The organism is Nonomuraea sp. NPDC048901, assembly GCF_040649695.1.
In the GTDB taxonomy this organism is placed as follows: Bacteria; Actinomycetota; Actinomycetes; order Streptosporangiales; family Streptosporangiaceae; genus Nonomuraea.
Genome location: NZ_JBEZFW010000010.1, coordinates 1 through 55,533, shown reverse-complemented (window position 1 = coordinate 55,533; position 55,533 = coordinate 1). Strand labels below are relative to the sequence as shown.

General features: G+C 70.2%; 54 protein-coding genes (1 of these 54 only partly in view). 26 read left to right on the top strand and 28 right to left on the bottom strand.

Going from position 1 to position 55,533, the window contains the following annotated elements; all coding sequences use genetic code 11:
• On the bottom strand, positions 1–726 hold the 5' portion of the coding sequence (locus AB0C30_RS32155; protein WP_357951708.1) for an NAD(P)H-binding protein. It extends 162 nt beyond the left edge of the window; 726 of the gene's 888 nt are visible here — the first part of the coding sequence; it begins with the start codon at positions 724–726; the stop codon falls past the left edge of the window.
• 87 nt (positions 727–813) lie between these two features.
• On the opposite strand from AB0C30_RS32155, the gene AB0C30_RS32150 reads away from it, so the two are divergent.
• The 4 genes from AB0C30_RS32150 (at position 814) to AB0C30_RS32135 (ending at position 3,298) form a co-directional block, all read left to right on the top strand.
• The gene (locus tag AB0C30_RS32150) at positions 814–1,452 is read left to right on the top strand and encodes a TetR/AcrR family transcriptional regulator (protein WP_357951706.1); all 639 of its coding nucleotides are present in this window, start codon (positions 814–816) and stop codon (positions 1,450–1,452) included.
• 34 nt (positions 1,453–1,486) lie between these two features.
• Positions 1,487–1,834, top strand: coding sequence for a transposase family protein (locus AB0C30_RS32145; protein ID WP_357952183.1), 348 nt, complete (start codon positions 1,487–1,489; stop codon positions 1,832–1,834).
• On the top strand, positions 1,806–2,087 hold the full coding sequence (locus AB0C30_RS32140; RefSeq protein WP_357951705.1) for a hypothetical protein: 282 nt from the start codon (positions 1,806–1,808) through the stop codon (positions 2,085–2,087). Before AB0C30_RS32145 ends, AB0C30_RS32140 begins: the two co-directional genes overlap by 29 nt.
• A 152-nt stretch (positions 2,088–2,239) precedes the next feature.
• Positions 2,240–3,298: a DNA polymerase IV gene (locus AB0C30_RS32135; RefSeq protein ID WP_357951704.1), complete on the top strand. Its 1,059-nt coding sequence runs from the start codon at positions 2,240–2,242 to the stop codon at positions 3,296–3,298.
• Here AB0C30_RS32135 and AB0C30_RS32130 read toward each other — a convergent pair.
• Both AB0C30_RS32130 and AB0C30_RS32125 read right to left on the bottom strand, forming a co-directional pair.
• The gene (locus AB0C30_RS32130; protein WP_357951702.1) at positions 3,274–3,861 is read right to left on the bottom strand and encodes an endonuclease domain-containing protein; all 588 of its coding nucleotides are present in this window, start codon (positions 3,859–3,861) and stop codon (positions 3,274–3,276) included. The two genes, AB0C30_RS32135 and AB0C30_RS32130, sit on opposite strands and share 25 nt — an antisense overlap.
• 149 nt (positions 3,862–4,010) lie before the next feature.
• On the bottom strand, positions 4,011–4,220 hold the full coding sequence (locus tag AB0C30_RS32125) for a ubiquitin-like protein Pup (protein ID WP_225291274.1): 210 nt from the start codon (positions 4,218–4,220) through the stop codon (positions 4,011–4,013).
• A 150-nt stretch (positions 4,221–4,370) separates the two neighbouring features.
• On the opposite strand from AB0C30_RS32125, the gene AB0C30_RS32120 reads away from it, so the two are divergent.
• Positions 4,371–4,775 carry a hypothetical protein gene (locus AB0C30_RS32120; protein WP_357951700.1) on the top strand — a complete coding sequence of 135 codons (405 nt, stop codon included), beginning with the start codon at positions 4,371–4,373 and terminating at the stop codon, positions 4,773–4,775.
• A gap of 125 nt (positions 4,776–4,900) precedes the next feature.
• Here the strand turns inward: AB0C30_RS32120 and dop are convergent, their stop codons facing one another.
• From dop to AB0C30_RS32100, 4 genes are all read right to left on the bottom strand, one after another.
• Positions 4,901–6,415, bottom strand: a complete 1,515-nt coding sequence (dop, locus tag AB0C30_RS32115; protein WP_263654939.1) for a depupylase/deamidase Dop — start codon at positions 6,413–6,415, stop codon at positions 4,901–4,903.
• An 86-nt stretch (positions 6,416–6,501) separates the two neighbouring features.
• Positions 6,502–7,626, bottom strand: coding sequence for an acyltransferase (locus AB0C30_RS32110; RefSeq protein WP_357951698.1), 1,125 nt, complete (start codon positions 7,624–7,626; stop codon positions 6,502–6,504).
• A gap of 137 nt (positions 7,627–7,763) precedes the next feature.
• Positions 7,764–9,527 (bottom strand): proteasome ATPase, encoded by a 1,764-nt coding sequence (arc, locus tag AB0C30_RS32105; protein ID WP_225291277.1) that lies wholly within the window; start codon positions 9,525–9,527, stop codon positions 7,764–7,766.
• A 204-nt stretch (positions 9,528–9,731) separates the two neighbouring features.
• Positions 9,732–10,583 (bottom strand): tRNA (adenine-N1)-methyltransferase, encoded by an 852-nt coding sequence (locus tag AB0C30_RS32100; protein WP_225291278.1) that lies wholly within the window; start codon positions 10,581–10,583, stop codon positions 9,732–9,734.
• Between the two features lie 55 nt (positions 10,584–10,638).
• On the opposite strand from AB0C30_RS32100, the gene AB0C30_RS32095 reads away from it, so the two are divergent.
• Together AB0C30_RS32095 and AB0C30_RS32090 are read left to right on the top strand one after the other, a co-directional pair.
• Positions 10,639–11,730 carry a GNAT family N-acetyltransferase gene (locus AB0C30_RS32095; protein WP_357951697.1) on the top strand — a complete coding sequence of 364 codons (1,092 nt, stop codon included), beginning with the start codon at positions 10,639–10,641 and terminating at the stop codon, positions 11,728–11,730.
• 131 nt (positions 11,731–11,861) lie between these two features.
• The gene (locus tag AB0C30_RS32090) at positions 11,862–12,359 is read left to right on the top strand and encodes a hypothetical protein (RefSeq protein WP_357951695.1); all 498 of its coding nucleotides are present in this window, start codon (positions 11,862–11,864) and stop codon (positions 12,357–12,359) included.
• 616 nt (positions 12,360–12,975) lie between these two features.
• On the opposite strand, the gene AB0C30_RS32085 is transcribed toward AB0C30_RS32090, so the two are convergent.
• Positions 12,976–13,683 (bottom strand): FCD domain-containing protein, encoded by a 708-nt coding sequence (locus AB0C30_RS32085; protein ID WP_357951693.1) that lies wholly within the window; start codon positions 13,681–13,683, stop codon positions 12,976–12,978.
• Positions 13,684–13,789: 106 nt separating this feature from the next.
• Here AB0C30_RS32085 and AB0C30_RS32080 point away from each other — a divergent pair, with 106 nt between their 5' ends.
• Complete coding sequence (locus AB0C30_RS32080; protein ID WP_357951691.1) at positions 13,790–14,299, top strand: gluconokinase; 510 nt, start codon at positions 13,790–13,792, stop codon at positions 14,297–14,299.
• A 590-nt stretch (positions 14,300–14,889) separates the two neighbouring features.
• Here the strand turns inward: AB0C30_RS32080 and AB0C30_RS32075 are convergent.
• Positions 14,890–16,374: an FHA domain-containing protein gene (locus tag AB0C30_RS32075; RefSeq protein WP_357951689.1), complete on the bottom strand. Its 1,485-nt coding sequence runs from the start codon at positions 16,372–16,374 to the stop codon at positions 14,890–14,892.
• A gap of 330 nt (positions 16,375–16,704) precedes the next feature.
• Positions 16,705–17,841, bottom strand: coding sequence for a site-2 protease family protein (locus AB0C30_RS32070; protein WP_357951687.1), 1,137 nt, complete (start codon positions 17,839–17,841; stop codon positions 16,705–16,707).
• A gap of 115 nt (positions 17,842–17,956) precedes the next feature.
• On the opposite strand from AB0C30_RS32070, the gene AB0C30_RS32065 reads away from it, so the two are divergent.
• From AB0C30_RS32065 to AB0C30_RS32055, 3 genes are all read left to right on the top strand, one after another.
• Positions 17,957–18,817, top strand: coding sequence for a RecB family exonuclease (locus AB0C30_RS32065; RefSeq protein WP_357951685.1), 861 nt, complete (start codon positions 17,957–17,959; stop codon positions 18,815–18,817).
• A 62-nt stretch (positions 18,818–18,879) separates the two neighbouring features.
• The gene (locus tag AB0C30_RS32060) at positions 18,880–20,058 is read left to right on the top strand and encodes a sensor histidine kinase (RefSeq protein WP_357951683.1); all 1,179 of its coding nucleotides are present in this window, start codon (positions 18,880–18,882) and stop codon (positions 20,056–20,058) included.
• The gene (locus AB0C30_RS32055; protein ID WP_357951681.1) at positions 20,055–20,738 is read left to right on the top strand and encodes a response regulator transcription factor; all 684 of its coding nucleotides are present in this window, start codon (positions 20,055–20,057) and stop codon (positions 20,736–20,738) included. Before AB0C30_RS32060 ends, AB0C30_RS32055 begins: the two co-directional genes overlap by 4 nt.
• Before the next feature lie 100 nt (positions 20,739–20,838).
• On the opposite strand, the gene AB0C30_RS32050 is transcribed toward AB0C30_RS32055, so the two are convergent.
• The 8 genes from AB0C30_RS32050 to metH form a co-directional block, all read right to left on the bottom strand.
• Positions 20,839–21,864: a dipeptide ABC transporter ATP-binding protein gene (locus tag AB0C30_RS32050; RefSeq protein WP_357951679.1), complete on the bottom strand. Its 1,026-nt coding sequence runs from the start codon at positions 21,862–21,864 to the stop codon at positions 20,839–20,841.
• Positions 21,861–22,895, bottom strand: coding sequence for an ABC transporter ATP-binding protein (locus AB0C30_RS32045; RefSeq protein WP_357951677.1), 1,035 nt, complete (start codon positions 22,893–22,895; stop codon positions 21,861–21,863). Before AB0C30_RS32045 ends, AB0C30_RS32050 begins: the two co-directional genes overlap by 4 nt.
• Entirely contained in the window at positions 22,892–23,905 is a 1,014-nt protein-coding gene (locus AB0C30_RS32040; RefSeq protein WP_357951675.1) for an ABC transporter permease, read from the bottom strand. The genes AB0C30_RS32045 and AB0C30_RS32040 overlap by 4 nt, the downstream gene beginning before the upstream one ends.
• Positions 23,906–23,998: 93 nt before the next feature.
• Positions 23,999–25,762 (bottom strand): ABC transporter substrate-binding protein, encoded by a 1,764-nt coding sequence (locus AB0C30_RS32035; protein WP_357951673.1) that lies wholly within the window; start codon positions 25,760–25,762, stop codon positions 23,999–24,001.
• 57 nt (positions 25,763–25,819) lie between these two features.
• Positions 25,820–26,818 carry an ABC transporter permease gene (locus tag AB0C30_RS32030; protein WP_357951671.1) on the bottom strand — a complete coding sequence of 333 codons (999 nt, stop codon included), beginning with the start codon at positions 26,816–26,818 and terminating at the stop codon, positions 25,820–25,822.
• 251 nt (positions 26,819–27,069) lie between these two features.
• A complete protein-coding gene (locus AB0C30_RS32025; protein ID WP_357951669.1) occupies positions 27,070–27,594 on the bottom strand; it encodes a cellulose synthase in 525 nt (174 codons plus the stop codon).
• Positions 27,595–27,987: 393 nt separating this feature from the next.
• A complete protein-coding gene (locus tag AB0C30_RS32020; protein WP_357951667.1) occupies positions 27,988–28,629 on the bottom strand; it encodes an HAD family phosphatase in 642 nt (213 codons plus the stop codon).
• Positions 28,630–28,822: 193 nt separating this feature from the next.
• Positions 28,823–32,287: a methionine synthase gene (gene metH / locus AB0C30_RS32015; RefSeq protein ID WP_357951666.1), complete on the bottom strand. Its 3,465-nt coding sequence runs from the start codon at positions 32,285–32,287 to the stop codon at positions 28,823–28,825.
• 92 nt (positions 32,288–32,379) lie between these two features.
• Between metH and AB0C30_RS32010 the strand changes: the two genes are divergently transcribed.
• The 3 genes from AB0C30_RS32010 to AB0C30_RS32000 all read left to right on the top strand — a co-directional run bounded on the left by AB0C30_RS32010 (position 32,380) and on the right by AB0C30_RS32000 (position 34,730).
• On the top strand, positions 32,380–32,841 hold the full coding sequence (locus AB0C30_RS32010) for a universal stress protein (protein WP_357951664.1): 462 nt from the start codon (positions 32,380–32,382) through the stop codon (positions 32,839–32,841).
• A gap of 257 nt (positions 32,842–33,098) precedes the next feature.
• The gene (locus AB0C30_RS32005) at positions 33,099–33,953 is read left to right on the top strand and encodes a PAC2 family protein (protein WP_357951663.1); all 855 of its coding nucleotides are present in this window, start codon (positions 33,099–33,101) and stop codon (positions 33,951–33,953) included.
• A 285-nt stretch (positions 33,954–34,238) separates the two neighbouring features.
• Positions 34,239–34,730, top strand: coding sequence for a hypothetical protein (locus tag AB0C30_RS32000; RefSeq protein ID WP_357951661.1), 492 nt, complete (start codon positions 34,239–34,241; stop codon positions 34,728–34,730).
• Between the two features lie 362 nt (positions 34,731–35,092).
• Here the strand turns inward: AB0C30_RS32000 and AB0C30_RS31995 are convergent, their stop codons facing one another.
• Positions 35,093–35,845 (bottom strand): CbiX/SirB N-terminal domain-containing protein, encoded by a 753-nt coding sequence (locus AB0C30_RS31995; protein WP_357951660.1) that lies wholly within the window; start codon positions 35,843–35,845, stop codon positions 35,093–35,095.
• 227 nt (positions 35,846–36,072) lie between these two features.
• Positions 36,073–37,245, bottom strand: coding sequence for a uroporphyrinogen-III synthase (locus AB0C30_RS31990; RefSeq protein WP_357951658.1), 1,173 nt, complete (start codon positions 37,243–37,245; stop codon positions 36,073–36,075).
• A gap of 253 nt (positions 37,246–37,498) precedes the next feature.
• Here AB0C30_RS31990 and def point away from each other — a divergent pair, with 253 nt between their 5' ends.
• Entirely contained in the window at positions 37,499–37,981 is a 483-nt protein-coding gene (def, locus tag AB0C30_RS31985) for a peptide deformylase (protein ID WP_357951656.1), read from the top strand.
• Here def and AB0C30_RS31980 read toward each other — a convergent pair.
• Genes AB0C30_RS31980 through AB0C30_RS31970 form a run of 3 tightly spaced genes read right to left on the bottom strand, consistent with a single transcriptional unit; the run spans position 37,920 to position 39,751 of the window.
• A complete protein-coding gene (locus AB0C30_RS31980; protein WP_357952182.1) occupies positions 37,920–38,198 on the bottom strand; it encodes a WhiB family transcriptional regulator in 279 nt (92 codons plus the stop codon). The genes def and AB0C30_RS31980 overlap by 62 nt on opposite strands.
• A gap of 33 nt (positions 38,199–38,231) precedes the next feature.
• Positions 38,232–39,149: a glycosyltransferase gene (locus tag AB0C30_RS31975; RefSeq protein ID WP_357951654.1), complete on the bottom strand. Its 918-nt coding sequence runs from the start codon at positions 39,147–39,149 to the stop codon at positions 38,232–38,234.
• Positions 39,146–39,751, bottom strand: coding sequence for an HAD family hydrolase (locus AB0C30_RS31970; protein WP_357951652.1), 606 nt, complete (start codon positions 39,749–39,751; stop codon positions 39,146–39,148). Before AB0C30_RS31970 ends, AB0C30_RS31975 begins: the two co-directional genes overlap by 4 nt.
• Before the next feature lie 173 nt (positions 39,752–39,924).
• Here AB0C30_RS31970 and AB0C30_RS31965 point away from each other — a divergent pair, with 173 nt between their 5' ends.
• From AB0C30_RS31965 to AB0C30_RS31925, 9 genes are read left to right on the top strand one after another with little or no spacing between them, the layout of a single operon-like run.
• Positions 39,925–41,556 (top strand): carbamoyltransferase C-terminal domain-containing protein, encoded by a 1,632-nt coding sequence (locus AB0C30_RS31965; RefSeq protein WP_357951650.1) that lies wholly within the window; start codon positions 39,925–39,927, stop codon positions 41,554–41,556.
• A complete protein-coding gene (locus AB0C30_RS31960; RefSeq protein ID WP_357951648.1) occupies positions 41,553–42,650 on the top strand; it encodes a glycosyltransferase in 1,098 nt (365 codons plus the stop codon). Before AB0C30_RS31965 ends, AB0C30_RS31960 begins: the two co-directional genes overlap by 4 nt.
• A complete protein-coding gene (locus AB0C30_RS31955; RefSeq protein WP_357951646.1) occupies positions 42,647–43,885 on the top strand; it encodes a glycosyltransferase family 9 protein in 1,239 nt (412 codons plus the stop codon). Before AB0C30_RS31960 ends, AB0C30_RS31955 begins: the two co-directional genes overlap by 4 nt.
• A complete protein-coding gene (locus AB0C30_RS31950) occupies positions 43,863–45,062 on the top strand; it encodes a glycosyltransferase (protein ID WP_357951644.1) in 1,200 nt (399 codons plus the stop codon). Before AB0C30_RS31955 ends, AB0C30_RS31950 begins: the two co-directional genes overlap by 23 nt.
• Positions 45,063–45,087: 25 nt before the next feature.
• The gene (locus AB0C30_RS31945; RefSeq protein WP_357951642.1) at positions 45,088–45,636 is read left to right on the top strand and encodes an SIS domain-containing protein; all 549 of its coding nucleotides are present in this window, start codon (positions 45,088–45,090) and stop codon (positions 45,634–45,636) included.
• Entirely contained in the window at positions 45,633–46,997 is a 1,365-nt protein-coding gene (locus AB0C30_RS31940; protein WP_357951640.1) for a PfkB family carbohydrate kinase, read from the top strand. The genes AB0C30_RS31945 and AB0C30_RS31940 overlap by 4 nt, the downstream gene beginning before the upstream one ends.
• Positions 46,994–47,668 carry an SDR family oxidoreductase gene (locus tag AB0C30_RS31935; protein WP_357951638.1) on the top strand — a complete coding sequence of 225 codons (675 nt, stop codon included), beginning with the start codon at positions 46,994–46,996 and terminating at the stop codon, positions 47,666–47,668. The genes AB0C30_RS31940 and AB0C30_RS31935 overlap by 4 nt, the downstream gene beginning before the upstream one ends.
• Positions 47,659–48,531 (top strand): glycosyltransferase family 9 protein, encoded by an 873-nt coding sequence (locus AB0C30_RS31930; RefSeq protein WP_357951636.1) that lies wholly within the window; start codon positions 47,659–47,661, stop codon positions 48,529–48,531. The genes AB0C30_RS31935 and AB0C30_RS31930 overlap by 10 nt, the downstream gene beginning before the upstream one ends.
• Positions 48,528–49,490, top strand: coding sequence for a UDP-glucuronic acid decarboxylase family protein (locus tag AB0C30_RS31925; RefSeq protein ID WP_357951634.1), 963 nt, complete (start codon positions 48,528–48,530; stop codon positions 49,488–49,490). Before AB0C30_RS31930 ends, AB0C30_RS31925 begins: the two co-directional genes overlap by 4 nt.
• 4 nt (positions 49,491–49,494) lie before the next feature.
• Here the strand turns inward: AB0C30_RS31925 and mshC are convergent, their stop codons facing one another.
• The 5 genes from mshC to AB0C30_RS31900 form a co-directional block, all read right to left on the bottom strand.
• Positions 49,495–50,718 (bottom strand): cysteine--1-D-myo-inosityl 2-amino-2-deoxy-alpha-D-glucopyranoside ligase, encoded by a 1,224-nt coding sequence (gene mshC, locus AB0C30_RS31920; protein ID WP_357951632.1) that lies wholly within the window; start codon positions 50,716–50,718, stop codon positions 49,495–49,497.
• The gene (locus AB0C30_RS31915) at positions 50,715–51,380 is read right to left on the bottom strand and encodes an NRDE family protein (RefSeq protein WP_357951630.1); all 666 of its coding nucleotides are present in this window, start codon (positions 51,378–51,380) and stop codon (positions 50,715–50,717) included. The genes mshC and AB0C30_RS31915 overlap by 4 nt, the downstream gene beginning before the upstream one ends.
• Before the next feature lie 63 nt (positions 51,381–51,443).
• The gene (locus AB0C30_RS31910; protein WP_357951628.1) at positions 51,444–52,211 is read right to left on the bottom strand and encodes an SCO1664 family protein; all 768 of its coding nucleotides are present in this window, start codon (positions 52,209–52,211) and stop codon (positions 51,444–51,446) included.
• Complete coding sequence (locus AB0C30_RS31905) at positions 52,208–52,756, bottom strand: DUF3090 domain-containing protein (protein ID WP_219528509.1); 549 nt, start codon at positions 52,754–52,756, stop codon at positions 52,208–52,210. The genes AB0C30_RS31910 and AB0C30_RS31905 overlap by 4 nt, the downstream gene beginning before the upstream one ends.
• Before the next feature lie 9 nt (positions 52,757–52,765).
• Positions 52,766–53,452, bottom strand: a complete 687-nt coding sequence (locus AB0C30_RS31900) for an MSMEG_4193 family putative phosphomutase (RefSeq protein WP_357951626.1) — start codon at positions 53,450–53,452, stop codon at positions 52,766–52,768.
• A gap of 64 nt (positions 53,453–53,516) precedes the next feature.
• Between AB0C30_RS31900 and AB0C30_RS31895 the strand changes: the two genes are divergently transcribed.
• The gene (locus AB0C30_RS31895) at positions 53,517–54,464 is read left to right on the top strand and encodes an aldo/keto reductase (RefSeq protein ID WP_357951625.1); all 948 of its coding nucleotides are present in this window, start codon (positions 53,517–53,519) and stop codon (positions 54,462–54,464) included.
• Between the two features lie 127 nt (positions 54,465–54,591).
• Positions 54,592–55,440 (top strand): hypothetical protein, encoded by an 849-nt coding sequence (locus AB0C30_RS31890; protein WP_357951623.1) that lies wholly within the window; start codon positions 54,592–54,594, stop codon positions 55,438–55,440.
• Positions 55,441–55,533: the final 93 nt, after the last annotated feature.

Here is a 55,533-nt window from a genome sequence, read left to right as displayed (position 1 = left end):
CCTGGTCAGCGGGCTCATCACGCGGAGCATCCCGACTGGCATCTTGTTCTCACCCTTGATCTTCAGGCCCAGCGAGGCCGCGATGAGCTCGTTGACCTTCGTGAGCGGTAGCGCCTCGGGGCCGCCGAGGTCGGCGGACCAGCCTTCGCCGGGGCGCATGGCGAGCGCGGCGGCGACCTTGGCGACGTCCTTGCCGGCTACCCATGAGACCGGGTTGGTGCCCGAGCCGAATACGGTGGCCTTCCCCTGCTTAGTGATCGACTCGGTGAGCATCTCCACCCAGGTGTCCATCAGGTGGGTGGGCCGCAGGATCGAGTACGGCAGGCCGCTGGTGCGCAGTAAACGCTCGGCCTCGAACTTGAGCCGGAAGAACTCGACGGGGCTGTCGGCGTGGGCGCTGGCGGAGGAGATGTAGACGAAGTTCTCGACCGCGGTGTCGCGTGCGACGCCGATGAGGCTGGGGATCCCGGCGCCCTCAATGCCCTTGGGGCCGTTGTTCCCCTTGCCGTTGCCGCCCTGGACGGTGCAGACGATCGCCTCGGCCCCGGTCGCGGCTCGGACCAGCGTGCGCCGGTCGTGCACGTCGCCCGCGACAACCTCAACGCCCTGGACCGCGTTCGCCGTGGCCGGATCGCGGGTGACGACGCGCACTGCCTTTGCCTCCTGGCGGAGTTGTTCCACGATCTGACGGCCGAGTCTGCCCGTCCCGCCGAACACGACGATCATGCTGTTCCCCTAACGATGTTCATAGATCTAACATTGTTAGGAATTAGACCGGCGATAGGATGTCGGCGTCAAGAGAGAGGACGCATCGTGACGACGAAGACCCAGCCCGAACCAAGCGCCAGCAAGAAGCGGCGTGAGCGGGAGCGGGAGGAGATGCGCGCCCGACTGCTGGAGGCAGCCCGGGTCATCGCCTCCCAGGAAGGCTGGAACGCAGTCACGATCCGCCGCATCGCCGGCAAGCTCGAATACAGCGCGCCGATTCTGTACCAGCACTTCTCCAATAAGGAGGATCTGCTGGTCGAGCTGATGATGCTCGGCTTCGCCGAACTCGCTGAGCAACTGCGCCTGGCGGCGGAGGGCTCCCCTGAGGGGCGGCTGGTCGCGATGGCCGAGGCGTACTGGGCGTTCGCGTTCGCCTCCCCGGAGCTCTACCAGGCGATGAACGGCATGGATGGGGTGCCGTTCGGCACAGCCGAGACCCCACGGGAGGCCAAGAACGCCTTTCGTATCTTCCGCCTCGCGTTGCAGGGCATCGCGCAGATGCGGGGCGCCGAGTTGGCCGATCCCCCCGGCGCGGTCGACACGATCTGGGCCTTCCTGCACGGCTGCGTCTCGCTGGCGATGGCGGGCAGGATTGCCGGCGGAACGGAGCGCTGCAGAACGCTTATGTTGAACGCCCTGGAGCCGATGTTCGCTGCTCAACTGAGCATTTCAGGCAGATCTTGATCTTGGCAGTCGAGGCGGGATCTGTCTCAAGTAGATCGCGGGTCCCAAGCCCACGCTGGTCTTCGTCGACCGGGTACTGGCGACCTTGGCGTTCCTGCGCACCGGACTGCCGGTCACTGCCTTGGCCGCGTTGTATGGCGTGCACCGCTCCACCATCGACCGGGCCATCGGCCGAGTGCGGCCGTTGCTGGCCGGACGCGGCTATGCCACCCCGCAGGGAGTGCGCCTGCACACCCTGGCCGATGTGTCGGCCTACGCCCATTCCAACGGGATCAAGCCGCGCATTGACGGCAGCGAGCTCCAAGTCCGCCGTCCCCAAGCCGGCAAGCCGGGACGCCGACGTCCAGGTGGAGATGGACAGCGGCTACCGCGGCCTGCATAACGCTCACCCCGACAAGGTCAGCGTCCCACCGAAAAGACCCGGCAAAGACGCCCCGCCCGAGATCATCGCTGCCTTCGAGCAAGCCCGCCGCCAACAGTCCTCCGAACGCATATGCGTCGAGCACGCCATCGCCGAAAGCAAGAAATGGGCCGTCCTACTGCGCTGGACCGGAGAACGTGACGATCTAAAGGAGACCATCCGGGCCATCGGTGCCCTGGTCTCCGACCGCGCCGCCGAACGTCACGGGGGGTGATCCCCCATCACCCGAACACCTCAGGCAAGGCCGTCTTGATCCCTATCGTGCTCGAGGTCGTAACTCTGAGAGACGCGACGACCAGGGACTGGGGCCCGTCTGAGAGACGCGTCCACCAGGGACTGGGTGCTGCACGTCCTACTCTGAGAGACATGTCCATCAAGGACTGGGTCCTGCATGTCGACCTCGACCAGTTCATCGCCGCCGTCGAGATCCTGCGCCACCCCGAACTCCGCGGCAGACCCGTCGTGGTCGGCGGCTCCGGCGACCCCACCCAGCCGCGCACCGTCGCCGCCACCGCCACCTACGAAGCCCGCGAACACGGCGTCCACTCCGGCATGCCGCTCCGCACCGCGCTCAAACGGTGCCCTGACGCCGTCTTCCTGCCCAGTGACCCGCCCGCCTACGAGGCCGCGTCCGAGCGCGTCATGGCCACGCTGCGCGGGTTTCCCGTCCTGGTGGAGATCTGGGGCTGGGACGAGGCGTTCATCGGCGCCCGGACCGACGACCCCGAGGCGCTGGCCACCGCCCTCCAGCAGGCCGTCCTGGCCGAAACCGCCCTGTCCTGCTCCGTCGGTATCGGCGACAACAAGCACCAGGCCAAACTCGCCTCCGCCTTCGCCAAACCCGCCGGGATCTACCGTCTCACCGGCGACAACTGGGCCGAGGTCATGAACGACCGGCCCACCGACGCGCTCTGGGGCATCGGCGCCAAGATCGCCAAAAAGCTCGCCGACCTGGGACTCGACACGGTCGCCCAGCTCGCCGCCGCCGACCCCGCCGACCTGGCCCGCCGCTTCGGCCCCGCCAACGGCCCCTGGTATCGCTATCTCGCCCTCGGCAAGGGCGAAGCCGAGGTCGTCACCACTCCCTGGGTCGCCCGAGGGCACAGCCGCGAGATCACCTTCCCGAACGACCTCACCGACAGAACCGAAATATCCACCCACATAGCGACACTGGCCCGACAGGTCGCCTCAGACGCGACCGCCGCGGGACGAGTGATCGTCCGTGTCTCGGTAAAGGTGCGATTCGCGCCCTTCCTCACCCGCACCCGCCAGTCGAAGCTCCCCTCACCCACCACCGACGCGGCCGAGCTGTCCCGTGCCGCCCTCACCGTGCTCGACCGCTTCGACCTCAACCGGCCGGTCCGCCTCCTCGGCGTGGCCGTCGAATACGCCCCACCGGATCAGACCCGGACCGCTCGCTCATAGAACTCGGACCGCATCTCCTCATCGGCGCGGATGAACTCCTGGATCTCCTCCTCAGACACATCCTCGATGTCCTGCCACTCCACCGTCGCCTCGATGTAGGCCAGCGCCCGCCACGCCACACCCGGATCGTCCCTGAACTGGCCGATGCCGGTGTTGCACGGCAGGCAGAGCGCGTAGCGCACATCGCCCGTGCGGTGACAGTGATCGACATGCTCGGGCGAACGGTCCCAGCAGACCACGCACAACCCGTACTGATCGACCACCATGCGCTCGACATCGTCATGCCGCATGCCGTAACGCTGGGTCAGGTGGTAAGTCCTGGTCGGCGCCACCGACTCCGGACGCCGCTGCGGCGGGATCACGAACTCGGGCCAGAGGATCTCCCCGTCCAGATAGAGGGCGGCGAGTTCGAGCAACACGGTGTTGTCACCGAAATGCCCCAGCCCGTTGTTGCAGTTGAAACAGAGAACCCCCCGCACCAGGCCGCTCTGGTGGCAGTGGTCGACGAACGCGCCGGGGACCACCTGACAGATAGCACATAGCCCATTCTGCTGGGCAAGCATGCACTCTTGCAGTACCGCGCAAGCCCATCGCTCATCCGCTTGTTCAGCCCAAACTCAGAGACCTCTTTCACCTCCTTACAGTCCGGACACCACTTCACTCCCTCAGGCGTTTCCACCCCATTCCCCCCGATTTTGATGTCCGCTTTGCCCTACTCTCCGCCCTTTTGGACGTAGCTGCGCACGAACTCCTCTGCGTTCTCTTCGAGAACTTCGTCGATTTCGTCCAGAATCGCGTCGACATCGTCGGTGAGCTTCTCCTGGCGCTCCTGCACGTCCGGCGCCGCCGAAGCCTCGGTCTCCTCGACCTCGCTCTCGCGCCGACCGGCCTGCTTCTGGCCACCCGTGTCCTTGCTTGCCATGTCCTACCTACCTCCGCTTGGGGGACTGCTCTCTAGGCATATCTTCCCCGAACCGGGCGACATTTCGCGCCCAAGGCCCCGCGATCTTGCCGACTTGACTAGATAGTTCCCCTATCCAATAATGAGGCCCCTGTCCCACAGGAGGTTTCGATGTCCCCCTCGTCCCTGAGCACGGCAGGTGTGCTTCTCATCACAGTCCCGGCGGTGGCCTTCGGCGGTGTCTCGCTGCTGACGTTCCTCATGCGGAACGTGCCCGGCTACAACGACAACCCGGTGCGCCGCAGTCTCTGGCGGGCGGGTCACGCTCACGCGGGCGTGCTGGTGCTGTTCAGCCTCGTGGCGATGCTCTACGTGGATCAGGCGGATCTTTCGGACGGCCTGAAGAGCCTGGTCCGCATCCTCATCGTGGCCGCCCCGATCCTCATGCCGCTCGGTTTCTTCCTGTCGGTGGTCCGTCCCAGCGACACCAAGCCGAGCAAGCTCATCGGGCTGACGGTGGTGGGCGGCGCGGCGCTGGCGGTGGGCACGCTGACGCTGGGCATCGGCCTGCTCTGACCGGACGCCTCCGGGGGCCGGGAAACCCGGGCGCCGGAAGTCTGGGAGCCGGAAGTCTTGGGCTGGAAGAACACCCATGGCCGGGCGCGCGACGTGAGGCGGCCCGGCCCGGAGACGTACGGCGGCTAGTCTCCGCCGGTGAGGGCGGCGACCAGGTCGGCGGCGGTACGGCAGCGGTCGAAGAGTTCGCCCACGTGGGCCTTGGTGCCGCGCAGTGGTTCGAGGGTCGGTACGCGCTGGAGGGATTCGCGGCCCGGGATGTCGAAGATGACCGAGTCCCATGAGGCGGCCGCGACGGACTCGCTGTATTGGCGCAGGCAGCGGCCGCGGAAGTAGGCGCGGGTGTCCGTGGGTGGGTTCTCGACGGCGCGCTGGACGTCGTCCTCGGTGACCAGGCGCTGCATGCGTCCGCGGGCGACGAGGCGGTTGTAGAGGCCGCGGTCGGGGCGGATGTCGGAGTATTGCAGGTCGACGAGTTGCAGCCGGGGGTGGGACCAGGTGAGCGAGTCGCGGGTGCGGTAGCCCTCGAGGAGTTCGAGTTTGGCGACCCAGTCGAGTTCGCGGGAGAGCTGCATGGGGTCTTCGGCCAGGCGGGTGAGGACGGATTCCCAGCGGTCGAGGATGTCCTTGTTCATCTCTTCCTGGGCGGTGCCGCGTTCCTCGACGTACTTGCGGGCCTGCTCGAGATATTCCATCTGCAGCTGGATGGCGGTGAGCTTGCGGCCGTCGCGCAGGGGGATCTCGTAGCGGCAGGTGGGGTCGTGGGAGACCGCGCGCAGGGCTTGTACGGGGTTCTCGACGGCGAGGTCGCGGCTGAGGAAGCCGTCTTCGATCATGGCGAGGACGAGGGCGGTGGAGCCCAACTTCAGGTATGTCGAAATTTCCGACATGTTGGCGTCGCCGATGATCACGTGCAGCCGCCGGTACTTCTCCGGATCGGCGTGCGGCTCGTCCCTGGTGTTGATGATCGGCCGCTTGAGCGTGGTCTCCAGGCCCACCTCGACCTCGAAGAAGTCGGCCCGCTGGCTGATCTGGAAGCCTTCGCCGCGCGAGTCCTGTCCGATGCCGACCTTGCCCGCGCCCACGACGACCTGGCGGGAGACGAAGAACGGGGTGAGGTGGCGGACGATGTCGGCGAAGGGGGTGGCGCGCCGCATGAGGTAGTTCTCGTGGCAGCCGTAGCTGGCGCCCTTGGCGTCGGTGTTGTTCTTGTAGAGCTGGATGGGCGCGTTGGACGGGATCGCGGAGGCCCGCTGGGCGGCGTCGTACATGACGCGTTCGCCGGCCTTGTCCCAGATGACGGCGGCGCGCGGGTTGGTGCATTCGGGGGTGGAGTATTCGGGGTGGGCGTGGTCGACGTAGAGCCTGGCGCCGTTGGTGAGAATGACGTTGGCGAGGCCGAGGTCCTCGTCGGTGAGCTGGCTGGGGTCGGCGACCTCTCTGGCCAGGTCGAAGCCGCGGGCGTCGCGCAGCGGGTTCTCCTCTTCGAAGTCCCACCTCGCCCTGCGCGCCCTGGCGGCGGAGGCCGCCAGGTAGGCGTTCACCACCTGCGAGGAGGTGACCATCGCGTTGGCGCCTGGCTGACCTGGTACGGAGATGCCGTACTCGGTCTCGATGCCCATCACCCGACGCACCGTCATGCAACACCCTCTGTTCGTCCGGATCTGCCTATCCGCCGTTTATATGCCCGAGCCTATGCCCTTCACAGTGCCCCAGGGTCACAGAGTTATGGCACCGCAGTCTTTTCCACCTTTACGGCGGGAACTGGGGGGGTTTGTGGACGCGCGCGGGGCTTAAGAAGACGCTGGATGGGGCGTTCGGCGAGGGAGTAGACAAGGTAGGACAGGAGCACGGCCGCGAGCGTGGTGGTGAGGGCGGTGGCCCAGGGGGCCATTCTGGTGGCCAGGATGGGGATGAGAGCCACGGCGACGACCGAGTGGAAGAGGTAGAGCGGGTAGGTCGTCGCGCCGAGCGCAGTGAGCGTTCTGGACGGTCGCAGCCGGAACACGCCGAGGGCGACGAACGACATCGCGGCGAAGATGACCGTGATGGTGATGATCACGCTGAGGTCGCTGACGGGCATGCTCTTGAATCCGGCGACCTTGATCCGGCCGTGGACGCGTTCGAGCGCGGAGTGCACCGCCAGGACGTAGCCGCAGGCGACGTAGAGCCAGGGCAGCACGGCGTTGCGGTGTTTGTGGATGAGATAGAGGGCCATGCCGGCGGCGAAGTAGGGAGCGTAGCGGGGCATGACGATCTCGTTGAGCACCTCGTTGCCGAGCAGTTCGGCGCCGAGCGCGGCGGCCAGCCAGACACCGGCGAAGATCAGGACGCGACCGTAGGTGACACCGATGATCACGAGGATGGCCATGAGGAGATAGAAGCGGAGTTCGGCCCAGAGGGACCAGTAGACGCCGCTGGCGTCCAGGACCTTGAACAGCCGCTGGAACATACTGGCGTTCACCAGATACTCGCCAGGCGAAAGCTTGGGGTCGAGCACCTTGGTGCCGGTGAGGCCGTAGAGAGCGGCGACGGCGGCGAGGCTGAGCCAGTAGGCCGGGTAGAGGCGGACGAACCTGCTCCGGGCGAACGCGCCGAGCCCCCTCCCCCACGCGCTCATGAGGATGACGAAGCCGCTGATGACGAAGAATAACTCCACGCCCAGGATGCCGAGCCCGGCGAACGGGGCGACGGCGGGGAAGAGCTCGGCGGGCCGGTCTCCCCAGACGGAGGCGAACGCGATCAGGTAGTGGAAGGCCAGCACCGCGAGGGCGGCGACGAACCTGAGCAGATCGAGTTCGGCCAGCCGGCCTTCTCCGGATGAGCGCCTCGGCCGGTTGGGTGGTTGCACGCCCTGTTGGACGGCACAACGATCACTTTGGTTCCGTTGGTCCCAATTTTCACACGGGTCCCTCGGCGACGCGGAGAAGATGGGGCGGCATGAGAAGGGGCCGCGCGGAGATCCGCGCGGCCCTTCTCAGCAGCCTCTTACAGGTATTGGCCGGTGTTGGCGACGGTGTCGATGGAGCGACCCGCCTCCGCGCCCTGCTTGCCCGACACGAGCGTGCGGATGTAGACGATCCGCTCGCCCTTCTTGCCGGAGATGCGGGCCCAGTCGTCCGGGTTGGTGGTGTTGGGCAGGTCCTCGTTCTCGGAGAACTCGTCCACGCAGGCCGTGAGCAGGTGCTGCACCCGCAGGCCCTTCTGGCCGCTCTCGAGGAACTGCTTGATGGCCATCTTCTTGCCCCGGTCGACGATGTTCTGGATCATCGCGCCGGAGTTGAAGTCCTTGAAGTAGAGGACTTCCTTGTCGCCGTTGGCGTAGGTCACCTCGAGGAAGCGGTTCTCTTCGCTCTCGGTGTACATGCGCTCCACGACGCTCTGGATCATGCCGTGAATGGTGCCCTCGCGGGAACCGCTGTGCTCGGCGAGGTCGTCGGGGTGCAGCGGCAGCTCGGAGATGAGGTACTTGGAGAAGATGTCCTTCGCCGCTTCGGCGTCGGGCCGCTCGATCTTGATCTTGACGTCCAGGCGGCCGGGCCGCAGGATCGCCGGGTCGATCATGTCCTCGCGGTTGGAGGCGCCGATGACGATGACGTTTTCCAGGCCCTCGACACCGTCGATCTCCGAAAGGAGCTGGGGAACGATGGTGTTCTCGACGTCCGAGGAGACGCCGGAGCCTCGGGTGCGGAAGATCGAGTCCATCTCGTCGAAGAACACGATCACCGGGGTGCCCTCTGAGGCCTTCTCGCGAGCCCGCTGGAAGACCAGGCGGATGTGCCGCTCGGTCTCGCCGACGTACTTGTTGAGCAGCTCGGGGCCCTTGATGTTGAGGAAGAAGCTCTTGCCTTCCTGGCCGGTGCGCTCCGCGACCTGCTTGGCCAGGGAGTTGGCGACGGCCTTGGCGATGAGCGTCTTGCCGCAGCCGGGCGGGCCGTAGAGCAGAACGCCCTTGGGGGGGCGCAGCTTGTGCTCGCGGAACAGGTCGGCGTGCAGGTAGGGCAGCTCGATGGCGTCCCTGATCTGCTCGATCTGCCGCATCAGGCCACCGATCTCCTCGTAGGAGATGTCGGGGACCTCTTCGAGCACGAGCTCTTCGACTTCGGACTTGGGAATCCGCTCGTAGACGTAGCCCGAGCGGGGTTCGAGCAACAGCGAGTCGCCCGCCCTGATCGGCTGCCCGACCAGTGACTCGGCGAGACGCACGACGCGCTCCTCGTCCGCGTGCGAGATGACCAGTGCGCGCTGCCCCTGGTCGAGGAGCTCTTTGAGCATCACGATCTCGCCGACCTCTTCGTAGCCGAGGGCTTCGACCACGTTGAGCGCCTCGTTCAGCATGACCTCCTGGCCACGCCGGAGCGAGTCGACGTCGACGGCGGGGCTGACGTTCACCCGCAGCTTGCGGCCGCCGGTGAACACCTCGATCGTGCCGTCTTCTCTGGCCTCCAGGAAGGTGCCGAACCCGGATGGCGGTTGTGCCAGCCGGTCGACTTCTTCCTTGAGGGCAACGATCTGATCCCTGGCCTCCTTGAGTGTGGCGACCAGGCGCTCGTTCTGGCCGGTGACGGCCGCGAGGTTCGCCTGCGCCTCGTGGAGACGCTCTTCAAGGACTCTGGCCTGACGGGGTGACTCGGCCAGCTTCCGCCTCAGCGCGGTGATCTCCTCTTGGAGGAAGGAGACCTGTGTTGAAAGATCAGCGACCTCCCGTTCGCGCTGCGCGGCTCGAGCCTCAGCATCATCGCGAGCTGCCACGCCCCGTCACCTCCTTCCCAGTCGAGGGCGACTACTAAGGACCTTACCTATCTCGGGCCCCTCCGTAACCTGGCCGGGCAGTGTTCGTCGTGTGACATTCAGTGTTCGGCGAATAATCCCTAATAGTGCGTTTAATACTGGCAGCATAGGAACACGGCGATCTGTTCCCGTGTCACGCACCAACGCACCCTCGTGGCCAAATTGTCATAGTTCCTCAGTGGTCCCCTTCGGTCGTCGGCGGCGTGGTGGCGGTGCCACACCGTCCGCCATGCGACGGGCGCTGACGAGGAAACCGGTGTGGCCGATCATCCGATGATCCGGTCTTACCGCGAGCCCTTCGACATGCCAGTCGCGAACCAGGGTCTCCCACGCATGGGGCTCGGTGAAACTCCCGTGATCGCGAATCGCCTCGACAGTCTTGGACATCTGGGTCGTCGTGGCCACGTAGCAGCAGATGACGCCACCCGGTGTGAGGGCCTTGGCGGCGGCGTCGACGCACTCCCAGGGAGCGAGCATGTCGAGGATGACGCGGTCGACGTCCACCTCGTCGATCGAGGCGACCAGGTCGCCGACGACGAGCCGCCAGGTGTCGTCCATGGGGCCGCCGTAGAACTTCTCCACGTTCTTGCGCGCGACGTCGGCGAACTCCTCACGCCGCTCGTAGGAGGTGACGTGACCTTCGGGGCCCACGGCGCGCAGCAGGAAGCAGGTCAGCGCGCCGGAGCCGACCCCCGCCTCGATCACCCGGGCGCCGGGGAAGACGTCGGCCATGCCGACGATCTGCGCGGCGTCCTTGGGGTAGATCACGGCGGCGCCGCGCGGCATGGCCAGAGTGTAGTCCTGCAGCAGGTGACGGAAGGCGAGATATTGGGTGCCGCCGGAGGAGCGCACCACGGAGCCTTCGGGCTGCCCGATCAGGTCGCTGTGGGGGATGGCGCCCTTGTGCGTGTGGAAGACGCCGTCCTCTTTGAGCGTGATCGTGTGGCGCTTGTTCTTGGGGTCGGTGAGCTGCACCTGATCCCCCGCCTGGAACGGCCCATGCCTGCGGAAACCCATGTCGGCAAGGTTATAGGGCTTTCGAGCACGCCTTGACGCGCGATATCTATGAGGGATGTTCCCCCGTGAGGTGATCTCTACCGGTCCCCTGGTGTTGCGACGTCCCGCCGATTCCGACGCCGAGGCGATCGTACGCGCGTGTGACGACCCGGTGACGGCCCGGTTTCTGTACACCCTGCCGTCGCCGTACACGTTGCAGGACGCGCGCGCCTACCTGCGGGCGGCGGAGGCGAAGTGGGCGGACGGCGGCGCCGAGTTCACGATCACCGAGAACGGCCACTACGTCGGTGCCATCGGCGTCCAGCCGCCCGATCCGTGGGGCGTGGCGGCGATCGGCTACCTGGCCGCGCCGTGGGCGCGCGGCAAGGGCGTGGTGAGCCGGGCGACGCGGGCGGTGACCGAGTGGCTGTTCGACCATGGCGTCGAGCGCGTGGAGTTGCACGCCGCCGTGGAGAACATCGCCAGCCTGCGAGTCGCCTACAAGGCCGGTTTCCAGGAGGAGGGGCGCAGGCGTGACGCCAAGGTCGGGCGTGACGGGCGCCGCACCGACATCATCACGTTCGCCCGGATCCGGCGCGACTCCGGCCTGGCGGCCGAGTCCTACCTGCCGTTCTTCGACGGCGGCGAGCTGAGCGACGGGGTGGTACGGCTGACACCGATGGAGGTGGCCGACGCCCCCGAGTTCCACGCGATGATGCGGGAGCCGAGTGTGGCCGCCTACGCGGTCGGGCCGCGTACCACGCTGGAGGACAACGAGCGGCGCTGCCGCTACACCGGCTACTGGTGGGTGTCTGGGCAGCGGATCGAGCTGGCGATCAAGGATGCCGTCTCCGGGAGGTTCGCGGGGCACGTGCAACTGGTGCAGGTGGTGCCGCTGATCGGGCAGGGCATGATCGGATATTCGCTGCGGTCGGAGTTCCGGGGCAGAGGGTTCATGACGCGGGCCGTGCGACTGCTGGTGGACTGGGCCTTCGCCAACACCCAGCTGCACCGGATCGTGGCCGGGACCGAGGTGGGCAACAAGGCTTCGCAGCGGGTGCTGGAGCGGTCGGGCTTCGTCCAGGAGTCGACGCAACGCGAGCTGTTCCCCAGGGAGGACGGGACCCGGTCGGACGAGCTGGAGTGGCTCCGCCTGCGCCCCCGCTGACCGGAAATCCCGATTTCCAGTTGGGGTCTGGTCAAGTGACACGGCGACGGCGAGACTCGGGGTCACCGCCCTTGAGATACGCGTGATCATACTGCGCGATCTCACTTCCCCCTCCTCTGAGGGATACAGCGATGACTTACAACCGTGTCGACGTCGCCATGCGCGAACTCATCGCCTCGTTCTCCTGCCTGGAGCCCGCGGGACTGATCGACAGGCTGAGCGGGACCGCCGCGGCGGTCACCGGAACGGCCTACGCGGGATTCGTACGGGTGGACGCGCTACGGGAGGTCGCCCAGGCCGTCAATGTGCACGCGCCCCCGGTCGATCCGCTGCGGGTACGCCCGTGGCTGCAGGAGTCCGGGGTGCTCAAGACGCTCGCCACGCGGTCCGTCCGGCTGTTGATCGTGCCGGACGCGTCGATGGGCGAGCCCGGTTTCTTGGCCATGCCGGTGCCGCTCGCCACGAGGGAGCACGTGTTCCTGTGGGTGGCGGGGCGCCGGTTCGGGGAGCCGGAGGAGCACCTGCTGAGCCGCTTCGCCACCGCCTCGGGCCGGGCTCTGGAGGCCGCCAGCGGGCTCGAGGCGGCCATCCGGCTGTTACGCGGCGTGCAGGCGTTCTCCCGCGGATGACGGGTGCCGCCGGGCCGGGTTCGGTACGGGCCGGATCGCAAGAATGCGGATGACCTACGGGTGAGTCCGATTGGGTACGGCGGCCGTTTCCGTGCTGCGGTTCCAGGAGATTCTTCGCCGCTTTTCTATGCCCAAACTTGGAAATTACGGGATTTCCACAGAACGGGTGAAGGCGGCCTTCCGGACGCCTGCGGCGGGGTCGCGGCTCGCGCGGCCCCGCTGCTCAGGGGCTCTCCCCGGCGATCGGCGGCCCGGAGGCCCGGATCAGCGCTTGACCTGGCGAATAGCCGGCCTGCTTGCCGCGGAAGCGGCTTTGCGGACCGCCTAGTTCGTACACCCGCGGCGACCGCCGGGCACCGCGGTAATCGTCGGCATATTTCACATCTTGCCGCCCTAGGGAACGAGGAGTGTGCCCGCGCCAATGTCGCATCGCCGACGCGATCACGCATCAGCGGCACCACTCCGCTGACAGCGCGTCAGTTGCCGCTCCGCCACCGGCGCGTGTCAGCCGCCGCTCCCCGACCGGCGTGTGTCAGCTGTGCTGTGCGACCGGCGCGCGTCAGCCCGTCCTCTGCTGAGACGCCCAGTGACCGGCCGGCTCCGCGACCACTGCGCGTCAGACGTCTTGCCCGAGCATGGCGCTTGTCGCCTCGTCGACGATGTCACCCATCGCGCGTTGCGCCTCCGCGGGGTCGCCGGCCTGGATCGCCTGGGCCACCTCCGCGTGCCGGCGGATCGCCGCCGGCTCCGGGAAGGCCGGCATCAGGTGGTGGTGCGTACGAGCCGCCAGCACCTCCGTGACCACCGTGGTGAGCGCGCCGAGCATGTCGTTGCCCGAGGCTTCGAGCAGCGTCCGGTGGAACAGGATGTCGGCGGCCAGGTAGGACTCCAGGTCGCCGGACCTGCCGTGGACGGCCATCCGCATGACCGCCTCCGTCAACCGGCCGCACTGCTCGGGGGTGGCATGGGTGGCGGCGAGCGCGGCGGCGACGGGTTCGGCGCCGCGGCGGAGCTCGCCGAGGGAGCGGAGCAGCGAGGCGCGTTCGCCGCTGTCGAGCCGCCAGCGGATGACGCGGGGGTCGAACAAATTCCAGGAGGTCCTGGGCGACACCGTGATGCCGACGCGCCGGCGGCTGCTGACCAGGCCCATCGACTCCAGGACTCGTACGGCCTCGCGCACGACCGTACGAGACACCCCGAACCTGGCCTCCAGCTGCTCGATCCTGAGCACCTGACCGGTGGCGTAGTCGCCCGCGACCACGAGGGCGCCCAGCTCGCCGAGCACGCTGCGGTGCAGACTCTCGTCCGTGACGCCCCTGCTCACACGCCTCACATGCTTCAAAAGTATGATTTATTCGACTTCTCAGCTTGATTGATATGACGCAAGCTGTCTAGTCTGACGCGCATCCGAGCCCGAGAGGTTGCCCCGTATGGACGACTCACCCCGCCCGCAGCTCATCGTCGTGATGGGGGTGACGGGATGCGGCAAGTCCACCGTCGGCGCCGCGCTCGCCGAACGCCTCGGGGTGCCGTTCGCCGACGCCGACGACTTCCACAGCCCCGCGAACGTCGCCAAGATGACCGCCGGAATGCCGCTCGACGACGCCGACCGGCTGCCATGGCTGCGCGCGGTGGGCGCCTGGCTCGCCGAGCGCGCCGGCACCGGGGCCGTGATGGCGTGCTCGGCGCTGAAGCGCCGCTACCGCGACCTGCTGCGGGAGGCCGCCCCCGAGGTGAGCTTCCTGCACCTCGACGGCGACATCGACATGATCAGGAAGCGGGTGGCGCACCGGCCCGGGCACTTCATGCCCGAGTCACTGGTGACCTCGCAGTTCGCGGCCCTCGAACCACTCGGCCCCGACGAACGCGGCGTCGCCCTCGACCTGTCACTGCCGGTCGACGACCTGGTGAACGCCTATCTCGCCCGTACGACCTCGTGAACGCCCACTCTCGGCCGGACGGCCTCCTGAACGCGCACCTCAGCCGTGCGACCTCCTGAACGCGCACCTCAGCCGTACGACCCCCTGACCGCACCCTGCGCGACGTCCGGCACGCTCCTGGCCGACCGGCGTCGGCCGCCCGGAAATGAGCCAGATCCGCGACCGAAAGCGAGACGGCACGGCCGAAGCGGATAGGGCTGAGGACGCGAGGGCCCAGGTACGAGAAGCCCCGGACCGGAGAGGTCCCAGGAGCGGGAAGCCCCAGAGACGCGAGGGCCCAGGAGCGAGAAGCCCCAAGGCGAGAGGACCGACGTCGCCTTCCTGAAGGCCCTCCTGAAGGCCCTCAGCCCTGGGCGGCCAGCGGGTGGCGCACGGGGGCCCGGCGCACGGGCCCATTGGCGCACGGAGGCCTAGCGCACAGGCCCATTGGCGCACGGCGGCGGCTCCGTCTACGGCCGGTGGCGGGTGATGCACGGCGGCGGCTTGCGCGTCGGCGGGCGGTGCACGGTGGCGGGTCACAGCAGAGCGCCCGCACTCCCACCAGGAGTACGGGCGTTCAGCAAGATTCGGGAAGGTTCAGGACGAAGGGCTCATCCCCGGTGGGCCTCGAAGCGCATCGTGCGGGAGACGCCGACGCGGACCGTGGTGCCCGGGACGATGGTGACGGGCTCGTTGGGCGGGATGTCATAGAAGTTGGGGTCACCGGGCGGCTGGATCTGGGTGCCGTTGACCGACCCCAGGTCGACGAGGTTGACGTCCCAGCCGTCGAGCGCCACCCGCAGATGCCTGCGGGAGACCGACCCGTCGGGGCTGGTCACCTTGGCGGGCCTGGCCGTGCCGCCCGCCACCTCCGGCGCGCGCTCGGGGTCGCGTCCCAGCAGGTAGTCGCTCTCCAGCGGCAGCGCGGTGCCGTCGTCGAGGATGAGGACGCCCAGCGGGGGCCGGGGCCCCTTGTACGGCACGAGGGTGCGCTGGACGAGCGCGATGCCGCAGACCGCGCAGTAGGGCACGCGTGGGTCGTTGAAGTGGTCGTTCTTGCAGTCGACGCCGTAGACGAGCTGCCGGTCGCCGTGCTCCTCCTGGGCGGGCGGAGGCGGCGGCTGCTCGAACAGCTCGCGGGGCTGTTCGAAGTGCTCCCGTGGCTGGTCGTAGGGGGAAGAGGGCTGCTCGAAATGTTCGCGGGGCTGGTCGTACTGCTCACGCGGCTGGTCGTAGGGGGAAGAGGGCTGCTCGTACTCGGGCATCGTGCCGTTGCCGGAGTGCGCGGGTGCGGGCTCGTCGTAGGTGGGGAACCCGCTCGGCTGCTCGGCCGGGGGCGGCGGGTCCGGCACCGCAGACAGGAACGGCGGCTGCTGCTCCAGCGCGGGAGGCGGCGGCTGCGGCCCTGAGGCGGACTGGGGGCCCGACAGCGGCTGCGGGCCTGACAAAGGCTGCGGGCCCGAGGGTCCGGCCGCCGAGGGGGTGGCGGGCTGGTCGTTGCCCGACAGCGGATAGGGGGCCATCTGCACCGGAGGCGGCACGACCAGGTCGGGCTCGAAGTGCAGGGCGGTGTTGGGCAGTTCGCTGGTCAGCGGCCTGGACTGCGCCGCGGGCCGCTCGGCGACCTCACCGAAGTCGCCCATCAGCCCGCCGCCGTGCACCACGCCGCCGTCGAAGCTGACCGCGGGATGCGGCTCGCCCCCGCCGGGCAGGCTCAGCGAGACGCGTTGGACCGGCCCGTTGATGAGCCGGTCGGCCCAGGTCAGCGAGTCGCTGCCGGCCAGCCGGGTCTCGCCGGAGGCCGTGGTGACCGTGGCCGAGGCGGAGCCGCTGACCAGGACGGCCACGCCGCCGTCGACCGGTCCCGCGACCGCGCAGGTGGCGGGGTCGCCGGTCATGTTGGCCGCGAGCACCTGAGCGGCGCGCCTGGCCAGCGCTCTGCCGTCGCCCCCGGCGGCGGCCGTCTCGCGTAGTGCCTTGAGCAGTTCATCGGCCGCGGCCTCGGCCGCGTCGCACACCAGCAACAGCCCGCCCAGATAGGCGACCAGCCCATCTCCGGGAAGCGGACGTACCGCCCCGAAGCCCTGGCCCGTCATGACTCCTCCTTCATGACGACCGCGCTGCGCTCATCGGTGCCCTCGCTGCGCTCGGTCACTCAATTCTCCTCCCCGGAAGCCGGCGTTATCACGGCACCCGCACTGCCGTGCCGGCCACCAGCCATACGCATACCCATACGGCGAGGCGGCGTCGCGGCCGCCCCCGTCTCGATTCGGTGAACCGGTGGACCGGTGGACCGCAATAAACCTGGCCGGACAGAACACTATCGGCCAGCCGTCTCATCCTCGAACCGCCGGGTGCGATCCGGAATCACCTGATCACTGGACACGACACTAGCCGGGGGCTGCCGGTTATACGAGTGGGACATATCAGACGCCGCTGAAGACGCGGTTGACGTCGGCCGTGGCGAGCACGCCGTAGATCTCGCCGCCGCGCTCCACGAGCAGGTATTCGCCGGCCGGGGACTCGCGCATGGCGTCGATGAGCGCCTCTCCCGTCAGGTCGGCGGCCAGCACCATGGACGGCTCCAGCGACTTGGCCATGGAGCCGGCGTTCACCCAGGGGCGGCGGTGCTCGGGAGTGGCCTGTACGGACGCTTCGTGCACGATCGCGACGGGGCGGCCCTCATGATCGACGACGACGAGGGCGCCGGCCCGCTTCTCGGCGGCCTGGCGCAGCGCCTCCGACAGCGGTGTCTCGGCGACGACGGGGATCGCCCTGCGGGCCAGGGTACGGGCGTTGACCTGGGGGATCCTGGCGCGGATGCGGGCCACGCGCAGCGACTGGGTGGCGCCGAGCCAGATGAAGGAGGCCAGCACCAGCGGCCACAGCACGTCGCGAAGGTCCACTTCCTGCCCGCTCATCAGCGGCGCGGCGATCGGCACGACCACCAGCAGCACGGCCAGTACCCTGCCGCCCCAGGCGGCGGCGATGGTGCCGGAGCCGGCGTTGCTGGTCAGCTTCCAGACGCCGGCGCGCAGCATCCGGCCGCCGTCGAGCGGCAGCCCGGGCAGCAGGTTGAACACGCCGACGATGAGGTTGGCCAGCCAGAGCTGCCAGATCAGTACCTCAGGGATGCCGCCGCCGTTGATCAGGAAGACGTCGGCGGCCAGGCCGATCCCGGCCAGGCCGAGCGACAGGGCCGGGCCGGCGGCGGCGACCATGAACTCCTTGCCGGGGGTCGGCGGCTCCTTCTCGATCTCCGACACGCCGCCGAGCAGGTAGAGGGTGATCCGGCGGACCGGCAGGCCGTAGGACTTGGCCAGCACGCTGTGGGCCAGCTCGTGCAGCAGGACCGAGACGTAGAGGAGTACGGCGAAGACGAAGGCGACGGCGTAGGCCGCTGTGGCGTCGAGCTCGGGCAGCATGGCCCGCACCTGATCACCGAACATCCAGGTGATGAAGGCCGCGACGATGAACCACGTCCACGACACGTAAACCGGGATGCCGAACGGCTTTCCCATCCGAAGACCGGAAAATTCCTGCTGCGGGCTCTGCTCGCTCACCGCGCTCCTTGCCGTTCATTACGTGCTGTCCGCTGCCTTGATGCTACGCGCCGGACGAGGTGCTCCCGGCTTCGCGGGCCCTATTCTGTCGGGCTCTTGACCTAGAGTGCGGTGCATGACGTTGACCGAACCGGTGATCATCGGAGCCCTCTCCCCCTCCCGGGCGGGCGACTTCATGACCTGTCCGTTGCTCTATCGCTTCCGCGTGATCGACCAGTTGCCGGAGAAGCCCTCGGCGGCCGCCGTGCGCGGCACGGTGATCCACGCGGTCCTGGAGCGCCTGTACGACCTGCCCGCGCCGCGTCGTTCGGTGGAGGCGGCGCTGGAGCTGCTGGAGCCGCAGTGGGAGCGGCTGCTGTCCGATGATCCGCACTACGCCGAGATGTTCGCCGATGACGAGGAGCAGGCGACCTGGCTGGCGCAGGCGCGGGGGATGCTGGAGCGCTATTTCACGCTGGAGGACCCGACGCGGCTGGAGCCCGCCGAGCGGGAGCTCTATGTGGAGGCGGTCCTCGACGGCGGCCTCATGCTGCGCGGCTACGTCGACCGGCTCGACGTGGCGCCGACCGGCGAGGTGCGGGTCGTCGACTACAAGACCGGCAGCGCGCCGGGCCCCGACTTCGAGGCCAAGGCGCTGTTCCAGATGAAGTTCTACGCGCTGGTGCTGTGGCGGCTGCGCGGCCAGGTGCCCAGGCTGCTGCAGCTGGTCTACCTGGGCGGTGGCGGCGAGGTGCTGCGGTACGCGCCGGACGAGGCCGATCTGCTGGCCACCGAGCGCAAGGTGCGGGCGCTGTGGACGGCGATCGAGCGGTCGCTGGAGACGGGCGAGTGGCGGGCGCGGCGCAGCCGCCTGTGCGACTGGTGCGACCACCAGGCGATCTGCCCGGAGTTCGGCGGCACCCCGCCGCCGGTGCCGGACCGGCAGCCGGGCGACACCGTACGGAGCAACCGCCGGGCGGCCACGGACGAGCTGTAGGAGTCCGGCTCTCCTCCCTTGGGAGGAGGTTCCGGGCTCTCACCTGGACCTACAGTGAAGCGGTGCGCATCGATCGGGCCAGGTTCCACGACACCCTGTTCGCCGTGGCGCTGGCCGCGGTCTCGGTCTGGCTCTTCCTGTCCGCCGATTCGGCGTTGCTGGAGCCCGGTGGTGGGCAGGCGGTCGGCGAGACGCGGGGCGCCGACCCGTTCGGCGCCGTGCTGGTGCTGCTGGCGTGCGCGCCGGTCGCCGTACGCAGGCGCTGGCCGCTGGCGACGTTGTGCGCGGGGCTGCTGCCCGAGACGCTGCTGACCGGGCTGGGTTACGGTTCCGGCGTGGCGGCGGCGCCGGTGCTGGTGCTGCTCTACTCGGTGGCCTCCCTCCGGGGGCTGGCCGTGGCGCTGTGCGCGCTGCTGCTGTCGTTCCTGGCCTACGCGTTCGCCGGGGCGCTGAGCCCGGTCACCGGCGGCAACTGGAGTGAGCACCTGGTGGCGTTCATCGTGCTGCTCGCGGTCTGGGGGGCCGGGCGGAGCCTGCGGCTGCGCCGCGCGTACCTGGAGGAGCTGAAGGACCGCGCGGCCCGGCTGGAGCGCGCCTACGCGGCCGACACGCGGGCCGCGCGGGCCGAGGAGCGGTCGAGGATAGCCCGCGAGCTGCACGACGTCGTGGCCCATCACGTGAGCGTGATGACGGTGCAGGCGGCGGCCGCGCGCCGGGTGCTGGCCGCCGATCCCGACATGGCGCGTGAGGCGTTGTCGGCCATCGAGCACACGGGCCGGATGGCGATGAGCGAGATGCGCAACATCGTGGGCGTGCTGCGTACCGACGCCCGGGCCGAGCTGGGGCCGCAGCCCGGGATGGACGATCTGCCGGCGCTGGTGGAGCAGATGCGGGAGGCGGGGCTGGCCACGCGGCTGTCGGTCGAGGGCGATGCCCGGCCGATTCCCGCCGGGGTGGATCTGGCCGCCTACCGGCTGATCCAGGAGGGTCTGACCAACAGCCTGCGGCACGCGGGCGCGGGTGCCAAGGCGGTGGTGACCGTATGCCATGGTCCGCGTGAGCTGGACGTGCGGGTGGAGGACGACGGGCGGGGGCCGGCGAGCCTCTCCGGGCCGCCAGGGCATGGTTTGGTGGGCATTCGCGAGCGAGTTGCCCTCTATGGTGGAATCCTCAGCATCGGTCCGCGACCGGGGGGCGGTTTCGAGGTGCGCGCGAGGTTCCCGTTGAAGGACTCACCATGACGATCAGGGTGCTGCTGGTGGACGACCAGCCGCTGCTGCGCACCGGTTTCCGGCTGATACTCGAGGCCGAGTCCGACATCACGGTGGTGGGGCAGGCCGGTGACGGCAAGGACGCGCAGGAGCAGACGCGGGCGTTGCTGCCCGACGTCGTGCTGATGGACATCCGGATGCCCGGGGTCGACGGCATCGAGGCGACGCGCAGGATCGTGCGGGAGGCGGCGCCGACGGCGCACGTGCCGAAGGTGCTGGTGCTGACGACGTTCGACCTGGACGAGTACATCGTGGAGGCGCTGCGGGCGGGCGCCTCCGGGTTCCTGCTGAAGGATGTGCCGCCGGACGAGCTGGTGCAGGCGATCCGGGTGGTGGCGGCGGGCGACGCGATCGTGGCGCCGAGCGTGACCCGCCGGCTGCTGGACCGCTTCTCCAAGCGGCTGCCGTCGGCGTACGAGCAGGCGACCCCGGCGCGGCTCGACCGGCTGACCGAGCGGGAGCTGGAGGTGCTGCGGCTGATCGCCAAGGGGATGTCGAACGCGGAGATCGCCCGGAAGCTGGTGGTCAGCGAGACGACGGTCAAGACGCACGTCGGCAACGTCCTCACCAAGCTGGGCCTGCGCGACCGCGTGCAGGCGGTCGTCCTCGCCTATGAGACCGGCCTCGCGACACCGGGTGCCGCTTCCTGATCTTCACCGTGACGGCCGCCGGCCGCCGATCTGGTGGTGGCGGCATCCGCTGATCCAAAGGAGACCGGTCGGCGGTGGGGCTCCCATCCGCCGACCGGCGTCAGGAGGTCGTGGCGGCAGTCTCCGGCGCCTGGGCGGGGGCGTTCTCCGGGAAGTGGCAGGCCACCCGGTGACCGCTGGCCAGCTCCTCCAGGGGCGGCTCCACCGTCTTGCAGATGTCCTGGGCCTTCCAGCACCGGGTGTGGAAGCGGCAGGCCGGTGGCGGGTTGAGCGGGCTGGGGACGTCGCCCGTCAGCCTGATGCGGTCGCCGTCCGCGCGGGCCTTGGGATCCGGGATCGGGACCGCCGACAGCAGCGCGTTGGTGTAGGGGTGCATGGGGCTGCTGTAGAGGCGCTTGCGGTCGGCGATCTCCACGATCTTGCCGAGGTACATCACCGCGACCCGGTCGCTGATGTGGCGGACCACCGACAGGTCGTGGGCGATGACCACGTAGGTGAGGTCCAGCTCGTTCTGCAGGTCCTCCAGGAGGTTGACCACCTGGGCCTGGATCGAGACGTCCAGCGCCGAGACCGGCTCGTCGGCGATGATCAGCTTGGGCTTCAGCGCGAGTGTGCGGGCGATGCCGATGCGCTGGCGCTGGCCGCCCGAGAACTCGTGGGGATAGCGGTTGTAGTGCTCCGGGTTGAGCCCGACCAGCTGGAGGATGTCCTGGACGGCCTTCTTGATCCCTTGCTCGGTCTGCACGCCCTGGATGCGGAACGGGGCGCCGACGATGGTGCCGACCGTGTGGCGGGGGTTGAGCGAGGAGAAGGGGTCCTGGAAGATCATCTGCATGTCGCGGCGGAGCGGCCGCAGCTTGCCCTGACTCATGTGGGTGATGTCGCGGCCCTCGAAGACGACCTTGCCCGCGGTCGGCTCCAGCAGCCTGGTCACCAGCCGGCCGGTGGTGGACTTGCCGCAGCCCGACTCCCCCACCAGGCCGAGCGTCTCACCCTTGAACACGTCGAAGCTGATCCCGTCGACCGCCTTGACGGCCCCGACCTGGCGCTTGAGCAGGCCCTTGGTCACCGGGAAGTGCTTCTCCAGGTCCTGGACGGAAAGAAGCGGCTCGTTCGAGGTGGTCACTGCGTCTCCAGCACTGGCTTGACTTCGTTCTCCCACAGCGTCCGCCGCTGCGTCCTGCTCAGGTGGCAGCGCACCAGGTGGCCGGGGTCGGTGTTGATCAAGGCAGGGATCTCCGCCTTGGACTGACCGTCGGTCTGGTCGGAGTAGGGGCAGCGGGGGTGGAAGGCGCAGCCCGATGGCACGTTGATCAGCGACGGCGGGGTGCCCTTGACGGGCAGGAGCCGTTCGGTGGGCTCCCGGTCGAGCCGGGGCATCGAGCCCAGCAGTCCCCAGGTGTAGGGGTGCTCGGGCCGGTAGAAGATGTCCTCGGCCGAGCCGTACTCGATGCACTTGCCCGCGTACATGACCAGGATGTCGTTGGACAGCTCGGCCACCACGCCCAGGTCGTGGGTGATGATGATCAGCGCGGAGTTGAACTCACGCTGCAGGTCGCGCATCAGGTCGAGGATCTGCGCCTGCACGGTCACGTCGAGCGCGGTGGTCGGCTCGTCGGCGATGAGCAGCTCGGGGTCGCACGACAGCGCCATCGCGATCATGGCGCGCTGGCGCATGCCGCCGGAGAACTCGTGCGGGTAGGAGTCGACCCGGCGCTTGGGCTCGGGGATGCCGACCCGGCCCAGCATGTCGATGGCGTGCTTGCGGGCCACGCTCTTGGAGACCTTGTGGTGGAGGCGGTACGCCTCGATGATCTGGTCGCCCACCGTGTAGAAGGGGTGCATCGACGACAGCGGGTCCTGGAAGATCATCGCCATCTTGCGGCCGCGCAGCCGGCGTACGTGCTCCTGCGAGGCGGTGATGAGGTCTTCGCCGTCGAGCCAGATCTCGCCGGAGACGTTGGCGCTCTTGCCGCGGTGCAGGCCGAGGATGCCCAGGCTGGTGACCGACTTGCCCGACCCGGACTCGCCGACGATGCCCAGGGTCTTGCCGCGTTCGAGGCTGAAGGACAGCCCGTCGACGGACTTGACCACGCCGTCGTCGGTCGAGAAGTGGATCTTCAGGTCCTTGACGTCGAGAAAGGGGCTCTCGCTCACGTCAGCCTCACTCTCGGGTCAACCACCGCGTAGAGCAGGTCGACGATCAGGTTGGCCAGGATGATGAAGATCGCCGCGGTCAGCGTGACGCCCATCACCTGGGGGAGGTCGTTGTTGTTGATGGCGTCGACCGCGTACTTGCCGATGCCGGGCAGCGAGAAGGTGCTCTCGGTCAGCACCGCGCCGCCGAGCAGCAGGCCCAGGTCGAGGCCGAACATGGTCATCACGGGCGTGAGCGTGGCACGCAGGCCGTGTTTGACCACCACCATGCGTTCGGGCAGGCCCTTGGCCCGCGCCGTGCGGATGTAGTCCTCCGACATGGTCTCCAGCATGCCCGCCCTGGTGAGCCGGGCGTAACCGGCGGCGTACAGGAAGGCCAGCGTCACCCACGGCAGGATGAGGTTGTTCGCCCAGGTGAGCGGGTCTTCCGAGAACGGCACCCAGTCGGCGACGTCGCCGACCAGGCCGAGCTGGTCGCGGAAGATGGCCAGCGACACGATGCCGGTGAAGAAGATGGGCAGCGACACGCCCGCCAGGGCCACACCCATCGAGAGGCGGTCGAAGAAGCTGCCGCGCCGCAGCGCCGACAGCACGCCCGTCGAGACGCCGAACACCACCCACACCACGGCGGCGCCGAGCGCCAGTGACAGGGTGATCGGCAGCCGGTCGAGCAGGTCGGGCAGCACCGGGTTCTGGGTGACGTAGGAGTAGCCGAGGCACGGGGCGGGGCAGTGCTCGACGCCGGGACCGTAGTTGCGGTCGACACCGACGAAGATGCCCTTCACGAACCGCCCGTACTGCACGACCAGCGGGTCGTTGAAGCCCAGCCTGACGGCGGCCTCGTGGATCATCTGGTCGTTGGCGGCCTTGCCCACATAGCGGGAAGCGAGGTCGTCAGCGGACATCCCGGCGAGCCGCGGGACGAGAAAGAAGATGGCGAACGTCGCGATGCTCACCACGAAGAGCAGCATGACGGCCGCTATCAACCGTCTGATGATGTATGTGGCCACTGATCTCGGCTATGGCGGCCGGGCCTTGTGGGCCCGGCCGCCGAAGCCTTCACCTGCTTTCGACGAACGTTCCGGAGGTTTTCCCGGACCGGGTTACTGGGTGCTCAGCGTCAGGAACTCGTACATCCCGAAGTTCTGGCTGACGAACGCGTTCTTCAGCGTCGGCGGCCGGTAGAACAGGCCGTGCGCCCAGACGTAGGGCAGGATGAACGCGTCGTCCATGACCTTCTTGTCGACCGAGGCCCAGATCGAGTTGCGCTTGGTGGCGTCCTGCTCGGCCGCGGCCTGGTCGACCAGCTTGTCGATCTCCGGGTCCTTCACGCCGAGGTTGGTGTTACCGGCGGCGCGGATGACGCGGCTGTCGACGATCTGCTGGAAGAAGCCGAAGCCCTCGGGGTAGTCGGCGCCCCAGCCGTAGACCATGAGGCCCAGGCCGTTCTTCTTGGCGAAGTCGGGCTTGCCGGCGTACAGCTTGAAGTAGTCACCCTGCGGGAAGCCCTTGACCTCCAGCTTGATGCCCACGCGGCCGAGCGACTGCTGCAGCGACTCGGCGGTCTGCTTCTCCGCCGCGCGCTCGACGCGGAAGGAGATGGTGGTGCTGAAGCCGTTGGGCTGGCCGCAGGCCTTCAGCTCTTCCTTCGCCTTGTTCACGTCGCCGCCGGGGTTGGCCTCGACGCCGTAGAGGTCGTTCTTCTCGTAACCGGTCATCTTCGACGGCATGAGGCTGAGGGCGATCTCGCCACCGGCGTCGGGACCACCGTAGGCGCCCTGGATCGCGGAGCGGTCGGCGGCGTACAGCACGGCCTTGCGGCAGTGGATGTTGTCCAGCGGCGGCACGTCGGCGTTGAGGTTGGTGAACCAGGTGCGGTCGAGCGGCGCGGAGTCGGCGTACTGCTTGACCTTGTCGTCGGTCAGGACGGTCTTGCGGGCGTTGGCCCCCACGCCGGTGCTGTTGATCTTGACGTCGATCTTGCCCGAGAGCAGGCGCTGGTCGAGGTCGTCCTCGTTCTGGCCGAGCAGCACCTCGATCGAGTCGTTGAGCTGCTTGCGGTTGGGGTCGGTCGCCGCGTCCCAGTTGGGGTTCTTGACCAGCTCGATGCGCTTGCCGAGCTCGTGGGCCTTGAACATGTACGGGCCGGTCGCGACCGGGTGCTCCTTGTACTTGGTGCCCGTGTCCTTGGCCGCCGGCACCGGGGCCGTCGACGGGAGCATGGCGAAGTAGTCGAAGCCGCCGTAGGCCTTCTTCAGATGGAAGACGACCGTCTGGTCATCGGGCGTCTCGACGCCCTTCCAGGAGTCGAGCTTGTCCTTCATCTTGTACGGGCCGGTGTAGTCGCCGTTGTCGAGCCAGTCGTTGAAGTAGGTCGGGCCGCTGGGCAGGATCTCCTTGTCCAGCGAGCGGGCCACGGCGTACTTCACGTCCTTGGACGTGATCGGGGTGCCGTCCTCGAACTTGATGCCCTTGCGCAGCGTGTACGTCCAGGTCTTGCCGCCGTCGCTGGCCTTGCCGAGGCCCTCGGCCAGGTCACCGACGAGCTCGAGGCCCTCCTTGCCCGGCACCGGCTTGAACATGGTCAGCGCGCGCGTGTAAAGGCGAGAGAAGTTCCAGGCGTAGCCGTAGTACTGGTCGCCGGGGTCAACCGAGTCGAAGTCGCCCGGCATGCCCATGTGGAGCGTGCCGCCCGTCTTGTCGGACGGGTTGACGACCTGCGTCACTCCGGCGTTGTACTGGCTGGCGGGCGCCTCGGCGGTGGCACCGCCGGTCTTCTTGGCAGAGCCGCCGCCACCACACGCGGAGACGGCCAGGGCGAGAGCAGCGGTGATCGCGACCGCCGACGCCATGGATTTTATCTTCATCGACCTGACACACCCCTTGTAACTAGGAGTCCAAAATTTGCGGGATAACTCACGAGGTCATCGAGCCTTGGGATCGAAGGCGTCCCTCAGGCCGTCGCCGAGCAGGTTGAACGCCAGCACGGTGACGAAGATCGCGAGGCCGGGGAAGAGCATGAAGTTGGGCGCCACGTCGTAGTTGTGGACCGCCTCGGCCAGCATGCCTCCCCACGTCGGGGTCGGCGGGCGTACGCCCACGCCGAGGAAGGACAGCGCGGCCTCGAACAGGATGTTCGACGGGATCAGCAGCGTCGAGTAGACCAGGATCGGGGCCAGCAGGTTCGGCAGGATCTCCTTGAACAGGATGATGTGGTTGCGCGCGCCCAGGCTCCTGGAGGCGTCGACGAACTCCCGTTCACGCAGAGATAGCGTCTGACCTCGGATGATACGCCCGATATAGGGCCAGTTGAAGAAGCCGATGATGAACACGAGCAGGCTGATCCGCAGCGTGTCACCTGACATCCCGAACGCCTTGTCGGGGATCACCCCGCCGAGCGCCAGCGCGAACACCAGCAGCGGGAAGGCGAGGAAGATGTCCATGAGCCGGCTGATGATCGTGTCGATCCAGCCGCCGAAGAAACCGGCGATCATGCCGAACACGGTGCCGAGCAGGACGCAGAGCAGCGTCGCGAAGAACGCGATGAGCAGTGAGATGCGCGCGCCGTAGAGGATCCGGCTGAACAGGTCGCGGCCGGTGGTGGGCTCGACCCCGAACAGGAAGTCGGAGCTGATGCCGCCGAACGTGCCGAGCGGCGCCTGGATGGCCGGGTCGATCTTCTCCCGGTGCCATTCCGCCGGCGGGTGGCCGAACCACGACACCAGCAGCGGCGCGAAGATGGCGACGAGGATCAGCACGACGATGACGATGCCGCCGATCATGGCGATCTTGTCGCGCTTCAGCCGCATCCATGCGATCTGGCCAAGGGAACGCCCTCGGATGACTGAGGAGTCCGCGCCCTCCAGAACGGTTTCCGGTCCGGCTTCGATAGCCGAGCCCGGAACATCGAGCGGTGCGGTCATGCCAATGGCCCCCTGGATGCCAGACGACGTCGTCCGAGTGGGCGGCGGTCCCGATCAGGTTATGCGCCGCGCTGGTGAAGTCGCTAGTCGCGTCCTCAGGAGGCAGAATCTATGGCCTGAGCTGGTATGACCAGCCCCTCAGGGCGGGATGTGGCTCAACTGTGATTGACGCGAAACTCATTCGTATCGATCTTGGGAAGTTTGTCTACACCCCGTCCCGGTTGCGTCTCGGAACTGTGACACACCTCGGATCAGCTGATGCCCCTGCGCTTGAGAATATCCTCGATGTCGGAGAAGTCATCGTCGTTGTTCTTCTTCGCCGCCGCCGCGGCAGGCTTTCCTGCAGGCCGCGCCGCTGTCTGTCCTGTAGTCTCTCCGGCCGGCTGCCCCGCCCTTTGGCCGACAGCGCGCTGCTGCGGCGCGGCCGGGGCCTCCGCGGCCTTGCCCGGCTTGCCGTCGCGCGCCAGCTTCAGCTTCCGTCCGCGCATGAACCCCGACGCCACGAACAGCACCACGGACAACCCGGTCACGGCGACGCCCGCCCAGACAAGGGGGTTGAAGATCAGGCTCGTCACGAAACTCACGATGGTGGCGCCGATGGTCCACAACGACTGCAACGCGCCGGTCAGGTAGGCGGCCAGCGGGAGCAGCGCCCACGCGGCCATCCTCATGCCGGCCGCCGCGCCTCTGCGCCGGAAGGCCAGGAAACTGAGCACCAGCCCCGCGATGGTCACTCCGGCGCACAGCGGCAACCAGTAGATCTGCTCAAAAGTCATTTCGCCGCCCCTTTGTTATGTGGCTGTGCTCTCCATCCTGGCACGCTCCCTCCCGCCGTCCCTCCTCCCCAAGTACCGGCCCTCCCTTAGGGGATCGGCTTGCCTTCGGTTGGGGGTCGCCCTCTTGCCGGGGTGAAAGCTTTACTTTTTTGTACGGCAAGCATGGGGAACCCGCCACCCGCCGCACGGGGCGGAGGGCCTCCAGGAATACGGCCTCTGACCGGATGGTGGCCGGCCGCCGTTACGCGCGCTCCTCGGTTTCGACGGACCCTCAGCCGGAGGCGCGGCCAGGGAATCGGCCCGCTCGGACCGCCGCCCTGTTCAGGGGGATCGGCCCGTACAGGGGGATCGGCCCGTACAGGGGGATCGGCCCGTACAGAGGAATCAGCTGGGTCAGGGGATCAACGCGCGGAGGGTGGGGATCGTGACGTCCGTCAGGGACGGAACCACGAGGCGGCCGGGAGCCGGGTCGATGGGCAGGAGGCTGGGGACCCCTACGACCGCGCAGCCCGCGGCTGTGGCGGCGGCCACGCCGTTGGGCGAGTCCTCCAGGACGACACAGCGCACCGGGTCGACGCCCAGCAGCTCGGCCGCCGTCAGGTAGGGCTCGGGGTCGGGCTTGGTGCGAGTCACGTCGTCGGCCGTCACGATGGCGTCGAACCGGTCACGGCCGACGCCCTTGAGCACCGCGTCGGCGATCTCCCTGAGCGACGAGGTCACCAGGGCGACCGGGATGCCCTCCTCGCGTACGGCGTCGAGCAGTTCGGAGGCGCCGGGCATGAGCTCCACGCCGTCCGCCAGGCGGGCCACCATGCCGTCGATCATCCACTCGCGCAGGTCCTCCGGAGAGACGGACGAGCCGGAGACGGCGAGCATGTAGGCGACGGTGCGTTCCATGGAGCCGCCGACGAGGTGCGCCTGGTGATCGAGCGTCCACTCGCCGCCGAGCCGCGCCATCACCTCGGTCTCGATCTCCAGCCACACCTTCTCGCTGTCGACCAGCAACCCGTCCATGTCGAAGAAGACGGCTTCCATGCATCCCCCGATCAGTTCGTGTACGGCACCGCGACGGCACCCCGTCCCGCCATTCTCACCGCCGACGAGAAGATCGCGAGCGCCGGGGCCTCACCCACGGGCGTGACCGAGAGCGAGGCCGGACGAGCGCCCCACAGCGCCCAGAGGCCGCCCGGATGAGCGGCGCTCGGGCCGAATCAGACGTTGAAAGTACTCAGACGTTGAAGTATTTCGCCTCCGGGTGGTGGGCGACCAGGGCGGAAGTGGCCTGCTCCGGGTGGAGCTGGAACTCCTCCGACAGCGTGACCCCGATCCGCTCTGGGTCCAGGAGCTGGAACAGCTGCACCTGGTCCTCGAGGTTGGGGCAGGCCGGGTAGCCGAAGGAGTAGCGGCAGCCCTGGATGTTGACCTTGAGCATGTCGTCCAGCGACTCCTCGCCGCCGATCCCCCACTCGGCGCGGACCCGGGCGTGCCAGTATTCGGCCAGCGCCTCGGTGAGCTGCACCGACAGCCCGTGCAGCTCCAGGTAGTCACGGTAGGCGTCCTTGGCGAACAGCTCGGCCGTCGCCTCGGAGATCTTGCCGCCCATCGTGGCGACCTGGAAGCCGACCACGTCCACCTCGCCCGACTCGCGCGAGCGGAAGAAGTCGGACAGGCACAGGTGCCGGTCACGGCGCTGGCGCGGGAAGGCGAAGCGGGTGCGCTCGTCTCCGGCCTCGTCGAGGATGATCAGCGAGTCGCCCTCGCTGACGCACGGGAAGTAGCCGTAGACGACGGCCGCCTCCAGCAGCCCCTCGGTCTGGATGCGGTCGAGCCACATGCGCAGCCGCGGCCGTCCCTCGGTCTCGACGAGTTCGTCGTAGCCGGGGCCGTCACCGCCGCGCGTGGGCTTGAGGCCCCACTGCCCGAGGAAGAGCGCCCGCTCGTCGAGGAAGGCGGAGTAGTCGCTCAGCGAGATGCCCTTGACGATGCGGTCGCCCTGGAAGGGCGGCACCGGCACCCGGTTGTCGGCGGCCACGTCGGAGCGCGCGGGCAGCTCCTCCTCCGGCGTGCGGGTCAGGACGGCGCCGGTCTTGACCCGGCGCTCGCGCAGCGGCGGCAGCGTGGCCCCGGCGACGCCGCGCTTGACGGCCATGAAGGAGTCCATGAGCCGCAGCCCCTCGAAGGCGTCGCGGGCGTAGCGGACCTCGCCGGCGAACAGCTCGGCCAGGTCTTGCTCGACGTAGGCGCGGGTGAGGGCGGCGCCGCCGAGCAGCACCGGGTAGCGATCGGAGATGCCCCTGGAGTTCATCTCCTCCAGGTTCTCCTTCATGATGACCGTCGACTTCACCAGAAGGCCGGACATGCCGATGACGTCGGCCTTCTGCTCGTCGGCCGCCTCCAGGATCGCCGAGACCGGCTGCTTGATGCCGAGGTTGACCACCTGGTAGCCGTTGTTGGACAGGATGATGTCGACCAGGTTCTTGCCGATGTCGTGCACGTCGCCCTTGACCGTGGCCAGCACGATGCGGCCCTTCGTCTCACCCTCGACACGGTCCATGTGCGGTTCGAGGTAGGCGACGGCGGTCTTCATCACCTCGGCCGACTGCAGCACGAACGGCAGCTGCATCTGCCCGGAGCCGAACAGCTCGCCGACCGTCTTCATGCCGTCGAGCAGCACGTTGTTGATGATCTCCAGGGCGGGCCGCTGCTCCAGGGCGGCGTCGAGGTCGGCCTCCAGCCCCTTCTTCTCGCCGTCGATGATGCGCCGCTTGAGCCGCTCCCACAGCGGCAGCGCCGCCAGCTCCTCGGCCTTGCCCTCACGCAGCGCCGTCGCGTCGACGCCCTCGAACATGTCGATGAAGCGCTGCAGCGGGTCGTAGCCCTCGCGGCGGCGGTCGTAGACCATGTCGAGCGCGACCTGACGCTGATCGTCGGGGATGCGCGACATCGGCAGGATCTTGGAGGCGTGGACGATGGCCGAGTCGAGACCGGCGTTGACGCACTCGTTGAGGAACACCGAGTTGAGCACCATGCGCGAGGCCGGGTTGATGCCGAAGGAGATGTTGGACAGGCCCAGCGTGGTCTGCACGTCGGGGTAGCGGCGCTTGAGCTCGCGGATGCCCTCGATGGTCTCCAGGCCGTCGCGGCGGCTCTCCTCCATGCCGGTGGCGATGGTGAAGGTGAGGCAGTCGACGATGATGTCGGACACCTGCATGCCCCAGTTGGCGACCAGGTCGTCGATGGTCTCGCTCGCGATGCGTACCTTCTCGGCCGCCGTGCGGGCCTGGCCGTTCTCGTCGATGCACATGACCACGACGGCGGCGCCGTGCTCGCGTACGGCCGTCATCGTCTTGTGGAAGCGTGAGTCGGGGCCGCGCCCGTCCTCGTAGTTGACCGAGTTGACCACCGCGCGCCCACCGAGCATCTCCAGGCCGGCCCGCAGCACCTCCGACTCGGTCGAGTCGAGCATGATCGGCAGCGTGGAGGCGGTGGCCAGCCGGAACGCCAGCTCCTTCATGTCGGCCACGCCGTCGCGGCCCACGTAGTCGACGCACAGGTCGAGCAGGTGGGCGCCGCCGCGGGCCTGCTCGCGGGCCATCTCCACGCAGTCGTCCCAGCGGCCTTCGAGCATGGCCTCACGGAAGGCCTTGGAGCCGTTGGTGTTGCACCGCTCGCCGATGGCCAGGTAGGAGGTGTCCTGGCGGAACGGCACGGTCTGGTAGAGCGAGGAGGCGCCCGGCTCGGGGTGCGGGCGGCGCGCGACCGGCTGTTTGCCGCGTACGCGGTCGACGACCTTGCGCAGGTGCTCGGGGGTGGTGCCGCAGCAGCCGCCGACCAGCGACAGGCCGTAGTCGCGGGTGAAGGTCTCGTGCGCGTCGGCGAGCTCGTCGGCGCCGAGCGGATAGTACGCGCCGTCGGAGGTCAGCACCGGCAGGCCGGCGTTGGGCATGCACGAGAGCTTCAGCCGGGAGTGCCGGGCCAGGTAGCGCAGGTGCTCGCTCATCTCGGCCGGGCCGGTGGCGCAGTTGAGGCCGATCAGGTCGACGCCGAGCGGCTCGATCGCGGTCAGCGCGGCGCCGATCTCGGAGCCCAGCAGCATGGCGCCGTTGGTCTCGATCGTCACCTGGGCGATGATCGGCACGTCGCGCCCGGACTCCTCGGCGGCCCGCTTGGCGCCGATGACGGCGGCCTTGACCTGGAGCAGGTCCTGGCAGGTCTCGATGATCAACGCGTCGGCGCCGCCCGCGATCAGGCCCGCCGCGTTTTCGCGGTAGGACTCGCGCAGCTTGTGGTAGGGCAGGTGCCCCAGGGTCGGCAGCTTGGTGCCGGGACCCATCGAGCCGAGCACGAAGCGCGGCTGCTCGGGCGTCGACCAGTGGTCGGCCCGCTCGCGCGCGATCCTGGCGCCCGCCTCGGAGTATTCGAAGACCCGCTCGGGGATGTCGTATTCGCCCAGGGCCGCCAGGTTGGCGCCGAAGGTGTTGGTCTCCACGCAGTCGACGCCCACGGCGAAGTAGGCGTCGTGAACGCCGCTCACGATGTCGGGACGGGTGACGTTCAGCACCTCGTTGCAGCCCTCGTGACCTTCGAAGTCGTCGAGGGTGGGGTCCTGGGCCTGCAACATCGTCCCCATCGCCCCGTCGGCGACGATCACTCGCTGGGACAACACTTCACGGAAGGACGGGGAGCTGCTCATGGGCTAGAGCTTATCGGCTGTGCAGAAAGGCTTGAGCGGACGGCTATTCTGCCAAGAAGACAATTTGACCAAATGTCTAATAGGGGTTCCCGATGGCCTACCGCACCGTGCTGGCCGGCACCGACGGCTCCGCCTCCTCCTTCCGCGCCGTCTCCGCGGCGGCGTCCCTGGCCGGCGCGACCGGCGCCACCCTCGTCCTGGCGTGCGCGTACCTGCCCATGCGGGCCGGCGAGCGGGCCGCCGCCGCGGACCGGCTCGGCGACCTGGCCTACAAGGTGAGCGGCTCCACCCCCGCCGACGACGCCCTGAGGGCCGCCCGCGAGCACGCCGTCGCCGCCGGCGCGACCGAGGTCGTCCTGGCGGCGGAGGAGGGCGACGCGGTCGACGTACTCATCACGCTGGCCGCCGCGCACGAGGCGGACCTGCTGGTCGTCGGCAACCGCGGGCTCAACAGCCTGGCGGGGCGGCTGCTCGGCTCGGTGCCCTCGCACGTGGCCCACCGCGCCTCCTGCGACGTGCTGATCGTCCACAGCACCCCCGGCGGCCGCGCCTGACCCCGTACTGAGTGCGAGCGTCCGGCTTTCTCCGCGCCTGGCCCTCACCCCGTACCGAGTCCGAGCATCCGGCTTTCTCCGCGCCTGACCCTCACCCGTACCGAGTGCGAGCGCCTGACCTGAGGGCGCCCGGGCCGTCGGCGCGTGGCGGCGTCTGACCGGTCGCTCCGCGACGATGACTGATCATCGTTACTCCGTGACATGACCGCCTCCTCACCGCATAGGCTTAGCTGGACAGCGGAGAGAGGAGGCGACACGTGATCGAGTTCGAAAGGCTCCCCGAGCTCGTCGACCCGGTGCTCATAGCCGCGTTCGAAGGGTGGAACGACGCCGGCGAGGCATCCAGTGGTGTGATCGCCCACCTCGAGTCCGCCTGGAAGGCGGAGCCGCTGGTCGAGCTGGATCCCGACGACTACTACGACTTCCAGGTCACCCGGCCCGTCGTGGAGATGGGCGACGGGCTGACCCGCTCCATCATCTGGCCGACGACGCGGCTGCTGCGCGCCCGGCCGCCGGGCGTCGAGCGTGACGTGGTGCTGCTGCGCGGCATCGAGCCCAACATGCGGTGGCGGTCGTTCTGCGCCGACATCATCGAGGTCTGCCGCGAGCTCGGCGTCGAGCTGGCCGTGATGCTCGGCGCGCTGCTCAACGACTCGCCGCACACCCGCCCCGTGCCGATCCTGGGCGGCGCCACGGACGAAAACCTGGCCCGCTCGACCAACCTGGAGCTGAGCCGCTACGAGGGTCCCACGGGCATCGTGGGCGTGCTCCAGCAGTCGTTCGGCGACGCCGGCCTCGACGCCGTCTCGCTGTGGGCGTCGGTGCCGCACTACGTGGCCCAGCCGCCCAACCCTAAGGCCACGCTGGCGCTGCTGCGCCGCCTCGAAGACCTCCTGGAGATCCCGATGCCGCTCGGCGATCTCGACGAGGAGGCCCGCGCCTGGGAGAACGGCGTGGACGAGCTCGCCTCCCAGGACAGCGAGGTGGCCGAATACGTCAAGGAGCTCGAGGAGCGCAAGGACGCCGCCGAGCTGCCCGAGGCCAGCGGCGACGCGATCGCCGCCGAGTTCGAGCGCTACCTGCGGCGCCGGGACCGCGACACTGACAGCTGACTCGCAGCCTTTGTTTACCGAACTTTCTGGAAGTTTCAGGTAATAATCAGTAGCTATACAACTTTGCACCAAGTTGGAACCCCAGGACCGGCTCGTCACGAGGACCCCGGCCGCGAATGCCACGTTGCATGCACCTACCCACACGAACCTCTCCACGCGAACCTCCCGACGTGAACCTCCCCACGCGAACCTCCCCATGTGACTGCGCACGTTAGGCCAACCATGGCGACTTCCCACGTAGACCCGCACCAGAGGAGTCAGGACACCCGGCGACGCATCCTGGAGATGGCGCTCTCTCTCAGGGATGACCGTCCCGGCGGCTCCGTGGACCATTTCCTCGCCCTGCTGCAGGACCGGCTCCCGCTCTGGCTCAGCATCCTGCACGGACTGTCCCACCGCGTCGGGAGGGGCAGCGTCACCGACAACCTGCTGCCCATCGTGCGGGCGGGCATCGACTACTACACGGATGTGCAGGCCGTGGCGCTGCCGGCGTTCACCTCGCCGTCCGTCACCGTCCGCTTCCGGCAGGCCGTACGCGATCACGGACTCGGGCCGATGGCGGAGATCCTCCCGCTGGCCGCCTACCTGGAGGGCGAGCAGCGTCTGGGACGGGTGGCCGCCGGCGTCGACCCGGAGGGCACCGCCCGGCTGCTGCTGGCGGGGTGCTTCCACCACGCCTACATCGAGATGTTCGTGGGCGCCGACGCGGGGCCGTCCCGGGACGCCGGCGCTCAGGAGATCGTCCGCGAACTCCGCCTCGAACCCACGCCTGCCTGACACTCCCCCGGCTGCACCGCCCACCCTCCCTACCGACCACCGACCACGGCGTCCGTCGACCATGGCGTCCGTCGGGATCGCACGTGCCGGAGTTGCGGCGTCGGGGATCGTGGGAGGCGGAGTCGGGGCCCCGAAATCGCGGGCGCCGGATCACGTCTGTCCGAATCGCGTCTGTCAGGGATCCCGAACGCCGGATCACGTCCGTCCGAATCACGTCCCTCGGGATCGCGAGCGCCGGGACCGCGGGCGTCGCGGCCGTGAGCGCTGCGGCCGTGAGTGCGCGGCCGTGGGTGCGCGGCCGTGGGTGTCCCGGGCCCTGAAGTGTCATGGCCGGGGACGCCGTCGGCGGCGGGTGAGCCGAACTAAGCGGTCTGTACGGCGCTCCAGGTGTTCGGTACGGCCGCCCGGGTCGTCGTCTGGTCGAAGCGGTGCCAGATCAGCTCCACCACGGCCGGGTCGGCTCCCAGCGGATCACTGACCAGGTCCGCGCCCGCCTCCGCCAGGCGGCCGTGGAAGAAGCCGGGCGCCAGCAGGTACGAGGCGACCGCCAGGCGCGACGCCGGACCCGATCGGAGGCGTTCCACGGCCTCGCCTGGCAACGGACCCGACCTGAGACGTTCCACGGCCTCGCCGAGTGACGGGCTGCCCGCCGAGGTGAACGCGGCCGTTACCGGGCGGCCCAGCCGTACCGCCAGCAGGTGGGCGGCGGCACGGACGTCGGCGAGCCCGGCCGGGTCCGAGGAGCCCGCCGCGCCCAGGATGACCGTGTCGGCGGGGCCCAGTCCCGCGCGGGCCAGCTTGCGGGCGAGCGCGGTGGTGAGCAGCCGGTGCGGGCCGAGCGGCGGCGCGACGAGCGCGTCAGGGCGGTGCTCGGCGACGACGTTCGGCAGGTCGATGTGCACGTGGTAGCCGCCGGCGAGCAGCAGCGGCACCACGACCACAGGCCCGGGGACGGCGGGCAGCACGTCGGCCAGCAGGGGCGAGCTGATCTCCAGGTAGCTCAACTCCACGCGCTGCCGGGGCCGCGCCCGCCTGACCGCCGCCGCCAGGTCGGCCAGAGACCGCTCCCCCGCCGCACTCCGCGTCCCATGCGCGGCCAGAACCAACGTGGGCACGGCCGAACCGACCCGCACAGAAGCAGCCGACACCGACGCGCTCGAACCGACCCGCACCGACACGACCGGCACCGAAGCGCTCGAACCAGCCCCCGCAGCCTCAACCGACGCCAAAGCGCTCGAAGAGGCCTCTGCCGACGCGACCGGCACCAACGCGCTCGAACCGACCTGTGCGGCCGCGCCCGGAATCGGCGCGCCAGAAGCGGGAGTGGCCCGCGGCGACGACGTCACAGGGACGCCGTCTCGTGGCTGCAGGCGAGCCGGTAACCACGCTTGACCACCGTCTCGACGATCCCGGCGGGCCCCAGGGCGCGCCGCAGCCGCGTGATCGCCATCTCGACCGCGTGCTCCGCCGAGTCGCGCGACAGGCTGCCCGGCAGCACGGTACGCAGGTCGGTGCGGGAGACCACATTGCCGGGCTTGTCGGCCAGGCGCTTGAGCACGGCCATCGGCGCGGGCGGCAGCGGCCTGAGCTCGCCGTCGACGACCACCGCGTGCCCGCGGATCTCCAGCCGGTGCCCGCCCGCCACGAGCCGGGTGACGCCGTGTTCGGGCAGGTGCCTGGCCAGTGCCCTGGCCAGGGCGCCGAGGCGGGACCTTTCGGGCTGCAGGGTAGGTACGCCACGCGTGACCAGCGGCCCGGCGGTGACCGGCCCGACGCAGGCCGCCACGACGCGGTCGCCGAACGCCGCCAGCAACTGTTCCTCCAGCCCCTCGGCGCGGGCGGCGCCGAGCATGGCGTGTACGGCGGGCGCGCTGGTGAAGGCCACGGCGTCCACGGCGCCGGAGAGCGTCTGGGTGATGAGGCGGCGCAGCGGCGATGGGTCGCGGTACGGCAGCCACCGGTAGACCGGGATCTCGATCACCTCGGCCCCGGCCTCCCGCAGCACCTCGACGAACTCCGTCAGCGGCTCGCCGTGCTGCTGCACCGCGATGCGGCGGCCGTGCAGATCCTGGGCCAGGAGGTACTGCTTGACCTCCTCGCAGGACTCGGTGGCGGGGGTCCAGTGGTCGTTCAGCCCGGCGGCGCGCACCGCTCCCCTGGCTTTGGGGCCGCGGGTGAGCAGGCGGGCCTTGGTCAGGTGGTCGGCCAGGTCGGCCGACAGGCCCCAACCCTCGGCCGCCGCCATCCAGCCGCGGAAGCCGACGCCGGTGGTGATCACCACGTCGTCCACCGGGCCGGCCAGGCTGAGCCGGGTGGCGGCCAGCAGGTCGGAGTCCTCGGAGAGCGGCACCAGCCTGATGGCGGGCGCGCTCACCACCCGTGCGCCGCGCCGTTCGAGCAGCGCGCCGAACTCTTCGCGCCGCCGGGTGGCGGTCACGCCGACGGTGAAGCCGGACAGCGCGTCCGGCGCCGTCTCCAGCTCACGCGCCGGGTCGTCGAGGGGAAGCGCGTTCACGCGGACACCCCCCGTGGTGGTGGGCTTGGCCGGGCCCCGAGCGCCCGGCCAAACATCACAGGTCCATGAGCCGGAAGTGAGATCACAGATGAGATAGTGCTTTCGGGCGGTTTCGCCGCTGGGTCTCCTTTGTTACCGCTGTGCTACAACCCAGAACCGTTACCGCGGTGCTACAACCCAGAACCCTGGCGGTTGATCCCGAAGGCGCGTGGGAAGCACCACCGCAGACCACGCGGCCTATCGGGGAGTTGCGGTGACAGTCCGCCCTATTCGCATGTTCAGCGATCCGGTGCTCCGCTCGGTGGCGGCGCCGGTTCACGACTTCGACCGCGAACTCCGGGGGCTGGTGAAGTCCCTGACCGCGACGATGCGCGCGGGAGCCGGCCGCGCCGGGCTGGCCGCGCCCCAGATCGGAGTGCCGCTACGCGTGATCGTCTATTCCTACGACGGCAAGTCGGGATGCCTGGTCAATCCACGGCTGGAGCTGTCGGAGCGGCGTGTCACGGCTGACGAGGCGTGCCTGTCGGCGCCGGGCCTGTGGTGGCCGCTGGAACGTTCGTACATGGTGACGGCTCGGGGCCGCGACGCCTTCGGCAAGGGCGTGACCGTGCGGGCGCTGGGTGTGCTGGCCAGAGTGCTGCAGCACGAGGTCGACCACCTCGACGGCGTGCTGTTCAGCGACCACCTCGAGGACGGCGAGCGCCAACGCTTTCTCGCCGAGGTGATGTCAGGATGATCTCCCGTCGTTGCGACGGGTCGGTGCCGCCCCAGACGCCGTAGGCCTGTCCGGTGCTGAGCGCGTAGTCGAGACAGGGCTCACGTACCGGGCAGTCGCGGCAGATGACTTTCGCGCGCTCCGCTTCGGCGTGGCCCAGCCCCTCGGGCGAGATCGGGAAGAACAATTCCGGGTCTTCGACCAGGCAGGCGGCCTTATGCGACCAATCTATTGGCATCATGCCAAATGGCCCTACCCATCACTTTTCCGGTCATACATCCTCAAGAAGGCGATCCCAATCGGCCAGGAACCTGGGCAGCCCGTAACGGGCCAGCGCGGCGGCGCGGGCCGCCTTGCCGGTCTGAGCGGCGAGCTCCGGGTCCTCGACGAAGCCTCTGAGCGCCTCGGCCAGGACGTCCACCCGGGTCGAGAGCACGCCCGCGTCGAGCGGCACCGCCTCGACGGCCTCGGTGACGGCCAGCGCGACGACCGGCAGGCCGAGCGTCATCGCCTCGATGAGGGCCAGCCCGAGAGAGGTCCACCGGTAGGGATGCAGGTAGACGCGCCGCCTGGCCAGCTCGGCGTGCATCCGCGCCTGCGGCAGGTCGTAGGCCCCGTACGGCAGGCCGTCCACCCCCATGCCGAACAGGTCGAGCGGCACCTCGGCGGCGAAGCGGGGCAGCAGGTCGGTCCCCGCCACCCGGGTGCGCCGGACCGGCTCGTTCACCACCACGCCGGCCCTGGGCAGCTCCCCGGTGTAGAGGTGGCCGGGGTCGGGGATGCCGTGCTCGATAACCCGGGTGGGCGCCCTGCCGCTGTCCCAGAACAGCTCGTTGAAGTGGGTGACGTGCACCAGCGTGAGGTCGGCGCGGCCGGCGAGCGGATGGCGGGTGCGCGGCACGTCGCCCGCGGGCGTGTTGTGCTCCACGTAGACGCCCGGCACGTCGCGGCCGAGCCACTCGCGGGCCAGCTCGGGCTCGTGCGGGCGCTGGTAGACGGCGACGTCGATGTGCTCCTCGCGCAGCCGGTCCCAGGCCACCTCGCGGGCGCGCTCCGGCCAGTCGAAGGTCCTCGCCCGTCCCCGGCCGTCCGGTCCCCGGCCGGGGACGAGCGGAAGCACGTAGTCGTGCTCGCCGCGTACGAAGGAGCTGGTCCACGAGCCGTGCACATGCCAGTGCAGGATCCTCACCAACGGCTCCAGCCCACCAGCGGCGACCAGACCGCGGCGCCCGCGCTCACGCGGGCCGCCTCGCCGGCCTGGGCGACGGCGCTCAGCACGCGATCCGCCACGTCGGACAGGTCCTCGGCCACCTCGGCGGCCTGCTGGATCTCCTCCCTGCGGGTCTCGCCGGTCGGCACCAGGATGCCCCTGGCACCCGCCGCCTTGGCCGCCTCCATGTCCCTGCCGATGTCGCCCACCACGACGCAGTCGCGCGGGCTGACGTCGAGGACGGCCGCCGCCCTGATCACCAGGCCCGGCGCGGGCTTGCGGCAGGTGCAGCCGTCGGAGTCGTCGTGCACGCAGATGGCCCACGCGTCGAACGGGCCGAGGAGCTCCTCGACCCTGGCGTTCACCTGATCCATCTCATCCGGCGAGAGCAACCCCTTGGCCACGCCCGACTGGTTGGTGACGACCGCCACCGGCACGTCGGCCCGGCGCAGCCGCACCAACGCCTCCAGCGCGCCCGGCATCGGCTCGACCCTGGCGGGGTCGCCGTTGTAGGGGACGTCCTTGATCAGGGTCCCGTCCCGGTCGAAGAGCACCGCTCCGGGACGTCGTTGTTCGAACAACTTTCACCTCCGTCGCGCTGTCAGCCAGCTACCCGAGGGCCCTCTCCACAAACAACTACTCAGCGTGACCAACCGCAGGACCGTCAGCCCGTTTTCGCACTACAGAGGGGTTGGCCAGGTTTGAGAGCCGCTTCTCTCGGTAGCCACTCCCTACGTCCCGGGGGAGGAACGTAATGAGATTTCTCGGCATCAACGCGATATTTCATGATCCGGCCGCCGCCCTGGTCGCCGACGGGCGGATCGTCGCCGCCGCGGAGGAGGAACGGTTCAGCCGCCGCAAGCACGGCAAGCGCCCGCTGCCCTTCTCGGCGTGGGAGCTGCCGGAGCAGGCGGCCGCCTGGTGCCTGCGCGAGGCGGGTCTCCATCCCGAGGATCTGGACGCGGTCGCCTATTCCTACGACCCGTCGCTGGTCCGCCAGCGCCCCGACGGCGACTGGGAGGACCTGCGCACCAGGTACGCCGTGCGGGTGCCGAACTTCCTGGCCACCGCCCTGCCCGGCCTCGACCCCGCCCAGGTGCGCTACGTCCCCCACCACGTGGCGCACGCCGCCTCGGCCGGGCTCGCCTCGCCCTACCGGGACTGCGCGGTGCTGGTCTGTGACGGGCGCGGCGAGAACGTCTCGCACCTGGCCGGCCGCTACCGCGACGGCGAGCTGGAGGTGCTGGCCGCGCAGGAGTTGCCGCACTCTCTGGGGCTGATGTACGAGGACGTCACCGAGCACCTGGGCTTCCTGCGCTCCTGCGACGAGTACAAGGTGATGGCCCTGGCCTCCTACGGCCGGCCGCGCCACCTGGAGTCGCTGCGCGAGTTCGTCCGGACGACCGGCGACGGCGGCTTCCGTACCGACCCCGTCGACTGGAACACCTACGCCAAGGCCCTGCCTCGGGGCGCCCCGTGGACCGCCGACCACGCCGACCTGGCCGCCAGCGTGCAGGCGCGGCTGGAGGAGGTGCTGCTGGAGCTGATCGGCTGGCTGCACGAGCGCACCGGCGAGCGGCGGCTGGCCCTGGCCGGCGGCGTCGCGCTGAACTGCGTGGCCAACTCCCGGCTGCTGGCCGAGGGGCCGTTCGAGGAGATGTGGGTCCAGCCGGCCGCCGGGGACTCCGGCACCGCGCTGGGCGGCGCGCTGCACCTGGCGCGGGCGTACGGGGAGCCGGCCGCGCCCATGCCCGGGGCCGACCTGGGGCGCGGCTTCACCGACGAGGAGCTCGGCGCCTGGCTGGAGGTGGCGCGGGTGCCGTACTCGCGGCCCGCCGACCTGGCCGCCGCGGTCGCCGCCGAGCTGGCCGCCGACCGGATCGTCGCCTGGTTCCAGGGCCGCTCGGAGTACGGCCCGCGGGCGCTGGGCCGCCGCTCGCTGCTCGCCCATCCCGGGTTCCCGTACAACACCGAGCGGCTGAACGACGTGAAGGGCAGGGAGCAGTTCCGGCCGATCGCGCCCATGGTGCTCGACTCGCGGGCCGCGGAGATCTTCGGGCGGGGGCCGGTGCCCTCGCCGTACATGCTGTTCGTGCACGACGTCCATCCGGACTGGCGGGAGCGCATACCGGCAGTGGTGCACGTGGACGGGACCGCGCGCATCCAGACGGTCTCGCCCGCGGCGGATCCGCTGCTGGCCAGGATGCTGACCTGTTTCGAGTCCCGTACGGGCCTGCCGGTGGTGGTCAACACCAGCCTGAACACGGCGGGACGGCCCATGGTGGACGATCCGCGTGACGCGCTGGAATGCTTCGGGTCCTCGCCGGTCGAGGTGCTGGCCCTGGGGCCGTACCTGGTGCGGCGCGGGCAGGTGTTCGCGTCGTGATCACCGTGGTGGTCCCCACGATCGGACGGCCCAGCCTGGGCGCCACGCTGGCGGCCGTGGGCACCCGGCTGCCGGTCATCGTGGTGGACGACCGTCCAGCGAGCCGGGCGGGCCCGCTCGAGGTGCCCGAGCGCGTACGGGTCGTGCGGTCGTGGGGCCGGGGGTCCGCGGCGGCGCGCAACGCAGGGTGGCGGGCAGCGGACACGCCGTGGGTCGCCTTCCTCGACGACGACGTGGTCCCGCGGCCGGGCTGGGCCGAGGCCGTGTGGGCGGACCTCGCGGAGCTGACCGATGACGTGGCGGGCAGCCAGGGCCGCGTCGAGGTGCCGCTGCCGCCCGGCCGCCGGCCGACGGACGCCGAGCGGAACACCGCCGGGCTGTCCGCCGCGGAGTGGATCACCGCCGACATGGCCTACCGCAGGAGCGCCCTGGAGGCGACCGGCGGGTTCGACGAACGCTTCCCCCGCGCCTACCGGGAGGACGCCGACCTCGCGCTGCGCATGCTCAGCGCGGGGCACCGGCTGGTCAGGGGCGAGCGGGTGACGGTCCACCCGGTACGCGACGACGGGTTCTGGTCGAGCGTGCGGTTCCAGCGCGGCAACGCCGACGACGCGCTCATGCGGCGGCTGCACGGGCCGTCGTGGCGGGCGGCGCTGGGCGGCGCGCCGGGCCGGCTGCGCCGCCACGCCCTCACCACCGGCCTCGGCTGCACCGCGGCCACCCTGACGGCGGCCACCCTGACGGCGGCCTGGGCGGCCCGTAACAGGGACCAGGCCGGGCGAAAACGGCGCCTAAGCGTGCCGCCCGTGCGGGGGCGGCGCCTGACCGTACCGACCATGCGGGGGCGGCGCCTGACCGTGCCGGCCGGGCGGAGGCGGCGCTCGACCGTGCCGGCCGGGCCGGGGCCCTTGGCCGTGATCGCGGCTCTGGCCGCCGCCGGGTGGGCCGTGCTGAGCGCCGAGTTCGCCTGGGCGCGGATCGCGCCGGGGCCGCGGACCCCCGCGGAGGTCCTGCGGATGGCCGTCACCAGCGTGGCGATACCGCCGACCGCCTGCGCGCACCGGCTGCGAGGGGAATGGAGGGTCCGGCGATGAATGTACCGGGCGCCCTAACGACGTCGGCCACGGCGACCGAGCCGACCGCGCGCCAGGAGCCGACCGTGAACCGGGAGCCGACCACGAACCAGGAGCCGACCGCGTGCCAGGAGCCGACCACGAACCGGAAGCCGTCCAACAACCGGGAGCCGTCCACGCGCCGACAGCCTCCAGGAGGCGGGCCGGACCGGGGCCGGGTGCTCGTGGCCCGGCTGGACGACGCGGGCGACGTGCTGCTCGCCGGCCCCGCCGTACGCGCCGTACGGGCGGGCGCGCGCGAGGTGGTGCTGCTGGCCGGGCCGCGCGGCAGGGCCGCCGCCGAGTTGCTGCCCGGCGTCGACCAGGTGATCGAGTGGCGGGCGCCGTGGATCGACCACGACCCGCCGCCGGTGGACATGGACCGGGTCAATGAGCTGGTCCAGCAGGTCACAGGGGTGGACGAGGCGCTGATCCTGACCTCGTTCCACCAGTCGGCGCTGCCGCTCGCCCTGCTGCTGCGGCTGGCCGGCGTACGGCGGATCTCGGCGATCAGCGAGGACTACCCGGGCTCGCTCCTGGACGTCCGTCACGTGGTGGACGAGAGCCGCGACGTGCCCGAGGCGGAGCGGATGCTCGCGCTCGCGCGGGCGGCCGGGTTCGAATTGCCGCCCGATGATCAGGGAAAACTCGCTGTCCGGCGCCCCCTTCCGGATATCGGGCACGTTATCGGGAACCTTGTAGATACCGGCACAGGCGCCGGCGAAGGCGCGTACGTAGTGGTGCACCCGGGGACGTCAGCTCCCGCCAGGACCTGGCCTGCCGAACAGCATCGGCAGGCGGTCCGGGAGCTGGCCGAAGACGGGCACCGGGTCGTCGTGACAGGCAAGGAGCGCGAGCTCACCGCCTATGTCGCCCACGATGTTGCGGTCGACCTCGGCGGAAGAACGACGCTTTCACAGCTGGCAGCCCTCATTGAGCGGGCCGGCGTGCTCGTGGCGGGAAACACCGGCCCCGCGCACCTGGCAGCCGCGGTCGGTACGCCTGTCGTGAGCTTGTTCGCCCCGGTCGTCCCCTCTGCCCGGTGGGCCCCCTACGGAGTGCCCACGGTGCTCCTCGGCGATCAGCGAGCCCTCTGCCGGGACACCAGGGCACGCGAGTGCCCGATCCCCGGGCACCCATGTCTGTCACAGGTGACAAGCGAGCAGGTGGTCAAGGCAGTGAGGGAGCTGACCAGTGAATGTCGATCTGATCTCTGAACACGCGGACCCCCTGGCCGCGATCGGCAGCGTCGACTCAGGTGGCCAGAACGTCTACGTCGCCGCGCTGGCCGTCGCGCTGGGAGAGCGCGGGCACACGGTCGTCGTCCACACCCGCCGCTCCGATCCGGCCCAGCCGGACTCGGCGCCCCTGGCGCCCGGCGTCACGGTCGAGTACGTCACGGCCGGGCCCGCGGTTCCGATCCCGAAGGACGATCTCCCGCTGTACATGCCGGAGTTCACCGACCGCCTCGCCGACCGCTGGGCCGTGCGCCGGCCCGACGTCGCGCACGCGCACTTCTGGATGAGCGGGCAGGCGGCCCTGCAGGCCACCGAGGACGTGCCGGTGGTGCAGACCTTCCACGCGCTGGGCACGGTCAAGCGGCGCTGGCAGGGCCGCGCGGACACCAGCCCCGCACACCGCCTGGCGACCGAGCGCGAGATCGGCGCCCACGCCGACAGAGTGATCGCCACCTGCGGCGACGAGGTGAACGAGCTGCGCGCGATGGGCGTGCCCGAGCAGCGCGTCGCGGTCGTGCCGTGCGGCGTCGACCTGACCGAGTTCTGCCCCCGCGGCCCGGTCGCGCCGCGCCTGGCGGTGGGCGCCCGGCGTCCGATGGTGCTCAGCATCGGCCGCCAGGTGCCGCGCAAGGGCGTCGACACCGTGATCCAGGCCATGCGCGGGCTCCCCGGGGCCGACCTGGTGATCGCCGGCGGTCAGCGGGACGGCGAGGAGGCGGCGCGGCTGCGCGAGCTGGCGGCCGGATACGGCGTCGGCGACCGGGTGCACGTGATCGGCAGCGTCCCCCGCGAGCGGGTCCCCGCGCTCATGCGCTCGGCGGACGTGGTGGTCTGCGTGCCCTGGTACGAGCCGTTCGGCATGGTGGCGGTCGAGGCGATGGCGTGCGGCGTGCCGGTCGTCGCCTCCGCGGTCGGCGGCCACCTCGACACGGTCGCGGGCTGCGGCGTGCTGGTGCCGCCCCGCCGCCCGCGCGCGCTGGCCAGGGCCCTGCGCGACCTGCTCGCCGACGAGGACCGGCGCCGGGCGCTGGGCGCGGCCGGGGCACGCCGCGCCCAGGAGAGGTACGGCTGGGCCCGCGTCGCGCAGCAGACCGAGGCCGTGTACACGCAGGTGATCGACGGCAAGGTAGGCCGCCTCGCCGCTCTTGGGGGCTGAACGAGCTGAACTATGGGGGCTGAACATGGACACGCATCTGGAGAAACTCTGGTGGGCCCTGTCGAGGGTCGACGACCACGCGGCCACGGTCCGCGCGTGGGGCGGCAAGCTCGCGGGGGTGCTGGGCGCCGGAGGCAGGCTGCTGGCCTGCGGCAACGGCGGCTCGGCGGCCGAGGCGCAGCACCTCACGGCCGAGCTGGTCGGCCGGTTCCGGGCCGACAGGCCGCCGTACTCGGCGATAGCGCTGCACGCCGACACCTCGTCGATGACGGCGATCGCCAACGACTTCGGCGCCGAGGAGGTGTACGCCCGGCAGGTACGCGCGCACGGCCGTCCCGGAGACGTCCTGGTGTGCCTGTCCACCAGCGGCGGCAGCGGCAACGTGCTGGCCGCGGCACTGGCCGCGCAGGAGCGGGGGGTGATCGCGTGGGCGATGACCGGGCCGGCCCCGAACCCGCTGGCCGCCCTGTGCGACGAGGCCGTCGCCGTGCCCGCCGAGGAGGTGTGCACCGTACAGGAGGTGCATCTCGCCATGATCCACCTCCTGTGCGACGCGGTCGAGGAGGCCCTATGAGGGGACCCCTGGTCGTCGTCGGCGACACTCTGCTCGACCTTGACATCGAGGGCGAGACCGAACGGCTCTGCCCCGACGCGCCCGTCCCCGTACTGGACGTCGCCGCCGAGCGCGCCCGCCCGGGAGGCGCGGGGCTGGCCGCGCTGCTGGCCGCCCGCGACGGCGCCGAGGTCGTGCTGATCACCGCCATAGGCGACGACCCGCCGGGCCGCCGCCTGTGCGGGCTGCTGTCGGCGGAGGTCGATCTCGTACGCCTCCCGCTGCGCGGCGGCACGGTGCGCAAGACCAGGGTGCGGGCCAGGGACCAGACGCTGCTCAGGATGGACACGGGCAACGGCCGAGCCGGGTACGCCCCCGGCTCCCAGACGGCCGAGGCCCTCGGCCGCGCCGCCGTGGTACTGGTCTCCGACTACGGACGGGGCGTCGCCGGGGTGGCGCGCGGGCTGCTGCGCGCGGCCGAGGCGCCGATCGTGTGGGACCCGCATCCCAGGGGCGAGGAGCCGGTGCCCGGCTGCGCGCTGCTGACGCCCAGCGAGCCGGAGGCCAGGCAGCTCTGCTCGCACCCGTACCACGGGCCGGACCAGGCGGCCCGCCACCTGCTGCGCGACCTGCGCGCCCAGGCGGTGGCCGTCACGCTTGGTCCCCGGGGCGCCGCCCTGGCGCTGCGGGGCGGCGGCCCGGCCAGGCGGGTGCCCGCGCCGGTCCTCGCCTCCGTCCGGGACGTGTGCGGGGCCGGCGACCGCTTCGCCGGCGCCGCGGCTCTCGCGCTGGGCGGCGGCGCGGCCGCCCAGCAGGCGGTCACGACCGGCGTGGCCGCGGCCTCGCGCTTCATCGAACGCGGCGGTGCCGCCTCCGTCGGCGGCGCCGAGCGCGGGCCCGGCGCCCGCCTGGCCGAGCAGCGGCTCGGCGACCGGCCGCGCACCGCGCTGGAGGTGGCCGAGCTGACCCACGCGAACGGCGGGCGGTTGATCGCCACCGGCGGCTGTTTCGACCTGCTGCACGCGGGGCACGTGAGCCTGCTGCGGCGGGCCAGGGCGCTCGGCGACGCGCTCGTCGTCTGCGTCAACTCCGACGAGTCGGTGCGCAGGCTGAAGGGCCCCACCAGGCCCGTCGTGGACGCGCGCGACCGCGTCGAGGTGCTCAGGGCGCTCGGCTGCGTGGACGCGGTGCTGGTGTTCGAGGAGGACACACCCGCCGCCGTCATCGAGCGGCTCCGCCCCGACGTGTGGGTGAAGGGCGGCGACTACGAGGGCGACGTGCTGCCCGAGTCCGCCGTGCTGCGGCGGCTCGGCGCCGAGACCGTCGTGCTCAGCACCTTGCCGGGACGGTCGACGACCAACCTCATCAGGGAGATCCGATGAACATATTGATCACTGGAGGTGCCTCCGGGCTCGGCCTGGCGACGGCCGAGGCGGTGCGCAAGGAGGGCTGGCGGCCGCTGGTCGTGGACGTGCGGGAGCCCGAGCAGGACGTCGAGCACGCGATCGCCGACCTGGCCGACCGGGCGCGAGCCGAGCGGGCCGTCACGGAGCTGGCCGAGCGGGCCGGCGGTCTCGACGCCGTGGTCACCGCCGCCGGGATCGACGCCTGCGGGCGGCTGGCCGAGGTCCCCGCCGACGACTGGGACCGGGTGATCATGGTCAATCTGCTGGGCACGGCCTCGGTCGTACGGGCGGCGCTGCCCTACCTGACGCGCTCCCGCGGCAAGGTCGTCACCTGCGCCTCGACGCTCGGGCTGCGCCCGCTGAGCGACGCGTCCGCCTATTGCGCCTCGAAGTTCGGCGTCGTCGGGTTCACCCGCGCCCTGGCCGTCGAGCTGCGCGGGCAGGTGGGGGTGACGCTGCTGATCCCCGGCGGCATGCGGACCGGCTTCTTCGACGGCCGTCCCGAACAGTACCGGCCGGGGCCCGAGGCGGGCCTGAACAACCCCGCCGACGTCGCCCAGACCATCGTCTTCGCCCTCACCCAGCCCGCCGGATGCGAGGTGAGAGAGCTCGTCGTCTGCCCTTCCACGGAGACGTCATGGCCCTAGAACTCCTCGCGCTGCGCGGGCTGGGCCTGGGGGACCTGCTCACGGCCGTACCCGCGCTGCGCGCCCTGCGCCAGGGCTTCCCCGAGCACCGGATCACGCTGGCCGCGCCCGCCGGGCTCGGCCCCCTGCTGCCCCTGACCGGGGCCGTGGACGCGCAGATCGACGTGTCGGGCCCCGGTCCGGTCGCGTTCGACCGGCCGGACATCGCGGTCAACCTGCACGGCCGGGGCCCGCAGAGCGTCGGGGCGCTGCGGCGTACCGATCCGGGACGGCTGATCAGCCACGGCACCGGGCCGCCGTGGCGCGACGGCGTGCACGAGGTGCGGCGCTGGTGCGACCTGCTGCGGTGGTACGGCATCGAGGCCGATCCGGCGGATCTGACGCTCGGCCTCTCCGACCGGACGGGACCCGTGATCGTGCACCCGGGGGCCGCCTACCCGGCGCGGCGCTGGCCGCCCGAGCGGTTCGCGCGCGTCGCCGCCGCCTTGGGCGACGTGGTCGTCACGGGGAACGCGGCCGAGGTGCCGCTGGCCCGCGAGGTGGCCGAGCTGGCGGGGCTGCCGCCGGAGCGGATGCTGGCCGGGCGTACCGACCTGGCGGGGCTGATCGAGCTGGTCGGCAGGGCCCGGCTGGTGGTCTGCGGCGACACGGGCGTCGCCCATCTGGCGACGGCGTTCTGCGTGCCGTCGGTGGTGCTGTTCGGGCCGGTCTCGCCCGCGCGGTGGGGCCCGCCGCCGGGGTGGCGGCACGTGGCGCTGTGGGCGGGCCGCAACGGCGACCCGCACGGCGCGGCGCCCGACCCGGGTCTGCTGAGGATCGAAGTCTCCGAAGTCGTCGACGCCGCCTTGGAGGTCACGTCATGAGGGCATTGGTCACCGGCGGCGCCGGGTTCCTGGGCTCCTACCTCTGCGAGCGGCTGCTGGACGAAGGGGCGCAGGTGGTCTGCATGGACAGTTTCCTCACCGGCGGGCCGCGCAACGTCGAGCACCTGATCGACCGGCCGGCCTTCCGGATCATCGAGTGCGACCTGACCGGGTATGTGCACGTACCCGATCGGCTCGACCTCGTCCTGCACTTCGCTTCCGCGGCCTCGCCCGCCGACTACCTGCGCTATCCGATCGAGACGCTGCGGGTGGGCAGCGTCGGCACCCTCCACGCGCTGGGGCTGGCCCGTGAGAAGGGCGCCCGGTTCGTGCTGGCCTCCACCAGCGAGGTGTACGGCGACCCGCTCGAACACCCGCAGCGGGAGACGTACTGGGGCAACGTCAACCCCGTCGGGCCACGCAGCGTCTACGACGAGGCCAAGCGCTTCGCCGAGTCGCTGACCACCGCCTACCGCCACTCACGCGGCACCGACACCGGCATCGTGCGCATCTTCAACACCTACGGCCCGCGCATGCGGCCGTTCGACGGCCGGGCGATACCGACGTTCATCAGGCAGGCGCTGCTCGGCGAGCCGATCACGATCACCGGGGACGGCACGCAGACCCGCTCCATCTGCTACGTCGACGACACGGTGGCGGGCATCCTGGCCATGGCCGGCAGCGACTTCGCCGGGCCGGTCAACATCGGCAATCCGGATGAGCTGACCATGATAGAACTGGCCGCGCTGATCAAGGAGCTGACCGGGTCGTCGTCGCCGATCGAGTTCATCGACCGACCGGCGGACGATCCCCGGGTGCGCCGCCCCGACACGTCGCTGGCGGCGGAACGGCTGGGCTGGCGGGCCGTGGTCCCGGCGGCGGAGGGGCTGCGCCGGACGATCGACTGGCTCGCGGCGGAGCTGTCCGCCGACGAGCCGCTGGCCCGGCTGAGCACCTGAACGACTAGAGTGCGACGCCCAGCAGGGCGTCGATCAGGTCGCGGGCCAGGGCCGCCGCCGCCGGGTCCGAGCCGCCCTCGGACAGGGCTCGCTCGACCCATGCGTCGACGGCGGCCAGCGCGCCCGGGGTGTCGAGGTCGTCGGCGAGCCGTTCGCGCACCTCGGCCAGCAACCGGCCCGCCTCTGGCGCGGTGGCGAGCCCGGCCGCCGAGCGCCACTTGGCGAGGCGGGCCTCGGCCGCGGCGAGCTGGGCCGGGACGTACTCCCAGTCCTCGCGGTAGTGGTGGGCGAGCAGCACGAGCCGGATCGCCATCGGGTCGTGCCGGCCCCGCAGCTTGGAGACGAAGACCAGGTTGCCCTTGGACTTCGACATCTTCTCGCCGTCGAGCGCCACCATCCCGGCGTGGGTGTAGAACTTGGCGAACGGCCACTCCCCGGTGGCCGCGTGCCCCTCGGAGGCGCCGCACTCGTGGTGGGGGAAGATCAGGTCGCTGCCGCCGCCCGCGACGTCGTAGCCGGCGCCCAGGTTGTCGAGGGCGATCGCGGTGCACTCGATGTGCCAGCCGGGCCGGCCGCGGCCGAGTGCCGACTCCCATGACGGCTCGCCGGGCCGCTCGGCCCGCCACAGCAGCCAGTCGAGCGGGTGGCGCTTGCCGGGCCGGTCGGGGTCGCCGCCGCGCTCGCCGAACAGCTCGACCATGAGCTCCTCGCTGTAGCCGGACACCTGCCCGAACTTGGGCGCGTCCGCCACGCTGAAGTAGACGTCGCCGTCGAGGTCGTACGTGACGCCCTTGGCCGCCAGCTTGGCGATGAGCTCGGCCACCCGGCCGACAACCTCGGTCACGCCGACGTACTCGCGCGGCGGCACGATGCGCAGCGCCTCCATGTCGGTGCGGAACAGCTCGATCTCCCGTTCGGCCAGGTCCTGCCAGCTGACCCCGGTCTGCTCGGCCCGCTCCAGGAGCGGGTCGTCGACGTCGGTGGCGTTCTGGGTGTAGTGGACCTCGTGGCCCATGTCGCGCCACACCCTGCCGACCATGTCGAAGGCCAGGTAGGTGTTGGCGTGGCCCAGGTGGGTGGCGTCGTAGGGGGTGATGCCGCAGACGTACATGCGGGCGGTCTGACCCGGGTCGCTCTGCCGGACCTGCCCGGCCGCCGTGTCGTAGAGCCGCAGTGGGACGCTCTCACCGGGAAGCGCGGGAATGGCGGGGGCAGACCACGATCTCATGCCTTTGAGCCTATCCGTCCAGAATCAGCGGTCAGGTCCGTGAACTCGTACGTCACGCCCTCCGCCGCCAGTGTGACCAGGGTCACCGACAGCGAGGCGAAGACGCGGCCGTCGGGCAGCTCGTGCCGGATGATCAGGGCCGCCGGGTCGGAGGAGGGGGCGGCGGCGATGAGCTCGCGCCAGTCCGCGGCGCTCTCGAAGCGCGGCCGGAAGGCGGCCACCCGTTCGTCTTCCGGGTTGAGACCGGTGTTGACGATCATGCTGGTGCCGTCGGGGACCTCGGAGGCGCTGAGCCGTTCCCCGTCCCAGCTGAACAGCCGCACCCGCGTCAGGTCGGCGAGCAGCAGGTGAAAGGGGTCGTAGAAGGTCAGGTCGACATCGGGCAGGTCATTGGCCGCGACGGCGAGGAGCGGCAGGTCGCCGCGGGAGATCTTGGTGGCCTCGGCCGCGGGCCGTCCGTGCCCGTTGAGGAGGGCGGCGGCGCGGCGCCGGGCGGGGTCGACGGCCAGCCAGGTGCCGCCCGCCTTGAGGTCGCGCCCGCCCACCACGCCGCGGTGTTCGGGCCAGTGCTCTCCCGGCCCTTCCCAGGGCCGGTCGGCGAACTCGTCTCGCACGCCCATCAGCGTCAGCGGCTGACCCGTCTTCACGATCACCGTGCACATAGGGCAAAGCGTAGTAAACGGTTTTCCATGAGCGGCCGGGGGATGGCCAGTTGACGCGTCGGTCTACATGGGCGGCCACGGGATGGCCGGCCACTCGCGGGAGGGGTAGGGGTGCAGGCCGGTCTCCAGCAGCCGCCTGATCCGGTTCCAGGTCGCCTCGACCTCGGCGAGCGTGAGCAACTCGCGCAGCCTGCGGCCGAGCTGACCCGACTCGATGTCGCGCTCCAGCTTGGTCAGCGTGGTCACGGCGTCGCGGGCCAGCGGCTTGCCCCGCCACTGCCAGAGCACGGTACGTAGTTTGTCCTCGGCGGAGAAGCAGACGCCGTGGTCGACCCCGTAGACGTGGCCGGTGGGCAGCGGCAGCAGGTGGCCGCCCTTGCGGTCGGCGTTGTTGACCACCGCGTCGAACACCGCCATCCGCCGCACCACCGGGTTGCGGCTGCGTACGAGGCGCATGAGGTCGACCTCACGCTCGGTGTCGATCCACAGCTGGCACATGCCTGGACCGAACGGGCCCTCCCGGAGGACGGTCGGCGGCACGATCTGCCAGCCGGTCGCCTGGGAGACCTCGAACGCCGCGACCTCGCGGGCGGCCAGTGTGCCGTCGGGGAAGTCCCAGAGCGGGCGCTCGCCGCGTACGGGTTTGTAGACGCAGGCGGCGGTGCGCTCACCGAGCGTGATCGAGCAGTAGAGCGTCATGTTGGTCGCCTCGACGAGGCGGCCCGCCACTTCCAGGCGGCCGTCGCGCAGCAGCTTGAGCGCCTCCTCGTCCTCCATGGGCGACGGGTGCGACGGCGGCCTCGTAGCCGGTTCGCTCTCCGGAGCGCTCATGATGTCGCCTCACCCCCGCGATAGCCGTTGAGGCGGACGCAGACGTGTCCCTCGGGGTCGAGTGGCTGCCCGCAAAGGGGACAGGCCGGTCGGCCCGCAGCGACGAGCTGGAGCGCCCGCTGGGTGAACGCACGGGCGACCCCGGCGCTGATCCGCACCCGCAGCATGGCGGGCTCGGGTGCTTCGACGGCTTCCTCGTCGATGATCTCCTGCGCTTCGATCACCACCTGTGAAGTATCGGGATCCCAGGCCAGTGCCATGGTGCCGACCCTGAAGTCCTCCGTGACAGGCACCTCTAGGGGCTTGTCGTCCGTCAGGTCGGCGGGCGCCATGGCGGGCACGTGCGCGGTGCCCCCGCTGCGGCGCAGCACCTCGTCGAGCAGCTCGTCCAGCCTGCCCGCGAGCGCCGCCACCTGCAGCTTCTCCAGCGCTACCGTGGTCAGTCTGCCCTCGGCTCTGGCCTGCAGAAAGAAGGCTCGCGCGCCCGGTTGCCCCAAGGCACCGGCCACGAACCTCTCTGGTGGGTCGTAGTCGAAGACCGGCATAGCCTGACCTTACGTGGTTCCGGGTCCACCGCCGACGGCGGCATCGCTCCCGGAGAGTTTTTCTCCCCCGTCTTTCTCCTCCGAATCCTCGGGAAGCTGCAATTCCCCCATATCGTTAAGCCTGAGAACAAAGGGGCGCAAGGGGGCATAGCGAATGACGGTGAGAGCTCCGGGATCTGCAGTTATCCGCTGAAATTGATCCAGGTGGAGCCCCAGCGCGTCGGCGACGATGGCCTTGATCACGTCTCCGTGGCTGCACGCCAGGTAGACTCCCTTCTCCCCCAGGCGTTGATTCCACTCCCGTACGGCGGCCACGGCCCTGTGTTGCATTTCCGTCAAGGCCTCCCCTTCCGGAAATGTCACCGCGCTGGGGTGCGCCTGCACCACCTGCCACAACGGCTCCTTCGCCAGTTCCTTGAGTGGCCGCCCCGTCCACGCTCCGTAACCGCACTCCACGAACCGCTCATCGGTCTGTACGGCCATGCCGCGCCCCTCGGCGACGGCCTGGGCCGTCTCCTGGCAGCGTTCGAGCGGGCTGGAGACGATGGCGTCGAGCCGGACGCCCGCGATGCGCCCGGCCAGCGCCGCGGCCTGCGCCCGGCCCGCCTCGCTCAGATGCACTCCGGGAGTGCGGCCGGCCAGCACCGGCCCGGTGAGTGCGGTGAGCCCGTGGCGGGCGAGAAGGAGGGTGGTCACCGACCAAGTGTCGCAGGCGTGGATCACGGCGTTTGACGCACCCGGGCGGTAACCTGGCGGGATCATGGAGCAGCGCTATGTCGGCCGGAGCGGCCTGTCGGTGTCCCGCCTGGGGCTCGGCACGATGACCTGGGGGCGTGACACCAGCGCCGACGACGCGGCGGCGCAGCTGCGCACCTTCATGAGCGCGGGCGGCACCCTGGTCGACACGGCCGACGTCTACACGGGCGGCGACGCCGAGCGGCTGCTCGGCCGGCTGCTGCGCGACTCGGTGCCGCGCTCGGAGCTGGTGATCTCGACCAAGGCGGTGGTGACGCCGTCGGGCCGCCGGCCGCGTGACGCCTCCAGGCGCCATCTGATCGCCGCGGTCGACGACTCACTCAACCGCCTGGGCCTCGACTACATCGATCTCTGGCAGCTGCACACCTACGACGCCGAGGTGCCGCTGGAGGAGACGATGGCGGCGCTCGACGCGATCGTCTCCTCGGGCCGGGCCGTCTACGCCGGCGTCTGCGACTACGCCGGCTGGCAGCTGGCCGCCGCCGCGGTCATGCAGCGGGCGATCCCGGGCCGCATCCCGATCACCTCCGCCCAGGCCGAATACTCTCTGCTGGCCCGCGAGCCGGAGCGCGAGCTGCTGCCCGCCGCCGAGCACGTGGGCGCGGGCGTGATGGCCTGGTCGCCGCTCGGCAGGGGGGTTCTGACGGGGAAGTACCGAACGGGCATCCCGGCCGATTCGCGGGCCGCTACGCCACATTTCGCCGATTTTGTCCGCCCGTATCTCGACGAACGCAGCCGTCGTGTGGTCGAATCCGTGATGACCGCGGCCGACGGGCTCGGGGTCTCGCCGCTGGCGGTGGCGCTCTCATGGGTTCGCGACCAGCCGGGCGTGGCCTCCGCTATCGTCGGTGCCCGTACGCACGCTCAGCTCGCCGGCGCACTGAACGCCGAGGACGTGGTGTTGCCGCGAGAGATACGTGAGGCCCTGGATGACGTGTCGTCGCTCGACTGAGAGCGAACGAGAGTCATGCTCGCGTGTCACGCGTCGATACCGAATCGCAACTTTAGCCGGAAAACGCCTGCGACACACCGTCGATGTCCATAAAGATTTCCCCCGTAAGCGACGCAGGAGGGGACGGATGGGCAGCAGGACCGCGATCTCGGCTGGAGCTCTCGCGCTGGCGCTGGCCGCGATCCCGGTCGTCTCCTCGCCCGCGCTGGCCGAGGCGGTCGACTGCAAACGCGGCGACGGGCTGCTGTCCGGGGTGACGAACGGCCTGTGCGACGTCGTGGAAGCGGTCACCGGCACGGTCGACAGCCTCACGGGCGACAAGCTCAAACCCGTGACGAAGAAGGTCGGCGGCACTGCCGACGATCTTCTCGGCACGGTGGGCGACGCGGTCCCGACGACGATCCCCACCAGGTCGGGGCAGCCCCAGCCGACTCCCTCGGACCAGGAACTGCTGCCCAACACCCTCAGCGAGGTCTGCCTCCCCGTGCTGGCCTGCGAGCATCAGGACGCCCAGCAGCGCAACAAGGACCCCGAACACGTCCTGGAGACCCCGTCCCCCGAGGACTCCGCCAAGCCCACTCCGACGGCGAAGCCGAACAAGCGGGAGAAGAAGGACTCGACGACGACCCTCCCGACGGACGGCCCGACACCGCCCGAGACCGATCCCCGCGAGCCGGACACGACCGCGAGCCCGATCAAGATCCAGACGGCTGACACCGACGAGCCGCGTATCGACCTCCTGTGGCCCAACCCCTTCGCCCAGGACCTCACGGCTCCCCTGCGCGACCAGCCGATCATCCGCCCGTCGAAGCCCGCCTCGGACGTCCTGGGCACCTCCTTGACGATCGCCTTGCTGACCTCGGCGATCCTGGCGACCCGCATCGTCCAGCAGCGCCGCCAGCGCACGGAGCAGCCGGACTCGATCCCCTTCGAGCCGGCCAGAGCGAACAACGGCCGCCGCCACCGCCTGGCTTAGTGGCCTTGCCTGGAAGTCTCTCGGGGTTGACTTTCGGATCTGGTGTGGTCAGTCCGTGAGGGGGGTCACGTAGAGGTCGCAGGCCAGGTCGAG

Coding starts and splice junctions, on each gene's coding strand:
- AB0C30_RS32140 (WP_357951705.1), top strand. CDS start 1,806: ATGGACAGCGGCTACCGCGGCCTGCATAACGCTCACCCCGACAAGGTC.
- AB0C30_RS32135 (WP_357951704.1), top strand. CDS start 2,240: ATGTCCATCAAGGACTGGGTCCTGCATGTCGACCTCGACCAGTTCATC.
- AB0C30_RS32130 (WP_357951702.1), bottom strand. CDS start 3,861: ATGCTTGCCCAGCAGAATGGGCTATGTGCTATCTGTCAGGTGGTCCCC.
- AB0C30_RS32125 (WP_225291274.1), bottom strand. CDS start 4,220: ATGGCAAGCAAGGACACGGGTGGCCAGAAGCAGGCCGGTCGGCGCGAG.
- AB0C30_RS32120 (WP_357951700.1), top strand. CDS start 4,371: ATGTCCCCCTCGTCCCTGAGCACGGCAGGTGTGCTTCTCATCACAGTC.
- dop (WP_263654939.1), bottom strand. CDS start 6,415: ATGACGGTGCGTCGGGTGATGGGCATCGAGACCGAGTACGGCATCTCC.
- AB0C30_RS32100 (WP_225291278.1), bottom strand. CDS start 10,583: ATGGGTTTCCGCAGGCATGGGCCGTTCCAGGCGGGGGATCAGGTGCAG.
- AB0C30_RS32095 (WP_357951697.1), top strand. CDS start 10,639: ATGTTCCCCCGTGAGGTGATCTCTACCGGTCCCCTGGTGTTGCGACGT.
- AB0C30_RS32090 (WP_357951695.1), top strand. CDS start 11,862: ATGACTTACAACCGTGTCGACGTCGCCATGCGCGAACTCATCGCCTCG.
- AB0C30_RS32080 (WP_357951691.1), top strand. CDS start 13,790: ATGGACGACTCACCCCGCCCGCAGCTCATCGTCGTGATGGGGGTGACG.
- AB0C30_RS32075 (WP_357951689.1), bottom strand. CDS start 16,374: ATGACGGGCCAGGGCTTCGGGGCGGTACGTCCGCTTCCCGGAGATGGG.
- AB0C30_RS32065 (WP_357951685.1), top strand. CDS start 17,957: ATGACGTTGACCGAACCGGTGATCATCGGAGCCCTCTCCCCCTCCCGG.
- AB0C30_RS32055 (WP_357951681.1), top strand. CDS start 20,055: ATGACGATCAGGGTGCTGCTGGTGGACGACCAGCCGCTGCTGCGCACC.
- AB0C30_RS32035 (WP_357951673.1), bottom strand. CDS start 25,762: ATGAAGATAAAATCCATGGCGTCGGCGGTCGCGATCACCGCTGCTCTC.
- AB0C30_RS32030 (WP_357951671.1), bottom strand. CDS start 26,818: ATGACCGCACCGCTCGATGTTCCGGGCTCGGCTATCGAAGCCGGACCG.
- AB0C30_RS32025 (WP_357951669.1), bottom strand. CDS start 27,594: ATGACTTTTGAGCAGATCTACTGGTTGCCGCTGTGCGCCGGAGTGACC.
- AB0C30_RS32020 (WP_357951667.1), bottom strand. CDS start 28,629: ATGGAAGCCGTCTTCTTCGACATGGACGGGTTGCTGGTCGACAGCGAG.
- metH (WP_357951666.1), bottom strand. CDS start 32,287: ATGAGCAGCTCCCCGTCCTTCCGTGAAGTGTTGTCCCAGCGAGTGATC.
- AB0C30_RS32010 (WP_357951664.1), top strand. CDS start 32,380: ATGGCCTACCGCACCGTGCTGGCCGGCACCGACGGCTCCGCCTCCTCC.
- AB0C30_RS32000 (WP_357951661.1), top strand. CDS start 34,239: ATGGCGCTCTCTCTCAGGGATGACCGTCCCGGCGGCTCCGTGGACCAT.
- AB0C30_RS31980 (WP_357952182.1), bottom strand. CDS start 38,198: ATGCCAATAGATTGGTCGCATAAGGCCGCCTGCCTGGTCGAAGACCCG.
- AB0C30_RS31965 (WP_357951650.1), top strand. CDS start 39,925: ATGAGATTTCTCGGCATCAACGCGATATTTCATGATCCGGCCGCCGCC.
- AB0C30_RS31955 (WP_357951646.1), top strand. CDS start 42,647: ATGAATGTACCGGGCGCCCTAACGACGTCGGCCACGGCGACCGAGCCG.
- AB0C30_RS31945 (WP_357951642.1), top strand. CDS start 45,088: ATGGACACGCATCTGGAGAAACTCTGGTGGGCCCTGTCGAGGGTCGAC.
- AB0C30_RS31940 (WP_357951640.1), top strand. CDS start 45,633: ATGAGGGGACCCCTGGTCGTCGTCGGCGACACTCTGCTCGACCTTGAC.
- AB0C30_RS31935 (WP_357951638.1), top strand. CDS start 46,994: ATGAACATATTGATCACTGGAGGTGCCTCCGGGCTCGGCCTGGCGACG.
- AB0C30_RS31930 (WP_357951636.1), top strand. CDS start 47,659: ATGGCCCTAGAACTCCTCGCGCTGCGCGGGCTGGGCCTGGGGGACCTG.
- AB0C30_RS31925 (WP_357951634.1), top strand. CDS start 48,528: ATGAGGGCATTGGTCACCGGCGGCGCCGGGTTCCTGGGCTCCTACCTC.
- mshC (WP_357951632.1), bottom strand. CDS start 50,718: ATGAGATCGTGGTCTGCCCCCGCCATTCCCGCGCTTCCCGGTGAGAGC.
- AB0C30_RS31915 (WP_357951630.1), bottom strand. CDS start 51,380: ATGTGCACGGTGATCGTGAAGACGGGTCAGCCGCTGACGCTGATGGGC.
- AB0C30_RS31910 (WP_357951628.1), bottom strand. CDS start 52,211: ATGAGCGCTCCGGAGAGCGAACCGGCTACGAGGCCGCCGTCGCACCCG.
- AB0C30_RS31905 (WP_219528509.1), bottom strand. CDS start 52,756: ATGCCGGTCTTCGACTACGACCCACCAGAGAGGTTCGTGGCCGGTGCC.
- AB0C30_RS31895 (WP_357951625.1), top strand. CDS start 53,517: ATGGAGCAGCGCTATGTCGGCCGGAGCGGCCTGTCGGTGTCCCGCCTG.
- AB0C30_RS31890 (WP_357951623.1), top strand. CDS start 54,592: ATGGGCAGCAGGACCGCGATCTCGGCTGGAGCTCTCGCGCTGGCGCTG.